Source organism: Xinfangfangia pollutisoli, assembly GCF_020179405.1.
Taxonomy (GTDB): domain Bacteria; phylum Pseudomonadota; class Alphaproteobacteria; order Rhodobacterales; family Rhodobacteraceae; genus Pseudogemmobacter; species Pseudogemmobacter pollutisoli.
Map to the genome: position 1 here is coordinate 1 of NZ_JAICBZ010000029.1, position 43,798 is coordinate 43,798.

At 67.4% G+C, this 43,798-nt stretch carries 41 protein-coding genes and 1 tRNA gene; 17 read left to right on the forward strand and 25 right to left on the reverse strand.

Annotated elements, in window-relative coordinates; genetic code table 11:
- Positions 1-282: MarR family winged helix-turn-helix transcriptional regulator (locus K1Y73_RS10470; RefSeq protein ID WP_225028244.1), on the reverse strand; the 282-nt coding region annotated here is incomplete at its 3' end.
- Positions 283-394: 112 nt separating this feature from the next.
- Here K1Y73_RS10470 and K1Y73_RS10475 point away from each other — a divergent pair.
- Positions 395-604: a DUF6324 family protein gene (locus K1Y73_RS10475; RefSeq protein WP_225028245.1), complete on the forward strand. Its 210-nt coding sequence runs from the start codon at positions 395-397 to the stop codon at positions 602-604.
- Positions 605-677: 73 nt separating this feature from the next.
- Here the strand turns inward: K1Y73_RS10475 and K1Y73_RS10480 are convergent, their stop codons facing one another.
- From K1Y73_RS10480 to argE, 12 genes are all read right to left on the reverse strand, one after another.
- Positions 678-1,133: an MmcB family DNA repair protein gene (locus K1Y73_RS10480; RefSeq protein ID WP_225028246.1), complete on the reverse strand. Its 456-nt coding sequence runs from the start codon at positions 1,131-1,133 to the stop codon at positions 678-680.
- 409 nt (positions 1,134-1,542) lie between these two features.
- Positions 1,543-2,409 carry a DUF481 domain-containing protein gene (locus K1Y73_RS10485; protein ID WP_225028247.1) on the reverse strand — a complete coding sequence of 289 codons (867 nt, stop codon included), beginning with the start codon at positions 2,407-2,409 and terminating at the stop codon, positions 1,543-1,545.
- Positions 2,410-2,640: 231 nt separating this feature from the next.
- Positions 2,641-3,522, reverse strand: coding sequence for a LysR family transcriptional regulator (locus tag K1Y73_RS10490; protein ID WP_225028248.1), 882 nt, complete (start codon positions 3,520-3,522; stop codon positions 2,641-2,643).
- A gap of 166 nt (positions 3,523-3,688) precedes the next feature.
- Complete coding sequence (locus K1Y73_RS10495; RefSeq protein WP_225028249.1) at positions 3,689-4,024, reverse strand: hypothetical protein; 336 nt, start codon at positions 4,022-4,024, stop codon at positions 3,689-3,691.
- Between the two features lie 90 nt (positions 4,025-4,114).
- The gene (locus tag K1Y73_RS10500) at positions 4,115-4,840 is read right to left on the reverse strand and encodes a proteasome-type protease (RefSeq protein ID WP_225028250.1); all 726 of its coding nucleotides are present in this window, start codon (positions 4,838-4,840) and stop codon (positions 4,115-4,117) included.
- 164 nt (positions 4,841-5,004) lie between these two features.
- Positions 5,005-5,493, reverse strand: coding sequence for a TrmO family methyltransferase domain-containing protein (locus K1Y73_RS10505; protein WP_225028251.1), 489 nt, complete (start codon positions 5,491-5,493; stop codon positions 5,005-5,007).
- Positions 5,494-5,502: 9 nt separating this feature from the next.
- Positions 5,503-6,012: a peptide-methionine (S)-S-oxide reductase MsrA gene (gene msrA, locus K1Y73_RS10510; RefSeq protein ID WP_225028252.1), complete on the reverse strand. Its 510-nt coding sequence runs from the start codon at positions 6,010-6,012 to the stop codon at positions 5,503-5,505.
- The gene (gene msrB / locus K1Y73_RS10515; RefSeq protein ID WP_225028253.1) at positions 6,009-6,458 is read right to left on the reverse strand and encodes a peptide-methionine (R)-S-oxide reductase MsrB; all 450 of its coding nucleotides are present in this window, start codon (positions 6,456-6,458) and stop codon (positions 6,009-6,011) included. The genes msrA and msrB overlap by 4 nt, the downstream gene beginning before the upstream one ends.
- A 100-nt stretch (positions 6,459-6,558) precedes the next feature.
- Positions 6,559-7,725: a M20 aminoacylase family protein gene (locus tag K1Y73_RS10520; protein ID WP_225028254.1), complete on the reverse strand. Its 1,167-nt coding sequence runs from the start codon at positions 7,723-7,725 to the stop codon at positions 6,559-6,561.
- 24 nt (positions 7,726-7,749) lie between these two features.
- Positions 7,750-8,922, reverse strand: coding sequence for a M20 aminoacylase family protein (locus K1Y73_RS10525; RefSeq protein ID WP_225028255.1), 1,173 nt, complete (start codon positions 8,920-8,922; stop codon positions 7,750-7,752).
- Positions 8,923-9,054: 132 nt separating this feature from the next.
- Positions 9,055-10,395: an NAD(P)/FAD-dependent oxidoreductase gene (locus tag K1Y73_RS10530; protein ID WP_225028256.1), complete on the reverse strand. Its 1,341-nt coding sequence runs from the start codon at positions 10,393-10,395 to the stop codon at positions 9,055-9,057.
- Positions 10,392-11,552 (reverse strand): acetylornithine deacetylase, encoded by a 1,161-nt coding sequence (gene argE / locus K1Y73_RS10535; RefSeq protein WP_225028257.1) that lies wholly within the window; start codon positions 11,550-11,552, stop codon positions 10,392-10,394. Before argE ends, K1Y73_RS10530 begins: the two co-directional genes overlap by 4 nt.
- 235 nt (positions 11,553-11,787) lie before the next feature.
- Between argE and K1Y73_RS10540 the strand changes: the two genes are divergently transcribed.
- The 5 genes from K1Y73_RS10540 (at position 11,788) to K1Y73_RS10560 (ending at position 17,589) form a co-directional block, all read left to right on the forward strand.
- A complete protein-coding gene (locus K1Y73_RS10540; protein WP_225028258.1) occupies positions 11,788-12,807 on the forward strand; it encodes an ABC transporter ATP-binding protein in 1,020 nt (339 codons plus the stop codon).
- The gene (locus K1Y73_RS10545; protein ID WP_318248234.1) at positions 12,800-13,879 is read left to right on the forward strand and encodes an ABC transporter ATP-binding protein; all 1,080 of its coding nucleotides are present in this window, start codon (positions 12,800-12,802) and stop codon (positions 13,877-13,879) included. The genes K1Y73_RS10540 and K1Y73_RS10545 overlap by 8 nt, the downstream gene beginning before the upstream one ends.
- On the forward strand, positions 13,876-15,579 hold the full coding sequence (locus K1Y73_RS10550) for a peptide ABC transporter substrate-binding protein (protein WP_225028259.1): 1,704 nt from the start codon (positions 13,876-13,878) through the stop codon (positions 15,577-15,579). The genes K1Y73_RS10545 and K1Y73_RS10550 overlap by 4 nt, the downstream gene beginning before the upstream one ends.
- Before the next feature lie 92 nt (positions 15,580-15,671).
- Positions 15,672-16,679, forward strand: coding sequence for an ABC transporter permease (locus K1Y73_RS10555; protein ID WP_225028260.1), 1,008 nt, complete (start codon positions 15,672-15,674; stop codon positions 16,677-16,679).
- A complete protein-coding gene (locus K1Y73_RS10560; RefSeq protein WP_225028261.1) occupies positions 16,672-17,589 on the forward strand; it encodes an ABC transporter permease in 918 nt (305 codons plus the stop codon). The genes K1Y73_RS10555 and K1Y73_RS10560 overlap by 8 nt, the downstream gene beginning before the upstream one ends.
- 47 nt (positions 17,590-17,636) lie before the next feature.
- Here the strand turns inward: K1Y73_RS10560 and K1Y73_RS10565 are convergent, their stop codons facing one another.
- The 8 genes from K1Y73_RS10565 to K1Y73_RS10600 all read right to left on the reverse strand — a co-directional run bounded on the left by K1Y73_RS10565 (position 17,637) and on the right by K1Y73_RS10600 (position 25,304).
- Entirely contained in the window at positions 17,637-18,920 is a 1,284-nt protein-coding gene (locus K1Y73_RS10565) for a DUF3422 family protein (RefSeq protein WP_225028262.1), read from the reverse strand.
- Positions 18,921-19,072: 152 nt separating this feature from the next.
- Positions 19,073-20,332 carry a glutamate-5-semialdehyde dehydrogenase gene (locus K1Y73_RS10570; protein ID WP_225028263.1) on the reverse strand — a complete coding sequence of 420 codons (1,260 nt, stop codon included), beginning with the start codon at positions 20,330-20,332 and terminating at the stop codon, positions 19,073-19,075.
- Between the two features lie 97 nt (positions 20,333-20,429).
- Positions 20,430-21,557 carry a glutamate 5-kinase gene (proB, locus tag K1Y73_RS10575; RefSeq protein WP_225028264.1) on the reverse strand — a complete coding sequence of 376 codons (1,128 nt, stop codon included), beginning with the start codon at positions 21,555-21,557 and terminating at the stop codon, positions 20,430-20,432.
- The gene (gene obgE, locus K1Y73_RS10580; RefSeq protein WP_225028265.1) at positions 21,545-22,567 is read right to left on the reverse strand and encodes a GTPase ObgE; all 1,023 of its coding nucleotides are present in this window, start codon (positions 22,565-22,567) and stop codon (positions 21,545-21,547) included. Before obgE ends, proB begins: the two co-directional genes overlap by 13 nt.
- A gap of 166 nt (positions 22,568-22,733) precedes the next feature.
- The gene (locus K1Y73_RS10585) at positions 22,734-23,291 is read right to left on the reverse strand and encodes a GNAT family N-acetyltransferase (protein WP_225028266.1); all 558 of its coding nucleotides are present in this window, start codon (positions 23,289-23,291) and stop codon (positions 22,734-22,736) included.
- A gap of 142 nt (positions 23,292-23,433) precedes the next feature.
- Positions 23,434-23,703, reverse strand: a complete 270-nt coding sequence (gene rpmA / locus K1Y73_RS10590) for a 50S ribosomal protein L27 (RefSeq protein WP_225028267.1) — start codon at positions 23,701-23,703, stop codon at positions 23,434-23,436.
- A gap of 6 nt (positions 23,704-23,709) precedes the next feature.
- The gene (gene rplU / locus K1Y73_RS10595; RefSeq protein WP_225028268.1) at positions 23,710-24,159 is read right to left on the reverse strand and encodes a 50S ribosomal protein L21; all 450 of its coding nucleotides are present in this window, start codon (positions 24,157-24,159) and stop codon (positions 23,710-23,712) included.
- 215 nt (positions 24,160-24,374) lie between these two features.
- Positions 24,375-25,304, reverse strand: a complete 930-nt coding sequence (locus K1Y73_RS10600; protein ID WP_225028269.1) for a DUF2059 domain-containing protein — start codon at positions 25,302-25,304, stop codon at positions 24,375-24,377.
- A gap of 297 nt (positions 25,305-25,601) precedes the next feature.
- Here K1Y73_RS10600 and K1Y73_RS10605 point away from each other — a divergent pair.
- Positions 25,602-25,691: transfer RNA gene (locus K1Y73_RS10605), tRNA-Ser, on the forward strand.
- 163 nt (positions 25,692-25,854) lie between these two features.
- Here the strand turns inward: K1Y73_RS10605 and K1Y73_RS10610 are convergent.
- Genes K1Y73_RS10610 through K1Y73_RS10620 form a run of 3 tightly spaced genes read right to left on the reverse strand, consistent with a single transcriptional unit; the run spans position 25,855 to position 31,414 of the window.
- Positions 25,855-28,920, reverse strand: coding sequence for an efflux RND transporter permease subunit (locus K1Y73_RS10610; protein ID WP_225028270.1), 3,066 nt, complete (start codon positions 28,918-28,920; stop codon positions 25,855-25,857).
- Positions 28,917-30,032 (reverse strand): efflux RND transporter periplasmic adaptor subunit, encoded by a 1,116-nt coding sequence (locus K1Y73_RS10615; protein WP_225028271.1) that lies wholly within the window; start codon positions 30,030-30,032, stop codon positions 28,917-28,919. Before K1Y73_RS10615 ends, K1Y73_RS10610 begins: the two co-directional genes overlap by 4 nt.
- Positions 30,032-31,414, reverse strand: a complete 1,383-nt coding sequence (locus K1Y73_RS10620; protein WP_225028272.1) for an efflux transporter outer membrane subunit — start codon at positions 31,412-31,414, stop codon at positions 30,032-30,034. The genes K1Y73_RS10615 and K1Y73_RS10620 overlap by 1 nt, the downstream gene beginning before the upstream one ends.
- 130 nt (positions 31,415-31,544) lie before the next feature.
- On the opposite strand from K1Y73_RS10620, the gene K1Y73_RS10625 reads away from it, so the two are divergent.
- The 3 genes from K1Y73_RS10625 to K1Y73_RS10635 all read left to right on the forward strand — a co-directional run bounded on the left by K1Y73_RS10625 (position 31,545) and on the right by K1Y73_RS10635 (position 35,015).
- Complete coding sequence (locus tag K1Y73_RS10625; protein WP_225028273.1) at positions 31,545-32,222, forward strand: response regulator transcription factor; 678 nt, start codon at positions 31,545-31,547, stop codon at positions 32,220-32,222.
- A gap of 5 nt (positions 32,223-32,227) precedes the next feature.
- On the forward strand, positions 32,228-33,478 hold the full coding sequence (locus tag K1Y73_RS10630; protein ID WP_225028274.1) for a HAMP domain-containing sensor histidine kinase: 1,251 nt from the start codon (positions 32,228-32,230) through the stop codon (positions 33,476-33,478).
- A 133-nt stretch (positions 33,479-33,611) separates the two neighbouring features.
- On the forward strand, positions 33,612-35,015 hold the full coding sequence (locus K1Y73_RS10635; RefSeq protein WP_225028275.1) for an FAD-binding oxidoreductase: 1,404 nt from the start codon (positions 33,612-33,614) through the stop codon (positions 35,013-35,015).
- Between the two features lie 15 nt (positions 35,016-35,030).
- Here the strand turns inward: K1Y73_RS10635 and K1Y73_RS10640 are convergent, their stop codons facing one another.
- Entirely contained in the window at positions 35,031-35,933 is a 903-nt protein-coding gene (locus K1Y73_RS10640; protein WP_225028276.1) for a LysR family transcriptional regulator, read from the reverse strand.
- 130 nt (positions 35,934-36,063) lie between these two features.
- On the opposite strand from K1Y73_RS10640, the gene K1Y73_RS10645 reads away from it, so the two are divergent.
- The 7 genes from K1Y73_RS10645 to K1Y73_RS10675 form a co-directional block, all read left to right on the forward strand.
- Positions 36,064-37,188, forward strand: a complete 1,125-nt coding sequence (locus tag K1Y73_RS10645) for a 4-oxalomesaconate tautomerase (RefSeq protein WP_225028277.1) — start codon at positions 36,064-36,066, stop codon at positions 37,186-37,188.
- A gap of 71 nt (positions 37,189-37,259) precedes the next feature.
- Positions 37,260-38,672, forward strand: coding sequence for an MmgE/PrpD family protein (locus tag K1Y73_RS10650; RefSeq protein WP_225028278.1), 1,413 nt, complete (start codon positions 37,260-37,262; stop codon positions 38,670-38,672).
- Complete coding sequence (locus K1Y73_RS10655) at positions 38,665-39,126, forward strand: tripartite tricarboxylate transporter TctB family protein (protein WP_225028279.1); 462 nt, start codon at positions 38,665-38,667, stop codon at positions 39,124-39,126. The genes K1Y73_RS10650 and K1Y73_RS10655 overlap by 8 nt, the downstream gene beginning before the upstream one ends.
- A gap of 13 nt (positions 39,127-39,139) precedes the next feature.
- Positions 39,140-40,651: a tripartite tricarboxylate transporter permease gene (locus K1Y73_RS10660; protein WP_225028280.1), complete on the forward strand. Its 1,512-nt coding sequence runs from the start codon at positions 39,140-39,142 to the stop codon at positions 40,649-40,651.
- Positions 40,652-40,712: 61 nt separating this feature from the next.
- Positions 40,713-41,726: a tripartite tricarboxylate transporter substrate binding protein gene (locus K1Y73_RS10665; protein ID WP_225028281.1), complete on the forward strand. Its 1,014-nt coding sequence runs from the start codon at positions 40,713-40,715 to the stop codon at positions 41,724-41,726.
- A gap of 124 nt (positions 41,727-41,850) precedes the next feature.
- On the forward strand, positions 41,851-43,227 hold the full coding sequence (locus K1Y73_RS10670; protein WP_225028282.1) for an MmgE/PrpD family protein: 1,377 nt from the start codon (positions 41,851-41,853) through the stop codon (positions 43,225-43,227).
- A partial coding sequence (locus tag K1Y73_RS10675; RefSeq protein ID WP_225028283.1) for a sulfurtransferase occupies positions 43,224-43,798 on the forward strand: 575 nt, incomplete at its 3' end. The genes K1Y73_RS10670 and K1Y73_RS10675, both read left to right, overlap by 4 nt.

Genomic DNA, 43,798 nt, shown 5'->3' on the forward strand with positions numbered 1-43,798 from the left:
GGCCGGGGTCAGCGCCAGAAGCCGGGCGCGGCGGTCGGGACCGGGACTGCGCGTCAGCCAGCCGCGGCGGTCGAAGCCTGCCAGTGCGCGCGAAACCTGCGCCTCGTCCAGACCCAGGCTTTGGGCCAGGTCGCGGGCCCGCAGCGGCGGCGCACCGTCCAGGTCATGCAGCAGCCGCACCTCGGTCAGGCCAAGGCCCGAGCCCAGGTAGCTGCGCCCCAGCACGCCGATGCGGCGGGTCCAGAGGCGGTTGAAGGCGCGGATGCGGTCGATCTGGTCCATGACCCAAGGCGAGGCGATTTGCTTGATTCTGTCAAGCAATTCCGGCTTGCGGCCCGGGGGTGTTCGGGGCTAGCGAGAGAGACCGGAGAAGCGCGGCAAGGCGAGGCAGGCGATGGGGATCAACAAGCAAAGCGATATTTCGGCCGATATCCAGATCGGTCCGACCGATCAGGGCATGGTGCGGATCTATATCGAGGCCGAGGGCGGGATCGAGCTGCCGCTGGATTTCGACCCGGACGAGGCGGAAGACATTGCCGAAGAGCTGCGCGCGGCGGCGGAAGCGGCGCGCCAGATGGGCGAAACCCGCGGCAAGCGGCGCTGAGCCGGGGCCTTGGGCTAAATCTGCGGCTGCGGCTGGCGCTTCGTCACGCGCCCGCGCCTGCCTTGGCGGCGGGCTACAGCACCTGTGCCAGCGGATCGCGCAGCGCCATCAGCTGGCGCGCGGTCTGGCGCGCGAAGGCCTGGGTCAGCGCCTTGCGCCTTGCGCCCGCCAGCGGTGTCTCGGGCGCCATGCGCAGGATCTCGGCATCATAGGCATCGGCCAGGATCAGCCCGGTCTCGGGCGGCAGCAGATCGGCCGGGAAATCGGCATCGACCGCCCAGAAGAAGCGGTCGCAATAGTCGAGATAGCCCTGCCATTTGCGGTCGGCCCGGAAATCGGCGCGGCCCGACTTGCATTCCACCACCCATAATTCGCCCTTCGGGCCAAGCGCCATCACATCGACGCGCAGCCCGGTGGCAAGGGTCACTTCGGTGGCGGGCGCAAAGCCCAGCGCGGCCAGGGCGCGACTGACGCCCCGGGCCAGGCGCTGGCCGGGCATGGCGGGAAGAAGATCAAGCGATTGGTCCATGCGCAAAACATGAACCAAGTGTGAACATCTGTCCAGATCCCGGCGGCGGCCGCGGCGCATTTTGCCGGCATCGCCCCGGGCCGGCTGCGATCGGTCCGCGCCGCATCTTCCGGCCGGTCCTTGCAGCCGCCCCTGCCCCGTCCTACATTTGACGGCGGCGGGTGCTGCTCTTCGCGTGTGAGGTCTTTTTTCCAGTGGCCGATAAGCAAGCGAACGGGGGCTGGCTCTGCCCGGATCCTGGTCCGGGTATCTGGCGCCCACCTGAGACCTCTGGCTCTCGGGAAACCATGTCCTCCACGGCCGCTGCGGGCCCGCCACCCAACCCCTCTGCAACGCCCCGATTTTTCGACGAAAAATCGGGGGCGGGTTGCCCCGCCCCCGATCTGGTTCCGGTCGTGTCCCGGCGCGTTTAGAAGCCGAAGACGATCGACACGCCAAGCTTGTTGTCGGTCTTGATCGCCCGGCTGTCATTGTATTCGCTGAGATAGCTGACCCGGGTCGAGATCGTGTCGGTCATCTTGAAGTTCACCCCGAGATCGTTGTTGGCACGCAGCGCCGTGTCCGAATTCAGGATGTCGGTGTCATTGGTCAGGAAGACATTGTCGTTGAACTTGTAGAAGAACCGCGACGAGGCGATGGCGGCCTCTTCCGTGACCGAAGTGTCGTCGCCGAACTCCAGATAGCTGATGCCGATACCGGCCTGGACGCGCCAGGTCATCTCGGGCGTGTTCACCACCCGATAGCCCGGACCGAAGCCCAGGAAGGCATCGCGGCGCACCTTGTCGGACAGCGCGACGCCATCGGCGATGTCATCGGCGGTCAATTCGTCGGCCAGCCCGTCCATCTGCAGCCGGCCCAGAACGAAGCCGTAGAAGTTCTGGTTGAAGTAGTAGTTCGCGTCATAGACCGCGAAGATGTCTTCCTTGGTCGAGCTGCCCTCGGATTCCGAGAAGTCCAGCGCCGCGCCCAGGGTCTGCACGAAGGGGCCCTGCGCATGGCGCAGCCTCAGCCCCAGGCTGAGATCCTGGGATTCGTTGTTGCCGGTCTTGCCCGAATAGCCCAGCGCCGCCGAGCCCGAGAAGCCCTGCCGCCCTTCGGGGCTGCCAAAGCGCGCCGCGTCTTCGGCGCGCGCCATATCATCGGCCACGTCGCGCTCGATGTCGTCGATGCGGTCGTCCAGGGCGTCGATGCCCGTGATGGTTTCCTGCGCCATCGCGGCGCCGCCAATCAGGGCTGCAAGGCTGGATGCCGATGCCAGAAGCATGATGCGATTCATCTGCATGTCCTTTCCGATGTCTGCCGGGCGGCCAACCCGCCGGCGATGCAATAGACCTAACCCCCGGGGCCGGAATCGGAACATTCAGGATGCTTGAGGATGTCGCGAGAAGAACTCGTGTCGCGCGGACTGGATTTCTGTGCCTTTTGCCCCAGTGCCTGGCCGCTTATCAGAAAAATTCATATAAGACAGATGTTTACGGCCAGAACTTCACCCGGCGGGGCCGGCCGGTCAGACCAGATCCATCATCACCGACGTGTCGGCCTCGGCCTGGGCGGCCACCATTTCCAGTGTCATGCGTGCCACATCGGCCAGATCCTTTGGCAGGTCGTCGCGCCAGATCACATGGATCGGATGGGCGAAGGCGGGGGCATCGGGCACCAGATGCAGGGCGCCCGTCTCGACCGTCTGGCGCACATAGCGCGCCGGCAGATAGGCGGCCAGCCCGCGCGAGCCGATATACAGCCCCGCCAGCGCGCCCAGACCCATCGTCACCGGCGGCGCCTTCAGGGCCGGCAGCGCCTCTTCGTGGAAGCGCAGGAAATCGGCGCCCCAATCGGCCAGCACATAGCGGCCCTCAAGATCGGCCACGCTCAGCCCCGGCCGGCCCGAGACCAGGACCAGTTGGTCGTCGATCAGCCGCGTGCAGCTCAGCCCCGGCCGGACCAGCGGCGCATAGGTCAGCACCGCCTGGGCCGCGCCCGACAGGATCATCTGCGCCAGCCCCTCGGCCGTTGCCATCTCGGCGGTCAGATGCAGGCCCGGGCGCGCCTCTTGCAGCGCATCCAGCCAGCGAAAGCCCAGCCGCGGCCAGAGCGAGGCCTGCGCGCCCAGCGCCAGCGTCTCGCCCGCCGTCTCGACCGCGCTGACCCGGCGGCGGGCCTGTTCCCAATTGTTCATGATCGTCAGGGCGAAGCTGCGGAATTCGCGCCCCGCGGGGGTCAGCGTCACGCCTTCCTTCGAGCGCAGGAACAGCGGCCGGCCCAATTGTTCTTCCAGGCGCTGGATGCGCAGCGAGACGGCCGACTGGGTGACGAAAAGCCGCTCGGAGGCGGCGGCAAAAGAGCCATGCGTCGCCACTTCGACAAAGCTGCGGATCAGTTGCAGGTCCATGACATACCCTTTCCCTCGTTCCGGCCCCAGCCCTAGGGCGGGGCGGCGGGAAGGGAAACCCGCCCCGCGCGCCTGTGCCGCCGCGATGGGGGTCTGCCGCGCGGCGGGGCCGCGCCGGGTCACGAAACCGGCGGCTTCGCTACAGACTTTGACGGGAAACGTGAGCCTAGCGGCGGCGCTGGCCCGCCCGCGGCGCGGCAGCCTTGGCCGGAACCGCCACCGGCGCGCGGACCGGCGCGGGCAGGACATGCTGGCGCAGCCCGCCCTTCGGGCCCTCATCCGGTTCGGCCAGCATCATGATGCGCAGCGCGAATTGCACGCCCGAGAACACGATCCCGTTGAAGACGATCAGCATGGCCAGCGCGATATAGCCGCTGGACGACCCAAGGATCAGCCGCCCGACGCCCATCACATCCTGCCAGACCAGCAGCCCGGCAAAGGCGGCGGCCAAGGCAAAGCCGACGGCGATGGACTGGATGTAGAGACGGATCAGCTTGGGCATGGGCGCACCTCCTGTCATCGGGCAAAGCTACGCTTCCGCCGGGCGCAGGAAAAGGGGCTGCGACAGGATATCACGGGGGGCCGGCGGGTTTCAGATCACAATCTGGGTGAAACCGTCGCGCAGCGCCTTTGACCAGGCCTCGGACATGGCGCGGAAGCCCGGATCGCCGGCCTCGATTCGCCGCCGCATCGTGACCTGGCAGGCATCCTTCTCGATCACGCACAGATCCAGCGGCATGCCCACTGACAGATTGGACCGCAGGGTCGAATCCATCGACAGAAGCACCGCCTTCTGCGCGTCGAGAAGCGAGGTCGTGGGCTTGACCACCCGGTCGAGAATGGGCTTGCCGTATTTATGCTCGCCGATCTGCAGGAAGGGCGTGTCCTCGGTGGCTTCGATGAAATTGCCTTCCGGGTAGATCAGGAACAGCCGCATCGCGCCGCCCTTCCTTTGGCCGGCGACGATCATGCTGGCGGTGGCGCCCTGCTGGGCGGCGGCCAGCTTGCCGTCGATCTCGGCCCGCACCGCGGCCAGCCTGTCGCCCACCACCTCGGCCACCTTCAGCATGGTCGGCGCCAGCATGATCGAGGTCTCGCCCGTGGCCTCGGGATCGTCGATCGCCTCGCGCAGCTGCGCGATCGTGGTCTGGCTGACCGACAGGCTGCCCGCGGTCATGATCACGATCACCCGCTCGCCCGGTTCCTCGAAGGTGAACATCTTGCGATAGGTCGAGATATTGTCCAGCCCGGCATTGGTGCGGGTGTCCGACAGGCAGACCATGCCCTCATTCAGCAACAGCCCCACGCAATAGGTCATCGCACCCCGCCCCTGCCCACAGATTTGCCCCCGGTTCCATCCTGAGTAACGGCGGCATCCGGGCTTGAAAAGGCCCCGGGCCGGGAATTCGCCCCCGCAGGGCCACAGGGCTGCGGCAGGGATGCAACAGGGGCAAGGCACAGGGGGGGCCAGCCGGGGCGCCGTCAGGCCGGATCGGGCGGCAGATCGACCGAGGGGAGGAACGGCTTCAGGTCCAGAACCGGCGTGCCGTCGAAGGCGTCGATCGCATCCAGCCCCAGCCGCCCTGCCCCGGCATCGAGCGCAGTGATCCGCACCACCGCCAGCGCCACCGGGTTGGGCCGCGCGGGCGAGCGCAGGGCGAAGACGCCGGTGGGGCCGGGCCTGTGGGCGGGCGCCTGCACGATCAGGTCGCGCCGCGCCGCGCCCGTCCAATACAGAACGATCACCCGGTCGCCCACCGCAAGCCCCTGCAGCCCGGCGCGATAGGCGGGCCGCAGGGTCAGGCTGAAAGCGCCGCCCAGCGCCCGCGCCTCGCGCAGGTTCTTCGGGCAATTGCCGGGCGACCAGGGCGAGGCGATGGTGCCGATGAAGGCCAGCGCGGCATCGGCGCGCTGGCCCGGATCAAAGCCCAGCGCCACCTCGCCGGGCCGGGCCCCTGCTGGATCGGTCATTTAGATCGGTCATTCCGCCGCGGTGGCGCGCTTGGGCAGAACCCAGTTCGGCCGGACGAAATGGCAGGTATAGCCGTTGGGCAGGCGCTGCAGGTAATCCTGATGCTCGGGCTCGGCCTGCCAGAAATCGCCCGCGGGCTTGACCTCGGTCACCACCTTGCCCGGCCAAAGGCCCGAGGCATCGACATCGGCGATCGTGTCCAGCGCGGTGCGGTGCTGGTCTTCCGACAGGTAATAGATGCCCGAGCGATAGCTGAGCCCGCGGTCATTGCCCTGCCGGTTCAGCGTGGTCGGATCGTGGATCTGGAAGAAGAATTCCAGCAGCCGGCGATAGGACAGCACCGCCGGGTCGAACACGATCTCGATCCCCTCGGCATGGGTGCCGTGGTTGCGGTAGGTCGCATGGGCCACATCGCCGCCGGTATAGCCCACGCGGCTGGACAGGACGCCGGGGATCCGCCGGATCAGATCCTGCATGCCCCAGAAACAGCCGCCGGCCAGGATTGCGGTCTCGGTCATTTCACCTCCTCGACCTGGTCCAGCCAGGCGCCATAGCCTTCTTCTTCCATCTTCTCGCGCGGGATGAAGCGCAGCGAGGCCGAGTTGATGCAGTAGCGCAGGCCCCCCCGGTCGCGCGGCCCGTCGGGGAAGACATGGCCGAGATGGCTGTCGCCATGGGTCGAGCGCACTTCGGTGCGGATCATGCCATGGGTGATGTCGCGCAGTTCCACCACATGGGCGGGCTCGATAGGCTTGGTGAACGACGGCCAGCCGCAACCCGATTCGAACTTGTCGGCCGAGGCGAACAGCGGTTCGCCCGAGACGACATCGACATAGATGCCCGGCGCCTTGTTCATGTTGTATTCGCCCGACCAGGGCCGTTCGGTGCCGTTCTGCTGGGTGACGCGGTATTGTTCGGGGCTCAGCCGGGCGATGGCCTCGGCCGTCTTGGCATAAGCGGTCATGGAGGTCTCCTGCATAGGGAACGCGACCGATGTGGGATCGCGAACCCGGTTTGTCCATGTCCCCCCTACGCGGCGCGGGGGGCATTCGTTTCAGCGCGGCTCAGCCGGCGGGCATCCGCGCCTCGGCCATGCCGGCATACCAGCTGGCGCCGAAGGGAATGGCATTGTCGTCGAAATTATAGGCGGGATGGTGGACCATGGCGGTATCGCCATTGCCCAGGAAGATATAGGCGCCGGGGCGTTCGTTCAGCATATAGCTGAAATCCTCGGCCCCCATCAGCGGCGGGGTGTCGGCATTGACCTGACCCGAGACGTCCTGCGCCACCTTGACGGCATAGGCGGTGTTTTCCGGCGCGTTGACGGTGACCGGATAGCCGCGCTGGTAATCGACCACGGCCCTGGCGCCCAAGGCCAGCGCCGTGCCCTGCGCAATCTCATGGATCCGGCGTTCCACCTGATCCTGCACCGCGGCATCCAGCGTGCGCACGGTGCCCTTCAGCACCACGGTCTGCGGGATCACGTTATGCGCCGGGCTGTCGGTCACGACCGAGCAGACCGAGACCACCACCTGTTTCAGCGGGTCGACATTGCGGCTGGCGATGGTCTGCAGGGCCACGATGATATGCGCCGCGACGACGGTTGTGTCGACGCAGTCATGCGGCTTGGCGGCATGGCCGCCCTTGCCGGTCACGGTGATCTCGATCGTGTCGGCCGCCGCCATGATCGAGCCTTCGCGGATCGCGAAATGGCCAACCGGGATGCCGGGCATGTTGTGCATGCCATACACTTCCTGCACGCCCCAGCGGTCCATCAGCCCGTCATCGACCATTTCCTTGCCGCCGCCGCCGCCCTCTTCGGCGGGCTGGAAGATGCAGATCACGGTGCCGTCGAAATTCCGCGTCTCGGCCAGATACTTGGCCGCGCCCAGAAGCATCGAGGTATGGCCGTCATGGCCGCAGGCATGCATGGCACCCCTGGTCTTCGAGGCATAGGGCAGCCCGGTCTGCTCGACGATCGGCAGCGCGTCCATATCGGCGCGCAGCCCGATGACGCGGCCCTTCGTATCGGTTCGGCCCTTGATCACCGCCACAACGCCGGTGCGGCCGATGCCTTCCACCACCTCGTCGCAACCAAAGCCGCGGCACAGATCGGCCACGCGCGCGGCGGTGCGATGCACCTCGAACATCAGTTCGGGGTTTTCGTGGAAATCCCGGCGCCAGGCGGTGATTTCGGGCAGCAGTTCGGCGAAACGGTTCTTGACGGGCATGGCGGTGTCCTCGGGCTTTCGGGCTCAGGCTTTGGGCAGGCGGGTTTCGACCAGGGCGACAAAGTAGCTGCACCCGGCGGGAATGGCCTGATCGTTGAAGTCATAGGCGGGGTTGTGGCATTGGGCGCTGTCGCCATTGCCCAGGAAGATATAGGCGCCAGGCCGGGCTTCCAGCATATACGAGAAATCCTCGGCCGGCATGATCGGCGGGATGTCGCGCTGCACGGCCGCCGCGCCCGCGACGCTTTCGGCGGCCCGAATGGCGTAGCCGGTTTCCTGTACTGCATTGACCGTCACCGGATAGCCGCGCTGATACACGACCTCGGCCGTGGCGCCATAGGCGGCGGCGGTCGCGGTGGCGACGGCCTTGATCCGCTCTTCGGCCAGATCGCGCAGCCGGCCATCCAGCGCGCGGACCGTGCCCTCCATCACCACGCGATGGGCGATCACATTCGAGGCGCGGCTGTCACTTTGGAACGTGCCCACGGTCAAGACCAGCGCCGCCAGCGGATCGGCATTGCGCGCGACGACCGATTGCAGCGCGACCACGGTCGCACAGGCCGCAAGCGTGGTGTCCACCGCCAGATGCGGCTCGGCCGCATGGCCGCCCTTGCCGGTCACGGTGATGCGGAACTCGTCGGCCGAGGCCTGCAGGGCGCCGGGCCGGATCGCGAAATGGCCGACCGGCAGGCCCGGGGCATTGTGCAGCCCATAGACCTCGTCAATCGCGAAGCGGTCCATCAGCCCATCGTCGATCATCGCCTTGGCCCCGGCCCCGCCTTCCTCGGCCGGCTGGAAGATGCAGACGACCGTGCCGTCGAAATTGCGCGTCTCGGCCAGATACTTGGCCGTGCCCAGCAGGATCGAGGTATGGCCGTCATGGCCGCAGGCATGCATCTTGCCCGGCGTCTTCGAAGCATAGGGCAGCCCGGTCGTCTCTTCGATCGGCAGCGCGTCCATATCGGCGCGCAGGCCCAGCGTGCGACCCGACCCCGTGCTGCGCCCGCGGATCACCGCGACCAGCCCGCTGCCGCCGATGCCTTCGACCACCTCGTCGCAGCCGAAGCTGCGGCACAGATCCGCCACCCGGGCCGAGGTGCGCGGCAGATCATACATCAGCTCGGGATATTCATGGAAATCGCGGCGCCAGGCGGCGATTTCCGGCAGAAGCTCGGCGAAACGGTTCTTGACGGGCACGGGCGACACTCCTTTGCGGCGATGGTGGACCCAGGATGCGGCTGGGGCAAGGGGGGCGATTTCTTCGAAGAAATCGCGGCGGAGCCTTTGAAGGCTCCGGGCCGGAGTTTTTGAAAACTCCGGCGCGCGGCGTCAAAGGCTGGGGCCCGGCGCGATCTTGGTGCCATCGGAAAAGCGCGACAGGCGGAAGCGCGACAGATCGTGGCCCGGGTCTTCGCCCGCAACCAGGCTGGCCACGACCCGGCCCATGCCGGGGCCGATGCCGAAGCCATGGCCGCTCATCCCCGTGGCGATGGTCAGGCCGGGGATCGGCGCATGGTCCACCACCGGCACCACATCGGGCATGGTGTCGATCATGCCGGCCCAGGCGGTGCGCAGGGGCGGCAGGCCGATGCCGGGAAAGGCCTTGGCGAAGCTGTGCTGCACCCGGCCCAGCGTGGCGCGGTTCGGCGCGGGGTTCAGGATGCGCAGGCGTTCGAAGGGCGAGACCTGATCGGCCGCCCAGCGCCGGGGCGTCAGCCAGGCATCGGGATACTGCGCGGGGGCTGCCGGGCGGAAATGCGTGGAGCGAAAATCCTTTTTCAGCACAGGCAGATAGACGCCGAAGCTGGCAAAGGCATCGCGGCCGATGAAGAAATCATGCTCGGCCCCCGGCGCCAGCGTATAGCCGCCATCCGCCCGGCGCCGCAGCGCGAAATCATCATCGCAAGCTGCGCCGTCAAAGACCTGCGGCAGGGGCCCGGTCTCGGCCACGCTGGCCAGAACCGCCAGCTGCGGGATCTTCACGCCATGCGCGCCAAGGAACAGCCGCGACCAGGCGCCGGCCGCCACCACCACCCGCTCGGCCGCGATCCGGCCCTGTTCGGTGACGACACCGGCAATCTTTCCGCCAGCAAGATCAAGCGCCCGCACCGCGCATTGCTCGACCACCACGACCCCGCGCCGGGCGGCGGCGGCGGCCAGCATCGGCACCGCCACCCAGGGCTCGGCCTTGGCATCCGAGGCGGTCCAGATCGCGCCCTTCCACGGCGCGGCGGCGCCCTGGACCATCGACAGCGCCTCGGCCGCGGTCAGCATCCGCGTATCAAGCGCATTGTCGCGGGCATGCGGCAGCCAGGCCTCGAACCCGGCCATCTCGGCCTCGGTCTTGGCCAGATACATCACCCCGGTCTGGCGGAAGCCCAGGCCCTCGCCCAGCTCTTGCGCCAGGGATTTCCAGATCCGCAGCGCCTCGACCATGATCGGCAATTCGCCGGCATCGCGGCCCTGCTGGCGCACCCAGCCCCAGTTGCGGCTGGATTGCTCGCCCGCGACCCGGCCCTTTTCGCACAGAACGACGCGCAGGCCCTTTTCGGCCAGGAACCAGGCGGTCATCACGCCGACCACCCCCGCCCCGATCACCACCACATCGGCCTGGGCCGGCACGGGGCCGGGAAAGCGGATCGGCGTGCCGTCATGGATCGGGAAGCTCATCCCAGCTGCTCCACCAGTTTCTTCATCAGATCATGGCCGGCCTGGAACTGCGCCAGCGACAGGAATTCGTCGGGCTGATGCGCCTGGGCAATGTCGCCCGGGCCGCAGACCACCGCGGAATAGCCCGCCTCCTGGAACTGGCCCGCCTCGGTGCCATAGCTGACCACGCCCGCGGCATTCTGTCCGGTCAACTGGCGCAGCAGCGCCTCGGCCGGGCCGTCGGCTTCGGGCGTCAGGGCCGGCACGCCGAAGAAGCGCTGCAGATGCACCCCCGCCTCGGGCCGGCGCGCCTTGAGCGCCGCGTCAAGGCGGGCGGACTCGGCCTCGAACGCGGCCGCCAGCGCCTCAAGATCGTCATCCGGCACCACCCGCATCTCGACGGCAAAGCGGCAATCGGCGGCGGTGATGTTATGGGCGGTGCCGCCTTCGATCATGCCCACATGCAGCGTGGTGAAGGGCGGATCGAAGCGCGCGCCCAGCGCGCCGCGCGGCGCGGCCTGGATCTCGGCGTTGCGATCGTTGATCCACTGGATCAGACGCGCGCCTTCCATGATCGCCGACACGCCCTGCGGCAGAAGCGAGCTGTGGACCTCATAGCCCTTCACATGGACATGGAAGCCCGCGCCGCCCTTGTGGCCGGTGATCAGCTGCATGCGGCTGGGTTCGCCCACGATCACCGCCGTGCCTTTCGGCACCACGCCCTGCATGGCGTCGATCAGGGGCGGCGCGCCCAGGCAGCCGATTTCCTCGTCATAGGACAGCGCGATCTGCAGGGGCCGCGCGATGCCCGCGTGATGCGCCCGCACCAGGGCCCAAAGCGCCAGCGCGTCGAACCCCTTCATGTCGCAGCAGCCGCGGCCGTAAAGCCGCCCGTCGCGTTCGGTCACCGTCCAGGGATCCGAACTCCAGGTCTGGCCGTCGACCGGCACCACATCGGTATGGCCCGACAGCACCACCGCGCCCTCGACCCAAGGGCCGACATGGGCGAAAAGCCCCGCCTTGGTCCGGTCTTCGTTCCAATGCCGATGGCTTTCGATGCCATGGCCCGCCAGATAGGCTTCGACCCAGTCGATCAGATCAAGATTCGGGCTGCGGCTGACTGTCGGAAAGCTGACCAGCCGGTCGAGAATCTGCCGTGGCGTCAATTCATCCATCATCGAACCCCCAGATGTTGTGGAAAGCCTTCACCCTGCCCCCACTGCTGTCAAGACCTGGCAGATTGTTAGGTCAATGCGACATTCTGCCGACTGTTTCGGCTGGATTTGACCGATACAAACGGGATTGATCGGCGGTGAAAAATCGGGAACAGTCGTCAAACGCGGCAGGACCGGGGACAAACCCCGGCCTGAAAACCGAATAAAAACAATAAGAAAACGTCACGGGGAGAAGTTCATGCCCGATGGGGCGCAGCCAGTCCTTGATGTCAGGGGCCTGAAGACGGTTTTTCGCACCCGTTCGGGCGAAGTCCATGCCGTGAACGATGTCAGCTTCTCGCTGCAGCGGGGCGAGGTGCTGGGTGTCGTGGGCGAAAGCGGCTCGGGCAAGTCGGTGACGATGATGTCGCTGCTGCGGCTGCTGCCGATGCCGCCGGCGATGATCCGCGGCGGTGAGGCGCTGCTGAACGGGCGCGACATGCTGAAGGCCGGGCCGAAGGAATTGCGCGCCATCCGCGGCGGCAAGGTGGGCTTCGTGTTCCAGGACCCGATGACCAGCCTGAACCCGGTCTTCACCGTGGGCATGCAGATCATGGAGCCCCTGCGCAAGCATCTGGGGCTGAGCCATGACAAGGCGGCGGCGCGGGCGGTGGAATTGCTGGACCTGGTGGGCATTCCCGATGCGCGGCGCCGGCTGGGCGACTATCCGCATCAGTTCTCGGGCGGGATGCGGCAGCGGGTGATGATCGCCATCGCGCTGGCCTGCGACCCCGATGTGCTGATCGCCGATGAACCCACCACGGCGCTGGATGTGACGATCCAGGCGCAGATTCTGGAACTGATGAAGGATCTGCGCCAGAAGCTGGGCATGGCCATCGTCTGGATCACCCATGATCTGGGCGTGATCGCCGGCATCGCCGACCGGGTGATGGTGATGTATGGCGGCCAGGTGGTGGAAGAGGCGCCGGTGCGCGACTTGTTCGCCCGGCCCCAGCACCCCTATACGCGGGCGCTGTTGCAGACCATCCCCAAGATCTCGGGCCCGCGCGAGGCGCGGCTGAAGGTGATCGAGGGCCAGCCGCCGATCCTGAACGCCCCGCCCTCGGCCTGCCCGTTCCGGGCGCGCTGCGAATACCGCTTCGACCGCTGCGATGCCGAAAACCCGGCGCTGCGCCCGGTGGGCGCGGGCCATGCCGTCGCCTGCCACTGGCAGGCCCCTGCCGCCCCGCTGGCCGCGGCCGAGGTGTCCCATGCGTGACCTGACCGCCGATGCCCCCCAGCCGCTGGTCCGGGTCGAGGGGCTGAAGATGTATTTCCCGATCCGCACCGGGCTGTTGCGCCAGCATACCGGCGATGTGAAGGCGGTGGACGATGTGTCCTTCACCATTCCCGCGGGCGAGACGCTGGGGCTGGTCGGCGAATCCGGCTGCGGCAAGTCGACCGTGGGCCGGGCGATCCTGCGGCTGTACGAACCCACCGCCGGCCGCGTGGAAATCGAGGGCGAGGATGTGCTGGCCCTGCCGCCCAACCGGCTGCGCAAGAAGCGTCCGACCATGCAGATGGTGTTCCAGGACCCGCAGGCCAGCCTGAACCCGCGCATGACCGTCGCCTCGATCATCGCCGAGCCGCTGGAGGAACATACCGACTGGCCGCGGGCGCGGAAGACCGAGCGGGTCTATGAGCTGCTGGATGCGGTCGGGCTGAACCGCCGCTTCGCCAACCGCTATCCGCATGAATTCTCGGGCGGGCAGCGCCAGCGCATCGGCATTGCCCGGGCCCTGGCCTTGAACCCGAAATTCATCGTCTGCGACGAGCCGATCGCGGCGCTGGATGTCAGTATCCAGGCGCAGGTGGTCAACCTGCTGGAAGACCTGCAGGAAAAGCTGGGCCTGACCTATCTGTTCATCAGCCACGACCTGTCGATGGTGCGCCATCTGGCGACGCGGGTTGCGGTCATGTATCTGGGACGGATCGCCGAATTGTCCAATTCGGCCGCGCTTTATGCCAATCCCCTGCATCCCTATACCCAGGCGCTCTTGTCGGCGGTGAACGAACCCGACCCCGAGCTGGCCGCGCGGCGCAACCGCATCATCCTGACGGGCGATGTGCCCTCGCCCGCCAATCCGCCCGCCGGCTGCACCTTCTGCACCCGCTGCCCCAAGGTCTTCGACCGCTGCCGCATCGAGCGGCCGGACCTGGTCGAGGTCGAGCCGGGCCGGCAGGTCGCCTGCCATCTTTACACAGAAAAGACCAATCAGGCCGGATCAACCGGCGGCTTCGGGGCCCTGTCCCACAGACAACAGACCAACCAACAAGGAGTTTCGCGATGAAGATGAGAACCGCTCTTCTGGGCGCGGTTGCCTTTGCCGGTTTCGGCACGGCGGCGCTGGCCGAGCGTGGCGCCGACGGGCATGTCAATGTGCTGTACTGGCAGGCGCCCTCGATCCTGAACCCCTATCTGTCTTCGGGCACGAAGGATGTGGAAACCGCCTCGCTGGTGCTGGAAGGCCTGGCCGGCTTCAACGAGAAGGGCGAGGTGATCCCGCGCCTGGTGGTCGACATTCCGACGGTGGAAAATGGCGGCCTGACCGAAGACCTGATGCAGATCACCTGGAAGCTGAAGCCGGGCCTTCTGTGGTCGGACGGCACGCCGGTGACCTCGGCCGATGCGAAATTCACCTATGAATATTGCACCCATCCCGAGGGCGGCTGCGCCCAGGCCGCGCGCTATGAAGGCATCGCCGCGATCGAGACGCCGGATGCCGAAACCATCGTGATCAAATACACCGCGCCGAAGCCCAACCCCTATACGGCCTTCGTCGGCGCGACCTCGCCCCTGCTGCAGGCGGCGCAATTCGCCAATTGCCTGGGCGCTGCGGCCTCGACCTGCACCGACCAGAACTTCATGCCGATCGGCACCGGGCCCTTCATCGTCAAGGACTTCAAGGTCAATGACACGGTCGAGCTGGAAGCCAATCCGAACTATCGCGATCCGGCCAAGCCCGCCTTCGCCACGATGACGGTCAAGGGCGGCGGCGACGCACAGGCCGCGGCGCGGGCGGTTCTGGAAACCGGCGAATTCGACTATGCCTGGAACACCCAGATCAACCCGGAAATGCAGACCCAGATGGCGGCCGGCGGCAAGGGCGTGCTGCTGAACGGCTTCGGCACGCTGGTCGAGCGGATCGAGATGAACATGACCGATCCCTCACCCAGCCTGGCTGAAGGCGAGCGGTCGACCACCAAGCATCCGCACCCGGTCCTGTCGGATATCCGCGTGCGCAAGGCGCTGTCGATGGCGATCGACCGTCAGGCCCTGGTCGATATCGGCTATGGCCAGGCCGGCCGCGCCACCTGCAACCTGGTGCCCGCGCCCGAGATGTTCGCCTCCGACAACACCGAATGCATCGCGCAGGACATGGAAGGCGCCAAGGCGCTGCTGGAAGAGGCCGGCTGGACCGACAGCAACGGCGACGGCATCCGCGACAAGGACGGCGTGAAGCTGGCGCTGCTGTACCAGACCTCGACCAACCCGGTCCGTCAGGACTTCCAGGCGGTGATCAAGTCGTGGTGGAACGAGCTGGGCGTGGAAGTCGAGCTGAAGAACGTCGATTCCAGCGTGTTCTTCGGCGGCGATGCCGGCAGCCCCGACACGTTCCAGAAGTTCTATGCCGATGTCGAAATGTACGCCAACAACTTCGACGGCACCGATCCCGAGCCCTATCTGGCGCAATATCTGTGCGACAAGATCCCGGGCCCGGAAAATCAGTGGCAGGGCGAGAACATCAACCGCTTCTGCGACCCGGCCTATGATGCGATGGTCGAAGAGCTGTCGAAGACCGCCGACATGGCGAAGCGGTCCGAGATCGCCAAGAAGCTGAACGAGATGCTGACCAAGGACAGCTATGTCGTGGTGCCGCTGGTGGACCGCGGCCGTCTGTCGGCGGCCTCGAACACGCTGGGCGGGGTGATCCTGAACACCTGGGACACCGAACTGTGGAACGCCTCGGACTGGTTCCGCATCAAGTGACCTGACGCTTCGGGCGCGCGCCGGACCACGGGCCCGGCGCGCGCCCCCTTCCCCGCTTTTTCTTCAAGACTGCTGACCCGAGGCGCCCGCCCATGCTCACCTACACGCTGAGACGGCTTTTGCTGGCCATCCCGACGCTGCTGCTGATCAGCCTGGTGATCTTCCTGGTCGTCGATCTGGCGCCCGGCTCGCCCATGTCCGAGATCCCGCTGACCGTGCCGCCCGAAGTGCAGGCCAAGATCCGCGCCGCCCTTGGGCTGGATGCGCCCTTCTATGTCCGCTACCTGCTGTGGATGAAGCAGTTCTTCTGGACCGAACCGCTTTACGGCATCGACAATCTGTTCGGCACCCAGCTGGCGGGCGATGCGCCGCGGCTGCTGTCCTATTCCTCGCGCGCGCCGGTGTTCCGCATCATTGGCGAAAGGCTGCCGCAGACGCTGACCGTGATCGGATCGGCCTATCTGCTGGCCATCGTGATCGCCCTGCCGATCGGCATCTATTCGGCCTATCGGCAATACAGCTGGTTCGACCAGATCGGCACCTTCATCTCGATGATCGGCTTTTCGGTGCCGACCTTCTTCACCGGCCTGGTGATGATCCTGATCTTCACCGTCTACCTGGGCTGGTTCCCTTCGATCTTCAACACCTCGCTGCGGGTCACCGACTGGGCGACCTTCAAGCAGATGCTGCACCAGATGACGCTGCCGGTCGTCGTGCTGGCGCTGTACAACGCAGCCGAGGTCAGCCGCTATACCCGGTCCTCGATGCTGGAGAACCTGAGCCAGGATTACGTGCGCACCGCGCGCGCCAAGGGCATGGGCGAAGGCACGGTGGTCTTGAAACATGTGCTGCGCAATTCGCTGATCCCGGTCGTCACCATCATCGCGCTGGGCGCGCCCACGATCTTCGGCGGCGCCATCGTCACCGAGCAGGTGTTCAAGATCAACGGCATCGGCGCCGCGCTGATCAGCGCCATCCATGTCAACGACCTGCCGGTGGTGCAGACCATCGCCTTCCTCACCGCCATTCTGATCGTCCTGTTCAACCTGATCGCCGACATCCTGTACGGCGTGCTGGACCCGAGAATCCGTTATGACTGATGCCACCGTGATCGAGGCCCCCCGCAGCCTGTGGCTGGATGTCTGGGCGCAGTTCCGCGCCCATCGCGGCGCGATGGTCGGGCTGTTCGTGCTGATCTTCCTGCTGCTCTTCGTGCTGGTGGGCCCGCTGTTCTGGACCAAGGAGCCGATCTTGGTGAATTCGAACACCGCCCAGATGTTCAAAAGCCGCAATCTGGGCGCCTCGCTGACCAATCCGCTGGGCACCGACCAGGTCGGGCGCGACATCATGGCCCGGCTGATGCTGGGGGGCAAAGTGTCGCTGGCCGTGGGCTTCGTGGCGATGGGGGTGGCGATCGGCGTGGGCACGCTGATCGGGGTGCTGGCGGGCTATTTCCGCGCGCTGGACAATGCGCTGATGCGGCTGACCGACATGTTCCTGTCGCTGCCGCTGCTGCCTTTGCTTCTGGTGCTGGTCTATCTGTATGGCGGCGTGATGCGGGCCGAGTTCGGACCCAATCTGGGCACGTTCTTCATCATCGTGGCCGGCATCGGCCTGACCAGCTGGATGCATGTGGCGCGGATCGTGCGCGGTCAGGTGCTGGCGGTGAAAGAGCGCGAATTCGTGCTGGCCGCGCGCTCGATCGGCACGCCGTCGCGGCGGATCATCACCCGCCACATCCTGCCGAATGTGCTGTCGCCGGTGATGGTGGCCGCGACGCTGGGCATCGCCAATGCGATCATCACCGAAAGCGTGCTGTCCTTTCTGGGCCAGGGCTTCCAGCCCGATTTCCCGACCTGGGGCTCGATGCTGAACTATGCCTATAACAACCAGAGCTATCCGGTGCAGATGATCTGGCCGGGGCTGGCGATCTCGCTGACGGTGCTGTCGGTCAACTATATCGGCGACGGCCTGCGCGACGCGCTGGACCCGCGGATCCGCGGCCGCTAGGGCGCGCCCGATCCTTCGGCGAAGGATCGGGGCCGGTCTCATGCCGTCTAATGCATCCCCTTGCGGATCCGCCGGATCATCAGCCAGACCAGCCCGACCACCGGCAGAACCAGCGCGGCGGTCAGCATTTCCTTGGTCAGGCCCAGCTCATGCGCGACCGGATAGGCCAGATAGCCCGCCAGGCTGACTGCGTAATAGCTGATCGCCACCACCGACAGGCCTTCGACCGTGTGCTGCAGCCGCAATTGCAGATCGGCCCGCCGGTCCATGCTTTCCAGAAGCTTCTGGTTCTGCGCCGAGCGTTCCACATCGACCCGCGTGCGCAACAGTTCCGCCGCCCGCGCCGCCCGTTCCGCCATGGCCTGCAACCGGCCCTCGGCCGATTTCACCGTGCGCATCGCCGGATCGAAGCGCCGCATCATGAATTCCGCGAAGGTCTGGCGGCCCTCGATCCGTTCCTCGCGCAACACCTCGATGCGCTGATTGAGGATCGCCTCATAGGCCGCCGTCGCCCCGAAGCGGAACGAGAACCGCACCGCCAGGCTTTCCAGCTCGGCCGAGATCGCCAGCAATTCGTGCAGCGCCGCCTCGGGCGAGCCCGAGGCCGCATCCAAGCCCGAGACCAGCGCCGACAGCGCCGGGTCCAGCGCGTTCAGCCGCGCGGTCAGCGCGCGGGCGCGGATCAGGCCCAGCATCGACATGGCGCGGTAGATCTCGATCTCGCACAGACGCTGGATGATCCGCCCGACCCGCCGCGCCCCGGTTCCCGGCCGCACGAAAACCGCAAAGCGCATATGGCCCGCCGGGTCGATGTGGAAATCGCCCGCCACCACCGCCGCGCCGTCGACCACCCGGCTCATCGCCATGCTTTCCGGCACGAACCAGCCCTCGGCCTGGGCCAGCATCTCGTCCTGATCCTCGGGCATGGCCACGATGCGGATCAGAACCGAGGTCAGCCGCCGCCCCGGCGCAGCTTCCAGCCAGTCGGGCGCGAAGACCCCGGCATCGGCCGGATCGAAAGGCCGCGCCGAGACGCCGGGCCAGAAGGCCGAATAGGTCACGAATTCGGTATGGCTTTCCCATTTCAGCGTGGCCCGCCCCAGCGGGCCGGAGAAATGCGTGGCCTCGGGCTGCGGATGGGCCGAGCCATGCCGGTCCAGAAGCGCCAGAAGATGGGCCCGGTCGCGCCCGCGGTCACGGTTCGCGGCATCGACGGGTTCCTTGAAGGCCACGAAAAGCGCGGTCGAGGGCACTTCAAGCGAGGGGAAGGGCCGCGCATGCAGCTCGTTCACCGTGGCATAGCGCAGGGGATGGTCCTGGTCGGGGGTCATGGGCAGCACCTGAGAAGTCGTTCTCGCGCCATAGGGCGGCCGGCCCCGGCCTTGCCAGAGAATTCATGGAATACAAGGGTATGCAACCGCGCTGTTGCGCGGATGCCATCCCCTGCCCCGAATTGCCCCGAATTGCTCCGAATTGCCCCCGCTCAGGGCCGGATCGTGCCGTCGCCGGTGACCAGATATTTGAAGCTGCACAGCTGCTCGGCCCCCACCGGCCCGCGCGCATGCATCTTGCCGGTGGCGATGCCGATCTCGGCGCCCATGCCGAACTCGCCGCCATCGGCGAATTGGGTGCTGGCATTGCGCATCAGGATCGCCGAATCCAGCCGTTCGAAGAAGCGCGCCGCGGTGGCGTCGTTCTCGGTCAGGATCGCCTCGGTGTGCTGGCTGCCATAGCGGCGGATATGGGCGATCGCCTCGTCCACCCCGTCGACCAGCTTGGCCGCGATGATCTTGTCCAGGAATTCATGGCCGAAATCCTCGGGCGCGGCCTTCACCGTGCCGGGGATCTTCAGCAATTCGCCCTCGGTGCGCACCTCGACCCCCGCGGCCAGCAGATCCTCGATCAGCACGCCGCCATGCTTGGTGTAGAACTGCCAGTCGATCAGCAGGCATTCCGCCGCGCCGCACACCCCGGTGCGCCTGGTCTTGGCGTTCAAGACCACCCGGCGCGCCTTGTCCAGATCGGCGTCCCGGTCGGCATAGACATGGCAGATGCCTTCCAGATGCGCGAAGACCGGCACCCGCGCCTCGCGCTGCACCAACCCGACCAGCCCCTTGCCGCCGCGCGGCACGATCACGTCGATATGCGCGACCGCCTGCAGCATCGCGGTCACCATGCCGCGGTCGCGGGTCGGCACCATCTGGATCGCCGCCTCGGGCAGATGCGCTTCGCGCAACCCCTGCAACAGGCAGTCATGGATCGCCTCGGACGAATGGAAGCTTTCGCTGCCGCCGCGCAGGATCACCGCATTGCCGGATTTCAGGCACAGGGCGCCCGCATCCGCCGTGACATTGGGGCGCGATTCATAGATCACCCCCACCACACCCAGAGGCGTCGCCACGCGCTGGATATGCAGGCCCGAGGGCCGGTCCCATTCCGCCAGCACCCGGCCGACCGGGTCCTTCTGCTCGGCCACCGAGCGCAGGCCGTCGACGATGCCGCGGATCCGGTGGTCGTCCAGCCGCAGCCGGTCCAGCATCGCCGGGCTCAGGCCCTTTTCCTCGGCATAGGCGCAATCCATCGCATTGCCGTCCAGGATTTCCTGCCGCCGGTCCCAGACCGCCGCCGCCGCCGACAGAAGCGCCGCCGCCTTGCGCTCGGACGAGGCGAAGGCCAGTTCGGCCGCAGCCTCGCGCGCCTTGCGGCCGATATCCTGCATCAGATCGCCGAATTGCCCGTCCATGTCGCGCCGCCTTTTCCCCGAGGCCCCGGAGTTTTCGAAAACTCCGAGGCGGAAATTTCGAAATTTCCGCTCCGATTTCTTTGAAGAAATCGGACCGTCACAACACCATATCGTCCCGATGCACCAGCGCCGCCCGGCCCTGATAGCCCAGGATCGCCTCGATCTCGCCAGAGCGATGCCCGGCAATCTGCTTGGCCTCGGCGGCGGTATAGCGCACCAGCCCCTTGCCCAGAACCGCGCCTTCGGGCGACAGGATCGCCACCGGCTCGCCCCGGCCGAAATTGCCGCTGACCCGCGTCACCCCCGCCGGCAGCAGGCTTTTACCCGCCCGCAAAGCCGCCACGGCGCCGGCATCCAGCACCAATTCACCCTTGGGCTTCATCGCGGCGATCCACAGCTTGCGCGCCAGCTGCGGGTCGGACGAGGGCACGAACCAGGTCCGCGCCGCGCCCTGGGCCAGCGCGGTCAGGGGCCGCAGGACCGAGCCTTCCATGATCGCCATGGCACAGCCGCCCGCCACGGCGGTCTTCGCCGCCAGAAGCTTGGTCTTCATCCCGCCCTTCGACAGGCCGGAAATCGGATCGCCCGCCATCGCCTCGATCTCGGGGGTGATGGTGTCGACCACATCGAAGCGCCGGGCCGTCGGGTCTTCCTTCGGATTGGCGGTGTAGAAGCCGTCCACATCCGACAAAAGCACCAGCTGATCCGCGCCCACCGTCACGGCGATCTGCGCGGCCAAGCGGTCATTGTCACCGAAGCGGATCTCGTCCGTCGCCACCGTGTCGTTTTCATTCACGATCGGCACGGTGTGCAGGCTGAGCAGCGTCTCCATCGTGGCGCGGCTGTTCAGATAGCGGCGCCGGTCGGCGGTATCTTCCAGCGTCACCAGAACCTGCGCCGTGGTGATGCCATGCGGTGCCAGCACTTCCTCATAGGCGCGCGCCAGCCGGATCTGCCCCACCGCCGCCGCGGCCTGGCTTTGCTCCAGCGTCAGGGCGCCCGCGGGCAGGCCCAGCACCATCCGCCCCAAAGCGATCGAGCCGGAAGACACCAGCACCACTTCGGTGCCGCGCGTCTTGGCCTCGGCCACATCCAGCGCCAGCGCCGACAGCCAGGCCTGGCGCAGGCCCTTCTGCCGGTCGACCAGCAGGGCCGAGCCGATCTTCACCACCAGCCGTTTCGCCGCCCGCACATCGGGGGCGGCCCGCAGGATCACGGAGTCCATGCGCCCTGCGCCTCCTGCGCCTCGTCCCCGGAAATCTCGGCATAGATCGCCCGCAGCACCTCGGGAATGCCGCGCCCTGCCACGCCCGAGATCACATGCACCGGCCCGCCGCTGGCCTTTTCCAGCGCCCGCCGGCGGTCCGAGATCTGCTTCGGCTCCATCGCGTCGACCTTGTTCAGGGCCAGGATGCGGGGCTTGTCGCCCAGCACCTCGGAATAAGCCTCAAGCTCGGTCACGATGGTGCGGTAATCCTTGACGATCGTCGAAGAGGTGCCGTCGACCAGATGCAGCAGCACCTTGCAGCGTTCGACATGGGCCAGGAACTGCATGCCCAGGCCCCGGCCTTCCGAGGCGCCCTCGATCAGGCCCGGGATGTCGGCGATGACAAACTCGTGCCCGTCAATGCCCACCACGCCCAGATTGGGCACCAGCGTGGTAAAGGGGTAATCGGCGATCTTCGGGCGCGCATTCGACACGGCGGCAAGGAAGGTCGACTTGCCGGCATTGGGCAGGCCCACCAGCCCCGCATCGGCGATCAGCTTCAGCCGCAGCCAGATCGTGCGTTCCACGCCTTCCTGCCCCGGATTGGCCCGCGCCGGCGCCCGGTTGGTACTGGATTTGAAGCGCAGATTGCCCCAGCCGCCATTGCCGCCCGCCGCCAGACAGACGCGCTGCCCCGGCTCGGTCAGATCGGCGATCACGGTTTCCTCGTCCTCGTCCAGAATCTCGGTGCCCAGCGGCACTTTCATGACGATGTCGTCGCCGGATTTCCCGGTTTTCTGGTTGCCCATGCCGGGCTGGCCGGATTTGGCAAAGAAATGCTGCTGATAGCGATAGTCGATCAGCGTGTTCAGCCCATCCACCGCCTCGGCCCAGACCGAACCGCCATGGCCGCCGTCCCCGCCATCGGGCCCGCCGAATTCGATGAATTTCTCGCGCCGGAACGAGACGCAGCCGGCCCCGCCGCCGCCCGAGCGGATATAGACTTTGGCAAGGTCAAGGAATTTCATCTCAGGCCGCTTTCATGGGAATAAAGGGGCGATACAGGATCGGCGCCCAAGTCTCAAGCCGCACAGGACCGCGCTGCTGCCTTCCTCTCTGCGGAAATATCCCACGGGGGTCCGGGGGTGTGAAACCCCCGGCGCCGGGACGAAGCGCTCCGCAAGGGCAAGGCCCTCAGTCCAGCTTGCGCAGATAGGTCCAGGTTGGCACGACCGCGTGGCGCGCCACCGAAAACGCCTCGGCATCGCCCAGATACTGGAAGCCCGCATTGGTCAGGACCCGGGCCGAGCCGGGATTGTCCTGGAACACCTCGGCGAAATAGGTGCGGTCCTGCAGCGGGTTGGCCGCGACCAGCGCCCGCACCGCTTCCGAGGCGATGCCGGAATTCCAGAAGGCCGGCGCCACCCAATAGGCGACTTCGGACTGGTTGCCCTTGCCGGCGCCGCATTCCATCGGCTTCAGACTGATCACCCCCAGCAGCTCGCTCAGTCCGGTGGCCGAGCCGTCCATCGCCCAGACCGAGCCCGGACGTTCGTGCTTCATCGCGCGCGCCACATAGGCCTCGGCCGCGCCCGGCGGGAAGGGATGCGGGATGTTCTGCGTCGCCTCGGCCACCCGGCGGTCGGCTGCGTAATGCGCGATCAGGCCGGTATCCGACGGGCGGACCGGGCGCAGCACGAAGCGGCCGGCGGCGATCTGGCCTTCGGCGGCAGGGATCATATCCAGAACCATGGCTTTCTCCTCGTGAAGCACATGTGGGGGCAGGCCCCCGACTTTCCAACGCCGCCCCGGCAAAACCGCGGCGGAAATGCGAAAAGGGACCGGCTTTTCAGCCGATCCCCCCGATAGATTCGGATTGTAAGGGTTTTTCGGCTTACTCGGCGGCCTCCGCCACCGGGAGGACCGAAATGAAAGTGCGGCCTTTGAGGCCCTTCTTGAAGGTTACCTTGCCTTCCACGGTCGCGAAGATCGTGTGGTCGGTGCCCATGCCGACGCCTTCACCCGGGAACCAGGTCGTGCCGCGCTGGCGGCAGATGATGTTGCCCGGAATGGCGGTCTGGCCACCATACAGCTTCACGCCCAGGCGACGGCCCGCGGAATCGCGGCCGTTGCGCGACGAACCGCCTGCTTTCTTGTGTGCCATGGGATGTTACTCCTTCGCTTCCGCGGCCTTGCGGGCGCGCTTCGGTTTCTCGGCGGCCGGCTCGGCGGCCTTGGCGGCGCCGGGGGCCTCATGCGCGGCCAAGCGCGCAGCGGCGGTGCCGGTGGCTTCCTTGACGCCGGTCTTGTCGGCGCCCGATTCCAGCACGTCGGTCACGCGCAGCAGCGTCAGTTGCTGACGATGGCCACGGGTCCGCTGCGAGGAATGCTTCCGGCGGCGCTTGTGATACGAGATGGTCTTCGGACCCTTGATCTGCTCGATCACTTCGGCCTGCACGGCGGCGCCGGCGACCAGGGGGGCACCGACGGTGGTGCCCAGCATCAGGATCTCGTTGAACTGGATCTTGTCGCCAGCGGCGGCATCAAGCTTTTCCACGCGCAGCACGTCGCCCGCCTGGACCTTGTATTGCTTGCCGCCGGTCTTGAGGACCGCAAACATGGGTCTTTCCTTTTCCTTCTCCGCGCCCTGCGGCCCCGTTTCCGGCGTTCGGGGGGTGGTGGCCTTGCGGCCCCTGCCCCGCCTTCGGACAGCGCGCCCCTTGCGGGGCGGTGTTGCATATAAAACCCCGCCCGGGAGTCGCCCCCCAGGCCGGATGCGCGCTTATGCGGTCTTCGCCCCCGCCTGTCAAGCGCCGCGCAGGCAGGCAGGCCGGGTCAGATATCCGTCGATTGCGCCGTCGCGGCCACCGCCGCCCCCAGATCCTGCGACAGCGGCGCGAAGACCGCATCCGAGCCCGCGAACAGCGCCGCATTCACCGCCTTGCCGGCCGGGCTGGCCCAGAAATCAATATAGGATTTCAGCTCGGCATCGCTGAGCGGCGCATAGGCCATGGTCAGATAGGAATAAAGCCAGGTCGTGGTCGAGGCGCGAATCCCCGCCTCCTGCCCCCAGACCTCGGCCATCATGTCGTCGGGATCCTGACGCTGGCCGGGCGGCATCGCGTCCGAAAGGCCGCGGCTGAAGGCCAGATTCGCCCCCAGCGCGCCGGCCACGTTCATCTCGACCAGATCGCCCGCCTCGATCATCCGGCGGATCAGCCGCAGCCGCGGATCGCGCGCGGCCTTCATCTTCTCGGCCGCGACCTCGGCCGCCTCGCTGATATCGTCGTCGATCATGGCGCGCCGCGCGTCGATTTCCAGCCCCAGCACCTTCTGGCCCAGGGCCGAGCCGAAGAAGGCCTCGGCTTCCGCCACGGCGGCGGGGTCGGTCTTCAGCGCCGCCTCGAAGGCCGCGACGAAGCGGCTTTGCATCAGCGCGGGGTCATAGATCCGCGCCACGGTCTGCGCCCAGGCGGCACCGCCCCGGCCGGGGAAGAAGCCCTTCTCCAGATCGGCGCCATGGGCCTTGCCCTCTTCGACCATGATCGCGAAGGTCTGGTCCATCCGCATCAGATCGGCCAGCCGCGCCGCGGCCGAGGGCGCGGCGGCCTGGGTCAGCGCCTCGGCCGAGGCGCCGGGCTGGCCCTGCTCCTGCGCCTGGCCCTGCGCCCGGGCGGGGGCGGTCATCAGATGGGTGGCGGGCAGCGTCACGGCCAGCGCCGCCGCGAAACCGGCGGCCAGAAGTTCGAGATGCGGCTTCGGCATGGACGGGCCTTTCCTGTTGCACGCGCGCAGCCCCCCTTGGACGGGTGGGAGCCTGCACGATCACGCTATGCCGGCCCGCCGCCTGGGAAAAGACGCCGCCGACTCAAACCTGCGTGTAGAGCGGCATTCCCCACCCTTCGGCCCCGCCAAGGCACAGCCACTGCCCCGGCCGACAGGCCCGCGCGGGGCCTGCCGGACAAGTCTTTCCGGCGCCCGTCAAAAACCTGTTGAAAACGGGCTTGCGCTTCCCCTGCCGCCCCGCTACATCCCCGCCCACTGAAACGACCCCCAAAGCGCGGAGAGGTGGCGGAGTGGTCGATCGCGCCGGTCTCGAAAACCGGAGTGCCTGCAAGGGTACCGTGGGTTCGAATCCCACCCTCTCCGCCACATATCCCTGACAGTGTTGGATTTCCTGTGAAGATCGACGGTCTTTCCAGGATGCGGCGCGCGCCCTGCGCACCCGAAGCTTCGCGCCCCATTGCCCCGCAAAGGAACCGTGGCCCGCGCAAGGGGCCAGGGCCTCGTCATGCCGGGCGACGCCGGTGCCGCGTCAGCCCGGCGTCTTCCGGCGGAACAGCCGGGCCAGCATGTGTTCAAGATCGTCGATGAGGGTGAAGGCCACCGGAATCACCACCAGGCTCAGGAAGGTCGAAGTGATCAGCCCGCCGATCACCACCACGCCCATCGGCTGGCGGAAGCTCGGGTCGCCCGAGACCAGGCTCAGCGCCGCGGGCGCCATGCCGCCGGCCATGGCCACCGTGGTCATGATGATCGGCCGCGCCCGCTTGTGGCAGGCATCGACCAGCGCATCGAAGCGCGACATGCCCTGATTGCGCGCGGTGATCGCATATTCGACCAGAAGGATCGAATTCTTCGACACGATCCCCATCAGCAAAAGCAACCCGATCACCGCCGGCATCGAAAAGCTTGTCCCGGTCAGAACCAGCGGCAACAGCGCCCCGCCCAGCGCCAGCGGCAAGGCCATCAGGATCGTCACCGGCTGCAGGAAATCGTGGAACAGCAGCACCAGCACCGCATAGATGCAGAAGATGCCGATCGCCATCGCGGTTGCGAAAGAGCTGAACAATTCGCTCTGGCGCTTCAGATCGCCCTGCTCGACCGTTTCAACCCCGCTGGGCAGGTTCCGATAGCTGTCAAGCTGCCTGACCTCGGCCATCACATCCGACAGATTGCGGCCGTTCAGCTCGATCGAGATCGAGACATTGCGCTTGCGGTCCAGCCGGGTGATCTCGCTGGGCGCCGATCCCATGGTGATCTCGGCAATCACCCCCAGCGCCACATTGCCATTGGCACCGGCAACCGGGATCAGCGCGATCTGGTCCAGCGTCTCGCGGTTGGTTTCGGCCAACAGGATGCGGATCGCCACCTGACGCTCGGGCAGGTTCAGCTTTGATAGCGCCGAATCGTAGCCCCCCGCAGTCGCAACCCGCACCGCATCCGCAATCGCCCGCGAGGTCACGCCCAGCGCCGCGGCCCGGGCCAGATCGGGGGTGATCACGATCTCGGGGCTTTGCAGCGCGGCCGAAGAGGTGACATTGCCGATGCCCGCAATGCGGGTGCGGATCTCGGCCTCAAGCGCGGATGCCGCCGCTTCCAGCACCGCCGATGTGTCGCCCGCCAGCGTGACCTGCAATTCGGTGCCATTGCCGCCGGTGCCAACCTCGACCCGCACCCCCGGAAGCTGTTCCAGCGCCTGGCGCAGATCGGCCTCGATCTCGGACTGGGTTTCGCTGCGGTCGTCGATCGGCGTCAGATTGACGACCAGCGTCGCCGAATCCACCGACTGGCTTGACCCGCCGCCCCCCATGCCCCCGGTCGAGGCCGTGCCGGTGGCCACGAAAACGCCGGTCACATGGTCGCGGCCGCGGATCGCCTGGGCCGCGGCAAGGGCGGCCTTGTCGGTATCCTCGATCTGCGTGCCGGGGGGCGCGGTGACGACCACGCGGGTCTGGCTGTCATCCGAGGCCGGGAAGAACCCGGTCGACATCTGCGTGACGACCAGCCCGGTCGCCGCGAAAAAACCGATCACCCCCGCGACCGGAATCCAGCGCCGGCGCAACATCAGCTTCACCAGCGCGATGTAACGGCGCATCGCCCAACCGTCCGGCTTCTCGACATGGGCCGAGGTCTTCAGCATATGGGCCGCCATCATGGGCGTCACAAGCCGCGCCACCAGCAGCGAGAACAGCACCGCCACCGATGCGGTGATCCCGAACTGCTTGAAGATGATCCCCGGAATGCCGCCCATGAAGGCCGTGGGCAGGAAGACCGCGACCAGCGAGAAGGTGGTGGCGATCACCGCCAGACCGATCTCGTCGGCCGCCTCCATCGCGGCATCATAGGCGGTCTTGCCCATCTGCAGATGGCGCTCGATGTTCTCGACCTCGACGATGGCATCGTCGACCAGGATCCCCACCACCAGCGACAGCGCCAGAAGGGTGACGGTGTTCAGGCTGTAGCCCATCTGATCCATCACCAGGAAGGTGGGGATGATCGACAGCGGCAGGGCGACGGCGGCGATGAAGGTGGCCCGCCAGTCGCGCAGGAACAGGAAGACCACCACGATCGCGATGGCCGCGCCCTCATACAGCATGTGGATCGAGGCGTCGTAATTCTCTTGCGTCGGGGTGATGGTGTTATAGGCCTCGGCCAGGGTCACTTCGGGATGCGCGGCCCCGAACTCGGCCAGGGCCGCGCGCACGCCTTCGGTCACGGCGACATCGGAAAAGCCCTTGGACCGTTTCACCTGCAGCGCGATCACCGGCGCGCCGTTCAGATAGGCCAGCGAGCTGCGGTCGGCATGGGTGTCGGTGACGGTGCCCAACTCGTCCAGCCGCACCCAGCCGCCATTCGGCAGCGGAATGGGCGTGGCCCGCAGATCCTCGACCGAGGCGGCGGCGGCGCGCACCCGCAGCGACTGGCTGGCGCTGCCGACCCGGCCCTTGCCGCCCGACAGATCGCGCTGCACATCGTCAAGCTGGCCGTTCACATCGGCCGCCGTCAGGCCCAGACCGGCCATCAGGTCGGGGTCAAGCTGCACGCGGATCTCGCGGTCGATGCCGCCCAGCCGGCTGACCTCGCCCACCCCGTCGACGGCCATCAGCACCCGCTCGATGTCATTGTCGATCAGCCAGCTCAGCTCGGCCTCGTCCAGCGTCTGCGCGCTGACGACATAGGTGACCAGCGGCGAGGATCCCAGTTCCGATTTGGTGACCGTGGGCGTCTCCATCCCTGCGGGCAGGTCGGATTTCACCTGGTCGACGGCGCTTGACACCTCGTCCAGCGCGACCTGGGCGTCCTTGCCCAGATCGAAAGAGACATCGATCTGCACCGCGCCATCGGTGATCGTCGTCGTCACCGAATCCAGCCGGGTCAGGCCCGTCAGCTCATCCTCGATCTTGCGGGCGACTTCGGTTTCCAACTGCGCCGCCGCCGCGCCCTCAAGACTGGCCGAGATGGTGATCGTCGGCAGATCCATGTCGGGGAAGTTCTGGATATCCAGCCGGTTGAAGCTCATCAGCCCGACAACGGTCAGCAGAAGGAAGGCCAGAATCGGTGGAACGGGGTTGCGGATCGCCCAGGCCGAGAAATTCATTCCGCCGCCTCCACCACACGCACCAGCGATCCGTCGTTCAGGAAGGCGCCGCCCGCCTTGACCACCTGTTCATCGCCAGTCAGCCCCGACAGGATTTCCACCCGCTCGCCCTGGCGCCGCCCGATCTCGACCCGCTTGCGCGTGACCTTGGCCGGCTGCGACCCCGGGTCCAGAACGAAGACATAGGTGAACCCGTCGCGGATCGAGCTGGCCGTCGCGGGCACGGTCAGCGCCTCGGTCCGGCCCAGGTCGAACCGGCCGGTGACCATCATTCCGGTGCGCGGCATCGGCAGGCCCTCGGGCGGGGTCAGCGCGACATAGACGATCACCCGCCCCGTCGTCTCCGAGGCATCGGGCGCGATCTGGCGCACTTCGCCCGGAACATCGGTGCCGATCGGGGTCGGGATCGCGACCTTGGTTCCCACCGTGATCTGGCGCAGAAAGCGCAGCGGCACTTCGGCCTGCCATTCGATCCGGTTCTGCCGGATCAGCCGGAACAATTCGCTGCCGCCGGACACGACCGCCCCCAGCGCCGCCGACCGCGCCGAGATGACCCCGTCGTCGGGTGCAAGGATCTGGCTGCGCGCCAGATCCAGCCGCGCGCTGGCCAGCGCCGCCTGCGCCGAGGCGAGCTCGGCCTCGGCCTTGCGCTCGGCCACGTAATATTCGGTCGCCTGCTGATCGGACAGCGCGCCGGACTGGCCACCGGCCAGGCTGCGCGCGCGGTCGGCATCGGCCTTCGCCTCCTCCAGCGTCGCCTCGGCCGACATCACCGCCGCCTCTTCCTGCAGGACGGCATTTTCAAGCGTCTCGGTCGACAGCCGGGCCAGAAGATCGCCCTTCCGCACCGCCGCGCCCACATCGACCTCGACGCTTTCGATGCGCTGGCCCGAGATTTCCGACGCGATCACCGCCTCGTGCCAGGGCTTCAGCCGGCCATTGGTTTCCAGCGTGACCGGCCAAAGCAGCCGCTCGGGTCTGACAAGCTCGACCGTCAGCGCCGCATTGGCCGACCCGCCCTCGGCGGCCGTGTCTTGCGCGACACCGGCGCCGGCGGCCGGCAGAAGCAGCGCCAGAAGCGCGATCGTCAGGGGCAGCCTGGGGGCGTTCATCATTCTTTTCCTTCACTCTGAGGCAAGGCCGCGGCCTGGGCCTGGGCCGGGCGGGTCCAGCCGCCCCCGGCCGCCTTGAACAGCGCGACCCATTGCAGGATTTCCGCCTCGCGCTGCTCGACCTCGGTGATCTGGGCGGTTTGCAGGCTGCGCCGCGCCGTTTCGCGGTTGAGAAGCGTCTCGCCGCCGGCCCGCCACTTCGCATCGAGCGCGTCGAAATAGGCCTGATAGCCCGCCACCGCCTTGCGGGCGCTGGCGCCGTTGCGCCGGGCCGCCGCCAGCCGGGTCATCGCCCCCTCGGTTTCGGCCACGGCCGACAGCACCGCCTTGCGCCAGCTTTCCCCCGCGATCTGCGCCTCGGCCTGGGCGCTGCGCAGGCTGGCCCGCGCCGCCCCGCCGTCAAAGATCGGCAAGGACAGCGCCGGGCCGAATTGCCAGCTTTTCGGATCGGTCAGGGTGATCGACCCGCCCAGCGACAGCGACGGGAACAGATCGGCCTGCGCCGCGCCCATGCTTGCCAGGGCGGCGGCGAAGGTCAGCTCGGCCTCGATGATGTCGGGGCGCTGGCGCAGCACCTCGGCCGGAACCGAAGACACGCGGAAGGCCCTGGGCACCGGCAGACCGCCGCCGCGCGACAGGATCGCGTCGATCTGCCCCTGGCTGACGCCCACGCTGACCGCCAGCGTCTGCGCCAGAACCCGGCAATCGGCGGTCTGGCTTTCCAGCGCGATCGCCGCGCTGGCGACCGAGGCCTCGGCCAGCGCCGCGTCGCTTTGGGGCGCAAGACCGGCCCGGACCAGATCGCCGGTCGCGCGCAGCGTGTCGCGCTGCGAGCCCAGCGCGGCGCGGTAGATCGCCTCGATCCGCATGCAGGCGCGGTATTGGACAAAGCCGCTTGCGACTTCGGCCGACAGGCTGACATGGGCGCCGCGGAAGGCCGCCTCTTCGGCCGCGGCCGACAGACGCGCCGCCTCGGCCGTCTGGCGGGCCTTGCCGAACAGGTCGATTTCCCAGGAGGCATCGAATTTCGCGGTATCGTCCGTCGCCCGCGCCGTGTCGGCCTGTTTGGTGACGCTGCGCGCCAGATCGGCGGTCAGCACTGGCGCAAGCCCGGCATCGCCTTGCCCGGCCACCGCCCGCGCCTTCATCACGGCCGCCGCCGCGCTGCGCAGGCTGGGGCTGTTGGCATCCGCCAGGCGCAACAGATCGGCCAGCTGGGCATCGTTGAACTGCCCCCACCAGGTCAGGTCGATGGCCGAGCCGGCCTGCGGCGCGTCCGCGGCAAACCGGGCCGAGACCGCCTGCTGCGGGGCTGGCGGCACGATCGCCGCGGCACAGGCCGACAGCGCCAGCACAGAGATCAGGCCAGGAAGGGGACGCATCGCAGGCTCCATCAATCGCCCGCCCTTGTGGCCCGCCCCTGTGTGAAGATGTGTAAAGCGGGGGAAAAGAAGGGTAATTCTTCGCCCTTTCGCCGGTCTTTGCGCTATCAGATCAGGCGGAGGAACGGCGATGGCTTCTGTTCTGCTGATCGATGACGACACGGCCCTGGCCGAGCTTCTTGCCGAATATCTTGGCCAGGAAGGCTTTGCCGTGACCCATCTTGCCGATGGCCGCCGCTGCATCGGCGCCATTGCCGAGGCTAGGGCCGAGATCGTGGTTCTGGACATCATGATGCCCGGGATCAGCGGCATCGAGGTGCTGCGCCGGATCCGGCGCGAAAGCAATGTGCCGGTGCTGATGCTGACCGCCCGCGGCGACGAGGTGGACCGGATCGCCGGGCTGGATCTTGGGGCGGACGACTATCTGGCAAAGCCCTGTTCGCCGGGCGAGCTGGCGGCGCGGCTGCGCGCCATCCTGCGGCGCGGCGGCGGCCGCTCGGCCCCGGGCAAGGTGCTGACGGCGGGCGGGCTTCTGATCGACACCGCCCGCCGCCGCGCGCATTGGCACGACACCGCGCTGGACCTGACCGGGGCCGAGTTCAACCTGCTTGAGGTGCTTGCCGCCAATGCCGGGCGGATCGTGTCGCGGCAAGAGCTGTCCGAACAGGGGCTTGGCCGGGCGCTGGCGCCCTATGACCGATCGGTCGACGTGCATATCTCGGCGATCCGGCAGAAGATCGCGGCCGCCAACGGCGCCGCGGCCATCCTCAGCGTGCGGGGCCAGGGCTATCAGCTGGTTCCCGCATGAGGCAGATGGTCCTTCGCTTCTTCTGGTATATCTGGGCGGCGATCATCGGCACGTCGCTTCTGGTCATCGTGCTTGCGGTCAGCCTTGGCCTGCGCCCGCCCGACCAGGTGCCGGTCGAGACCCTGGCCGGTACCCTGCAGATCGCCGCGCGCGAGGCGTTTCTGGACGGCGGCAAACCCGCGGTGGAAGCGCTGCTGTCCCGCGATGAGCAGGTGGCCGATCTGTTCGCGCTGGTCGAAAGTCAGGGCGCCGACTGTGCGGGCGACGACCGGATCGGCCCGGTCGGGGCCACGGGCTGCCTGCGCCTGCAGCTTCTGGCGCCGCCCTTCGGCAGCCTGCGCCGGTTCCTGCCCTTCCTGACGCCGATGACCGCGGGCGCCGGGATCAGCCTGGTGATCGCGCTGATGCTGGCGCGGCGCTTCGTCCGCCCGATCCAGCGCCTGGGCGAGGCGCTTGCCGATCTGTCCAAGGGCGATCTCGACCGGCGGATCGGCCCCGCGCTCAGCCATTCCGAGCCGGCCATCGCCGATGTCGGCCGCGCCTTCGACATGGCGGCCAGCAAGCTGCAGGAACTGACCGAAAGCCGCTCGCGCCTGTTTCACGACATCTCGCATGAAATCCGCTCGCCGCTGGCACGGCTGCAGGTCGCCACGGCGCTTCTGCACCAGAACCCGGCGCGGCTCGAGGCGATGCTGCCGCGGATCGAGGCCGATATCGCCCGCGTCGACCGGCTGGTCGAGGAAATCCTGACGCTGGCGCGGCTGGAACGCGGCGGGCTGGCGGTGCTGCAGCCGGTCGAGATCGACCTGCTGGAAATCCTGGACCCGATGCTGCGCGATGCGGCCCTCGAGGGGCAGGTGCGCCAGGTCGGGCTGCGCTATCACGGGCCGGACCGGCTGGATCTGCGCTGCGACCCCGAATTGCTGCACCGCGCCTTCGAGAACATCCTGCGCAACGCCCTGCGCTATTCGCCCCAAGGCGGCACGGTCGAGGTCACCGTCGCCCTGCAGGACGGCGCCGTCGTCGTGACCTTCCGTGACGACGGGCCGGGGATCGACGCGACGCAGCTGACCCATATCTTCCACGCCTTCGTGCGCGATCAGACCGGCAGCGGCACGGGCTTGGGCCTTGCCATCGCCGCCAATGCCATCCGGCTGCATGGCGGCACGGTGCGGGCCGAAAACCTGCCGGGCGGCGGGCTGAAAATCACCGCCACCCTGCCCGCCTCGGGCGCCGATCGCCCCCAGGCCGGATGACCAGCAAGGCCGCTGCCCGCCGCCGCCCCGCCTTCACGAAGCGGATCAAACCCGCCAAATGTTGCATTTGATGGATTGCCATCGGCGCCCTATGACAGCGCCACAGCGATACGCAGATCAACCGGAGTCCGTCATGCAAGACCTGTCGCAGGCCCCCAACAGCGCCCTGGAAGCCGCCCTCGCCGAGCTGGAGCCGCTGTTCGGCACCAGGCTCAGCCGGGCGGTGGCGCTGCGCGAACAGCATGCGCGCGACATGAGCTGGCATGTCGCCCCGCTGCCCGATGCGGTGGTCTTCGTCCAGTCCACCGCCGAGGTTCAGGCGGTGATGCGGATCTGCCATCGCCACGCGGTTCCGGTGATCGCCTTCGGGGCGGGCTCGTCGCTGGAGGGGCATATCCATGCGCCGAAGGGCGGGATCAGCCTGGACCTGTCGGGGATGAACCGCATCCTGCAGCTGAATGCCGAAGACCTGGACGTCACCGTCGAGGCCGGCGTCACGCGTGAGGCGCTGAATGCCCATCTGCGCGATACCGGCCTGTTCTTCCCGATCGACCCCGGCGCCAATGCCACGCTGGGCGGCATGGCCGCCACAAGGGCCTCGGGCACCAATGCGGTTCGCTATGGCACGATGGCGACCAATGTGCTGGCGCTTGAGGTGGTGCTGCCCGACGGCCGGCTGATCCGCACCGGCACGCGGGCACGCAAATCGGCGGCGGGCTATGACCTGACGCATCTTTTCGTGGGCTCGGAAGGCACGCTGGGCGTCATCACCGCCGTCACCCTTCGGCTTTACGGCATCCCCGAGACGATCTCGGCCGCGGTCTGCGCCTTCGACAGTCTGGAAGGCGCGGTGCAGACCACGATCCTGGCAATCCAGATCGGCATTCCCATGGCGCGGATCGAATTGCTGGACGAGGTGCAGATCGCGGCGGTGAACCAGGATTCCGGCCTGGGTCTGCCCGAGGCGGCGACGCTGTTCCTGGAATTCCACGGCTCGCCCGAGGGCGTGGCCGAACAGGTGCGGCTGTTTGGCGAACTGGCCGAGGCGAATGGCGGTCAGGGCTTCCGCTGGGCCACCGCCACCGAGGAGCGGACCGCGCTGTGGAAGGCGCGCCACCATGCGCTCTTCGCCGCCAAGGGTCTGCGGCCGGGCTGCGAGGTGTTCATCTCGGATGTCTGCGTGCCGATCTCGGCCATGGCGGGCGCGATTGTCGAGGTGCAGCGCGACATCCGCGACAATGGCCTGACCGCGCCGATCCTGGGCCATGTCGGCGACGGGAATTTCCACGTGCTGTTCCTGATGGATCCCGCCGATGCCGACGAGATCGCCCGGATCAAGGCGGTCAACGGCCGGATGATCGACCGGGCGCTGGCCGTGGGCGGAACCTGCACGGGCGAGCATGGCGTGGGCGTCGGCAAGAAGGCCTATCTGCGCAAGGAACAGGGCGAGGCGGTGGATCTGATGGCCGCGATCAAGGCCGCCATCGACCCTTCGGGGATCATGAACCCCGGCAAGATCTTCGATCCCCTGCCCTGACCCGGGCGCGGCGCGTCAGGCCTCGGGCTGCCAGGTGCCGATCAGCATCTTCAGAAAGCGCTCGGCCGCGGGCGACAGCGTCACGCTGCGGCGCTTGAGGATGCCGATCGTGCGGGTGACTTCCGGCTGCCCGACCGGCACCGCCGCCAGGAACGGATGATCGCCCTGCGGCATCGCCAGCCGGGGCAGAACCGCGATGCCCAGGCCCGCCTCGACCAGCCCAAGCGAGGTGGACAGGTGGGTCACCTCATAGGTCCAGGGTAGGTTCTGGTTCGACTTGGCCAGGGCCGAATCCAGCAGGGTCCGGTTGGCCGATGACCGATGCACCGAAATCAGCGGGCAGCGCTGCAGATCGGCCCAGGTGACCTGGGGCTTGTTCGCCAGCCGGTGATCCTTGCGCGCCGCCAGGACGAACGGGTCTTCGATCAGGCGGATGAAATCCAGATCCGGGTCGGTATTGCCCATGAAGTTGATCCCGAACTCCACCTCGCCCCGCGCAACCGCCTGCACGCCCTGCGTGGCCGGCACGTCCAGGATCGAGAAGCGGACATGCGGGAATTCCTCGGAGAAGCGGCGGATGACCGAGGGCAGGAAGTAGAAGGCCGCGGTCGGGATGCAGGCCATGTTGATCGTCACCGCCCGCTGCGGCCGCGTCCCGCGCGAGGTGAAAAGCGAGCCGTCGAATTCCTCAAGCATGCGGCGCACCAGCGGCAGCAGTTCCATCCCCATCGCGGTGGGGGTGACATGCCGGGTCGTGCGATCCAGCAGCGCGCCGCCGATCGTCTGCTCAAGCTTCTGGATCCGCCGGCTCAGCGCGGGCTGCGAGATGTTCAGCGCATCGGCGGCCCGGTGAAAGTTGCCCAGTTCCACCACCATCAGGAAGCATCGCAGGTCCAGGATTTCGCAGTTGATGCGCAAGATGGATCGCTCCGTGAAATATTTGCATTTCCAATACTATTCGATTTGAGAAATGCTTCAATGGCAGGGATTGATGCGTTTTGCGCATCGACTTTTGCACATATTGAATTGGACTTGGAAGGCGAGTTGAATGAACGACCAACGGGGAATCCCCTGCGTCATGATGCGGGGTGGGACATCGCGCGGGCCCTTTTTCCTGGCCCAGGATCTGCCCGAAGACCCCGAGCTGCGTGACGAGATCCTGATTGCCGCCATGGGCGCGGGCCATCCGCTGCAGATCGACGGCATCGGCGGCGGCAATGCGGTGACCAGCAAGGTTGCCATCGTCTCGCGCTCGACCCGGCCGGGCGTGGATGTGGACTATCTGTTTGCCCAGGTCTCGGTGGCCAAGCGCGTGGTCGATACCTCTCCCAATTGCGGAAACATGCTGTCGGCGGTCGGGCCCTTTGCCATCGAGGCGGGGCTGATCCCGGTTTCCGACCCTGTCACGCTGGTGCGCATCTACAATGTGAACACCCGCTCGATGGTCGAGGCCGAGGTGCAGACCCCCGGCGGCATGGTCACCTATGGCGGCACGGCGAAGATCGACGGCGTGCCGGGCACGGCGGCGCCGGTGATGCTGACCTTCCTGGATGCCTCGGCCCAGGCGCAGGACACGATGTTCCCGACCGGCCAGACGGTGGACCGGATCGGCGGGATCGAGGCCACCTGCATCAATGCGGCGATGCCGATGATGGTGCTGCGGGCCGCCGATATGGGCGTGACCGGCCATGAAACCGCGGCCGAGCTGAATGCGAATGCCGATCTTCTGGCCCGTCTGGAAGAGATGCGCCGCGAGGCGGGGCGCCGGATGGGGCTGGGCGACGTGTCCGAAAAGGTGGTGCCGAAGCCGGTGCTGATCGCGCCGCCCGCGGGCGAAGGCGACCTGGCGGTGCGCTATTTCATGCCGGCAACCTGCCATCCCACCCTGGCCACCACGGGCGCCATCGGGCTTGCGACCGCAAGCACCGTCTCGGGCACGCTGGTCGCGCAGCTGATCGGTCTGCGCACGCCGCCTTCGGTCGTGGTGTTCGAACATCCGATGGGCCGCATGGATGTGGGCATGCGCCAGCGCGGCGACCGGACCGTGGCCAGCCTGCTGCGCACCGCGCGCCGGCTGTTCGAGGGCCGCATCCTGGTGCCGGCCGCGACGGGAACAGAACGAAAGCCCCGGACGGGCACCCCGATCGAGAAGGAAACGCCTGTCTCGGCATGAAGCTATAGAATGGCCCCCGGGCGGAGGATGCCTGAAAAGGTGCCCGGGCAGCCAGGACAATGGGAGGAAAGATGACGAAAGCAAGGACGGCGTCCTTTGCCGCGGCAGAGAATATTCTGGGGCTCGCGCAAGGTGCGTTCCCGGCCGAGGCGCGCGACCGCGCGCTGATGGCGATTGTCGACACGCTGGGCGTGACGCTGGCGGGCGCCGTGCATGACGGCCAGTCCCGGCTGGCCCGCGCGGTTCTGCCGGGCACCGGCGACGGGCCGGCCGCGGTGCTGGGCGGCACGCGCCGGATCGGCATGCTGGATGCGGCCCTGCTGAACGGCACCGCCGCGCATATGCTGGATTACGACGACAGCAACTCGCATCTTTTCGGCCATGTCTCGGTCGCGGTCCTGCCGGCGCTTCTGGCTCTGGCCGAGCAGCAGAAAGCCAGCGGCGCCCAGCTGATCCACGCCTTCATCTGCGGCTTCGAAACCGCGGCGCGCTTTGGCAATACCGTCAGCAAGTTCCAGTATACCAACGGCTGGCATCCGACGACGACCGTGGGCCTGTTCGGCGCCGTCGCCGCCTGCGGGGTTCTGGCCGGGCTGGACCAGCGTCAGATGGCCATGGCCATCGGCATCGCCACCCATCTGGCCTCGGGGGTGAAATCCAATTTCGGCTCGATGACCAAGCCGCTGGGCGTCGGCAATGCCAATCGCAACGCGCTGCTGGCGGTGCTGCTGGCGCAAGAGGGCTTCACCTCGGGCGAGGCCGCGCTGGAACATCACCACGGCTATTTCAACGCCTATAACCGCGGGATGGAGAATGTCGATCTTGACGCGCTGGTCCAGCCCTGGACCGGCGAATTGAAGATCCTCGACCGCAAGAAGGGCATCAAGCAGAAGCGCTATCCCTGCTGCTATGCCACGGCGCCCGGGCTGGACGGCCTTCTTGATCTGCGCGCGGAACACGGGCTGACCGCGGAGGACATTGAGTCGATCGAAGTCGCGGTGCATCCGATCCGCTTCCCGCATATCAACGTGCCCGACCCCGCAACGCCGCTGGCCGCCAAATTCTCGATGACCTATTGCGCCGCCCGCGCCATCGTCGAAGGCCGCGTGGTGATGAGCGATTTCGATGAGGGCCCCGCCTTCTCGGATGCCGCGACCCGCGCCCTGATGGCCCGCAGCCGGCTGGTCCGCTACACCCGCGAAAATCCCAGCGGCGCCGATGTGACCATCGTGACCCGCGACGGCCGGACCCTGACCCGCTATGTCGAGGCGGCGATGGGGTCGACCTACGATCACCCGATGACGCCCCAGATGGTGCGCGAGAAGTTCCTGGATTGCGCCGCTCTGGTCACCGGGCGCGACGGCGCGGTGGCGCTGTGGGAGGCGCTGCTGGCGCTGCCCGGCTGCAGCGATCTGTCCGGGATGACCGCGCAGATGCTGCGCCCGGCAGCGGCTGCGGACCGGCGGGTCGCGGCCCATGGTTAATGTCATCCTCGCCCTTGTGGCGCTGGGCATTGCCGCGCTTTACGGCCTGGGCATCGCCGCCATCCCGCAGATGATGTTCGGCGACGTCCTGGGCCCGACCGCCTATCCGCGGCTGCTGATGATCCTCTTGATCGGCGTGGCGGGGCTTTTGCTGGTCGAGGGCATGCGCGAGAAAAGCTGGGCGCCGGCCCGCGCCAATCTGCGCGCCTTCCTGCGCGAGGATGCGCTGACCTTCGTGCTGGCGGCGGGGGCGGTTCTGGCCTTCTTCCTGCTGTTCCGCCCGCTTGGCTACCTGCTGTCGACGCTGCTGTTCCTTCTGGTGTCGATGCTGGTCCTGTATCGCGGGCCGCGCTGGATTCCGGTCGCGGTGACGCTGGGCTTTTGCGGCGCAAGCTATCTGATCTTCGTCCATGCATTCGGAACGCAGCTGCCTCGCGGCCTGCTGCCGTTCTGACGGAGGAACCGACATGCTTCCCATCGACCATATCCTGAACGGCTTCTCCGTCGCCTTCCAGTTCCACAATCTGGGCTTTGCGCTGCTGGGCTGCGTGCTGGGCACGCTGGTCGGCGTGCTGCCCGGGCTGGGCCCGGCCGCCGGCATGGCACTGTTGCTGCCGCTGACCTTCGGCATGGAGCCGACCACCGCGCTGATCATGCTGGCCGGCATGTATTACGGCGCCATGTATGGCGGATCGACCACCTCGATCCTGATCAACACCCCCGGCGAGGCCTCGTCGGTGATGACGGCGATCGACGGCTATCAGATGGCCCGCAACGGCCGGGCGGGCGCCGCGCTGGCGGTCTCGGCCATCGCCTCGGTCATTGCCGGCACGTTCAGCGTGATCGCGCTGACGCTGATGGCCGTGCCGCTGGCGCGGTTCGGGCTGAAATTTGGCCCGGCCGAGCATTTCGCGATCCTGATCTTCTCGATGGCCGCGGTTTCCAGCCTGACCGGAAAATCGGTGGCGCGCGGTCTGTTTTCCATGGTGATCGGGCTGATGATCTCGACCATCGGCATCGACCTGCAAAGCGGCATGCCGCGCTTTACCGGCGGCAATCTGGAACTGCAGGACGGGATCAGCTTTCTGGTCGCCGCCGTGGGCTTCTTCGCCATTGCCGAAGTGCTGGTCAATGTCGAGGAACATCTGCGCGGCAATTCCACCGTGCTGGCGATCAAGGGCCGGCTGTGGCTGACGGCCGAGGAATGGCGGCGGTCCTACATGCCGATCATCCGCGGCACGCTGATCGGTTTCTTCAAGGGCGTGATCCCGGGCGGCGGCGCCACGATCTCGACCATGCTCAGCTATTCGCTGGAACGCTCGATCCACAAGGAGAAGGAAAAGTTCGGCACCGGCATGATCGAGGGCGTCGCCGGACCCGAGGCCGCGAACAATGCCGCGGTGGGTGGCCATATGGTGCCCCTGCTGGCGCTGGGCATCCCGACCGGCACCACGACGGCGATCCTGCTGGGCGCCTTCATCATCTTCGGCATCCAGCCCGGTCCGCTGCTGTTCACCCGCAACCCCGATGTGGTCTGGGGGCTGATCGGGTCGATGTATATCGGCAACCTGATGCTGTTCGTGCTGAACCTGCCGCTGATCGCGCTGTTCGTGCGGGTGCTGCACACGCCGACCGGCATCCTTCTGCCGCTGATCCTGGTGATCGCCTCGATCGGGGTCTATTCGATCGACAATTCGGCGCAGGACCTGCTGCTGACCTGGTGCTTCGGCATCGCGGGCTATGCGTTCAAGAAATGCGACATCCCGATCGCGCCGCTGATCCTGGCAATGGTCCTGGGCGGCAAGATGGAACAATCGTTCCGCCAGTCGATGACGATCTCGGGCGGAGACCCGGCGATCCTCTGGTCCAGCTGGATTGCCGTCCTGTTCCTGGCCCTGGCGGCGCTGATGGTGCTTGGCCCGCTGGTCCTGCGCCTGCTGCGCCGCCGCCGCGTGGCGCAGGCCACCCCTGCCCAATGACCACCACCCCGAACACCCGGCCCGAAGACCGGCCAGACGATCTCATGAGGAGGAAAGACAGATGACCAAATTCACCACCCCGACGCGCCGCGCCTTTCTGGGCACGACCGCGCTGGCCCTTGCCGCGGCGGCCCTGCCCGGCATCGCCGCCGCCCAGGACGGCTGGAAGCCCGAACACGCGGTCGAGATCGTCGTGGGCGTGGCCCCCGGCGGCGCCAATGACCGCACGGCGCGCGATGTCGAGGCCAATCTGAAGGCCATCGGCGCGATCCCGAACGACAGCATCACCGTCAACAAGCCCGGCGGCGGCCATTCCGTCGCGCTGGCCTATACGATCAGCCATGCGGGCGATGCGCATTATCTGCAGGTGATCGGCGGCGTCATGCTGTCGAACAACATCCTTGGCCGCAGCCCGCAGAAATACACCGACGTGACGCCGATCGCGATGCTGTTCAACGAACAGATGGCCTTCGCCGTCGCCAAGGACAGCAAGATCACCGATGCGAAGATGCTGCTCGAGATGCTGGCCGCCGATCCGGGGTCGGTCTCGTTCTCGATCTCGACCGGGATCGGCACGACGAACCACATCTCGGCGCTTCTGGTGGCCAAGGCTGCGGGCGCGGATGTGACCAAGCTGAAGGCCGTGGCCTTCGACAGCTCGGCCGAGGGCGTGACGGCCACGCTGGGCGGGCATGTCGACGTCGCCATCACCACTCCCTTCGCGCTGGATCCCTTCGTCGAATCCGGCGAGCTGCGCTATATCGCGGTTGCCAGCGAAACCCGCGGCACCGGCCTTCTGGCCGAGGTTCCGACCTGGAAGGAACTGGGCGTCGATGCGGTGGTCTATGCCTGGCGGTCGGTCGTGGCACCTCCGGGCCTGACCGAGGCGCAGATCGCCTATTGGGACAAGTCCTTCGGCGAATTGCAGGCCTCGCAGGCCTGGCAGGACATGCTGGCGAAGGAAAACCTGATGCCGGCGCCGATGGACAGCAAGACCTTCGCGGCCTTCCTGGAGACGGAAAACGCCCGCTACACCGAGCTTCTGTCCAATGTCACGGAACCGGCCAAGAACTGACCGGGCCTGACCGATCGCCATTGCTGCGGGCCCTGTGGCCCGCAGCCCACCCCCTTCTCTGCCCCTGCGCTGCCGTCTCGGCCCCCCCTTCCCTCTCGCGCGCGCATCCCAAGGAACCCCTGCCATGACCCAGACCCAGCCGCTTGCGCCGATCCCGACCCGGGGCGCGCAGCTTGTCGATTTCATTGCCGCCGCCGAAGGGCGCGCCTATCCGCCCGAAGTGCTGGACGCCGCCCGCAAGGCCTTTGTCGATTATCTGGGCGTGACGCTGGGCGCGATGCAGGATGCGCCGGTTCGCGCCGTCTCGGCCGCGATCCGCGACTGGAACGCGCCGGGCAAGGCCACGGTCTTTCACAGCTACACCACCGCGCCGGCCCTGGCCGCGCTGGTGAACGGCACCGCCACCCATTCGCAGGATTACGACGACACCCATCCCCTGGGCGCGGGCCATCCCTCGGGCCCGGTCTGGTCGGCGACGCTGGCCATGGCGCAGGAGCTGGGCCTGTCCGGCGGCGCGATGATCGGCGCCTATATCACCGGCTATGAGGTGATGGCCAAGCTCGGGAATGGCGGGCCGAACGGCGTTGGCCGGGCGCTGCAGCGCAACGGCTTTCACCCGACCTCGGTCGTGGGCCGCGCCGGCGCGGCCGCCTCGACCGCCGTGCTTCTGGGGCTGACGCCGCATCAGACCGGCTCGGCGCTGGGCAATGCCGCAACCACCATGGGCGGGCTGGTCGGATCCTTCGGCACCCATTCGAAACCCTTCCATGCCGGCAAGGCCGCGATGGACGGGATCATGGCCGCGCAATATGCCGCCCATGGCTATGAGGCCGCGCAGACCCTGTACGAGATCAAGGGCGGCTGGCTGTCGGCGCTGATCCAGGATGCCTCGGGCGAGATCCCGACTCTGGACGATTTCGGCACGCGCTGGGAAATCCTGGGCAACGGGTTCAAGCTGTTCGCCTCGTGCCGGGCCACCCATGCCTCGACCGAAACCGCCCGCAGCCTGGCCGACAAGGTCAAGGGCCGGGCGATCCGCTCGGTCCATGTGCGCACCCACGGCCATGCGCTGGTCACCGCCGGCAAGGGCAAGCCCGTGACGCCGCTGGAAGGCAAGTTCTCGATCCCGTTCTGCGTCGCGATGGGCCTGTCGGGCCGCCACCTTCTGCCCAGCGATTTCGTCGAGGCGACGCTGCAGGAGGCGCCGATCATGGCGCTGATCGACAGGATCACCGTGCAGCCTGTGGTCGGGCAGTCGCCGGCCGAGGCGCATGTCGAGGTGGTGATGGAAGACGGCGAAGTGCTGAAGGCCACGACCAAGATCCTGAAAGGCCACCCCGACAATCCGCTGTCCTGGGACGAATTGCGCCACAAGTTCGAGGCCATGGTCTCGCCGCTGCACAGCGCGGCCGATGTGGACGCGCTGTATGAGGCAGCGCGCAGCATCGACACGCCCGAGGCCCTGGCCCAGGTGATGCGGATCGCGGGGCCGCAGCAATGATGCGGCGCGACCAACCCCTGGTCTCGACCCGCTGGGTGGCCGAGCATCTGGGCGCGCCCGGGTTGGTGGTGCTGGACGCGACCTTCGTGCTGCCGGGCGGCAAGCCCACCGCGGCCGAGCTTTACGCACAGCGCCATCTGCCCGAGGCGGTGTTCTTCGACATCGATTCCGTGGCCGATCACGACACACCCCTGCCCCATATGCTGCCCACGCCCGAGGCTTTCGCGCGGATGATCGGCGCGCTGGGGATCGGCAATGAAACCGCGGTCGTGGTCTATGACACGCCGGGGCTGATGTCGGCCGGCCGCGCCTGGTGGACGCTGCGCGCCTTCGGCCATGACCGGGTCGCGGTGATGGATGGCGGCTTGAAGAAATGGCAGGCCGAGGGCCGGCCGCTGACCGACCGGGTGCCGAAGCCGCGCCCGGCCCGCTTTACCCCCGCCTTCCGGCCCGATCTGGTCCGGGCGCGCGACCAGGTTCGCGCGGCGCTGGAAACGGGTTCGGCGCAGGTCGTCGATGCCCGCTCGGCCGCGCGCTTCACCGGCAGTTTCGACAGGATCACCGCCGCCAC

Bases quoted from the DNA above. Each gene is read 5' to 3' on its own strand.
- K1Y73_RS10490 (WP_225028248.1), bottom strand. From the start codon at position 3,522: ATGGACCTGCAACTGATCCGCAGCTTTGTCGAAGTGGCGACGCATGGC.
- K1Y73_RS10545 (WP_318248234.1), top strand. From the start codon at position 12,800: ATGCGTGACCTGACCGCCGATGCCCCCCAGCCGCTGGTCCGGGTCGAG.
- K1Y73_RS10650 (WP_225028278.1), top strand. From the start codon at position 37,260: ATGACGAAAGCAAGGACGGCGTCCTTTGCCGCGGCAGAGAATATTCTG.
- K1Y73_RS10585 (WP_225028266.1), bottom strand. From the start codon at position 23,291: ATGGTTCTGGATATGATCCCTGCCGCCGAAGGCCAGATCGCCGCCGGC.
- K1Y73_RS10475 (WP_225028245.1), top strand. From the start codon at position 395: ATGGGGATCAACAAGCAAAGCGATATTTCGGCCGATATCCAGATCGGT.
- K1Y73_RS10570 (WP_225028263.1), bottom strand. From the start codon at position 20,332: ATGGACGGGCAATTCGGCGATCTGATGCAGGATATCGGCCGCAAGGCG.
- K1Y73_RS10565 (WP_225028262.1), bottom strand. From the start codon at position 18,920: ATGACCCCCGACCAGGACCATCCCCTGCGCTATGCCACGGTGAACGAG.
- K1Y73_RS10655 (WP_225028279.1), top strand. From the start codon at position 38,665: ATGGTTAATGTCATCCTCGCCCTTGTGGCGCTGGGCATTGCCGCGCTT.
- K1Y73_RS10555 (WP_225028260.1), top strand. From the start codon at position 15,672: ATGCTCACCTACACGCTGAGACGGCTTTTGCTGGCCATCCCGACGCTG.
- K1Y73_RS10530 (WP_225028256.1), bottom strand. From the start codon at position 10,395: ATGAGCTTCCCGATCCATGACGGCACGCCGATCCGCTTTCCCGGCCCC.
- msrB (WP_225028253.1), bottom strand. From the start codon at position 6,458: ATGACCGCTTATGCCAAGACGGCCGAGGCCATCGCCCGGCTGAGCCCC.
- K1Y73_RS10500 (WP_225028250.1), bottom strand. From the start codon at position 4,840: ATGACCTATTGCGTGGGGCTGTTGCTGAATGAGGGCATGGTCTGCCTG.
- K1Y73_RS10625 (WP_225028273.1), top strand. From the start codon at position 31,545: ATGGCTTCTGTTCTGCTGATCGATGACGACACGGCCCTGGCCGAGCTT.
- argE (WP_225028257.1), bottom strand. From the start codon at position 11,552: ATGATGGATGAATTGACGCCACGGCAGATTCTCGACCGGCTGGTCAGC.
- K1Y73_RS10600 (WP_225028269.1), bottom strand. From the start codon at position 25,304: ATGCCGAAGCCGCATCTCGAACTTCTGGCCGCCGGTTTCGCGGCGGCG.
- K1Y73_RS10620 (WP_225028272.1), bottom strand. From the start codon at position 31,414: ATGCGTCCCCTTCCTGGCCTGATCTCTGTGCTGGCGCTGTCGGCCTGT.
- proB (WP_225028264.1), bottom strand. From the start codon at position 21,557: ATGGACTCCGTGATCCTGCGGGCCGCCCCCGATGTGCGGGCGGCGAAA.
- K1Y73_RS10495 (WP_225028249.1), bottom strand. From the start codon at position 4,024: ATGCCCAAGCTGATCCGTCTCTACATCCAGTCCATCGCCGTCGGCTTT.
- K1Y73_RS10645 (WP_225028277.1), top strand. From the start codon at position 36,064: ATGAACGACCAACGGGGAATCCCCTGCGTCATGATGCGGGGTGGGACA.
- K1Y73_RS10670 (WP_225028282.1), top strand. From the start codon at position 41,851: ATGACCCAGACCCAGCCGCTTGCGCCGATCCCGACCCGGGGCGCGCAG.
- K1Y73_RS10665 (WP_225028281.1), top strand. From the start codon at position 40,713: ATGACCAAATTCACCACCCCGACGCGCCGCGCCTTTCTGGGCACGACC.
- K1Y73_RS10480 (WP_225028246.1), bottom strand. From the start codon at position 1,133: ATGGACCAATCGCTTGATCTTCTTCCCGCCATGCCCGGCCAGCGCCTG.
- K1Y73_RS10485 (WP_225028247.1), bottom strand. From the start codon at position 2,409: ATGAATCGCATCATGCTTCTGGCATCGGCATCCAGCCTTGCAGCCCTG.
- K1Y73_RS10560 (WP_225028261.1), top strand. From the start codon at position 16,672: ATGACTGATGCCACCGTGATCGAGGCCCCCCGCAGCCTGTGGCTGGAT.
- K1Y73_RS10610 (WP_225028270.1), bottom strand. From the start codon at position 28,920: ATGAATTTCTCGGCCTGGGCGATCCGCAACCCCGTTCCACCGATTCTG.
- rplU (WP_225028268.1), bottom strand. From the start codon at position 24,159: ATGTTTGCGGTCCTCAAGACCGGCGGCAAGCAATACAAGGTCCAGGCG.
- K1Y73_RS10630 (WP_225028274.1), top strand. From the start codon at position 32,228: ATGGTCCTTCGCTTCTTCTGGTATATCTGGGCGGCGATCATCGGCACG.
- K1Y73_RS10520 (WP_225028254.1), bottom strand. From the start codon at position 7,725: ATGCCCGTCAAGAACCGTTTCGCCGAACTGCTGCCCGAAATCACCGCC.
- K1Y73_RS10505 (WP_225028251.1), bottom strand. From the start codon at position 5,493: ATGACCGATCCAGCAGGGGCCCGGCCCGGCGAGGTGGCGCTGGGCTTT.
- K1Y73_RS10635 (WP_225028275.1), top strand. From the start codon at position 33,612: ATGCAAGACCTGTCGCAGGCCCCCAACAGCGCCCTGGAAGCCGCCCTC.
- K1Y73_RS10550 (WP_225028259.1), top strand. From the start codon at position 13,876: ATGAAGATGAGAACCGCTCTTCTGGGCGCGGTTGCCTTTGCCGGTTTC.
- K1Y73_RS10660 (WP_225028280.1), top strand. From the start codon at position 39,140: ATGCTTCCCATCGACCATATCCTGAACGGCTTCTCCGTCGCCTTCCAG.
- msrA (WP_225028252.1), bottom strand. From the start codon at position 6,012: ATGACCGAGACCGCAATCCTGGCCGGCGGCTGTTTCTGGGGCATGCAG.
- K1Y73_RS10540 (WP_225028258.1), top strand. From the start codon at position 11,788: ATGCCCGATGGGGCGCAGCCAGTCCTTGATGTCAGGGGCCTGAAGACG.
- obgE (WP_225028265.1), bottom strand. From the start codon at position 22,567: ATGAAATTCCTTGACCTTGCCAAAGTCTATATCCGCTCGGGCGGCGGC.
- K1Y73_RS10615 (WP_225028271.1), bottom strand. From the start codon at position 30,032: ATGAACGCCCCCAGGCTGCCCCTGACGATCGCGCTTCTGGCGCTGCTT.
- rpmA (WP_225028267.1), bottom strand. From the start codon at position 23,703: ATGGCACACAAGAAAGCAGGCGGTTCGTCGCGCAACGGCCGCGATTCC.